The following is a 47,242-nucleotide window of genomic DNA, read 5'->3' on the forward strand; positions in this document are numbered from 1 at the left end:
CTCGCCGCACCGGCCGGAAGCCCGAGTACATCCAGTACGAGGGCGTCCGGCCGGCACGCCGAGAGCACGCACCGGACGCCGCTCCTTGACGGGCAAACGTTGCCTGCCGCGGCACTAGTCGGCCGCGGGAGCGTGCTCCGCGCCGGTGCGTACGTCGATCTCGCGCCAGAACCCGGCCCGGATGGCGTAACGGTCGTGCTCGTCGATCTGGTCGTCCTTGTGGGCGAGCAGCCCGAAGCGGGCCGCGTAGCGCAGCAGCTCCCCGTCGATGCGGTGCGGGATGCGTGGGTACATCGAGGACAGTCTCTGCAGATGCCCGTGGTCGCTCAGCCGCTCCACCCACCGCCGGGCGAAGACCTGCCCCACCTCGAAGGGGTCGCCGCCGACGGTCGTGATGTCCTCCTCCCGGTCCGCCCACCGCTGCTCGGCCGAGGTCAGCTGCGCGAGCGTCGGCATCGAGACGGCCTCGGGGGGCTCGGCCACGACGCCGGGGCGGTCCACCCAGCCCTTGTCGGAGGACCAGCGCAGGGTCGCGGTGGCCGGATGCTGACCGGCCTGCGGGCCGTGGGCGCGCAGGGCGGCGAGGTCCTTGGGGGTCGGCACGCCCTTGGCTGCGGGCACGCGCTCCTCGGTGCCGTCGTGGATGGTCTCCGGCGCGGTGTGCCGCGTCTCCTCGGCGGGCTGCTCGGTGGTGGCGGACAGGGAGGACTCGGGCAGCGGCGCGGAGAGGATCGCGGCGATCTCGGGCCGGGGCTCCGGCGGCGGTGCGCAGACGCCGGTCAGCTCCTTGGCCCGGACGGCCTTGGTGATCCAGGTGCGGTCCAGCACCCGCCGTTCGTCGGCCTCGGCGACGAGGTCTTCGGACTGGTTGTAGTCGCCGTCGGCGGCCTGCACCGCCCACAGGTGGACGGCCACGCCGTGCTCCTTGGCGGCCATCATGCCGGGCAGCAGGTCGCCGTCGCCGGTGACGAGCACGACGTCGGAGCAGGCCCGGTTGCGGGCCAGCTCGGTCAGCTCGGCGTGCATGGCGGCGTCGACGCCCTTCTGCGCCCAGCGCCCGTCGCTGCGCGTCAGCGCGCCGAGCCGGACGGTGACGCGGGGCATCACGCGCAGCCGGCGGTGCTCGGGCTGCGGGACGCGGTCGGGGGCGCCGTCGAACCAGTAGATCCGCAGCAGCGGCCGCTCCGTGTCCGACTCGGCCTGCTCACGCAGCCCCTGGACGAGGGCGGTGTGGTCGACGGTGATGCGGGACCGCGACGGTTCCCCGGCGAGGAGACTGGCGGCGGCCCCCAGCAGATACCCGGCGTCCACCAGGACGATGCAGCGGTCCACGCGATCCACCCTCTTCCCGGGAGGTTTGCTTCGGCTTGCTTCGAGTCTGCCCGACCCGGCGGGGGTTAACGGCCGGAACTGGATCTTCGGCGTGGCGTTTCGGGGATCCGGCGCCCGACACCCCTGTGACAGAAGGTAATTATCCGACATGCGTTCATTGTCAGCGTATGTGAATCTGATCCCGGCCCTGGCCCCTAGACCCCCAACAGGAGGCAGATCACCATGGCCAAGAACCGGAAGCAGGACCGCAGCAAGCAGAAGGCGTCGGTGTCCGCGCAGGGCGCCCAGGAGCCGCAGCAGTCCGCGAGGGAATCGCAGACCGAGCACCACGCCCCGCAGCTGAGTCCCAGTGACATGGGCCGCAAGAGCCGTCAGAAGCGCTTCGGCCACAACTGAGGTCGGCCGCACGGCCGTTGAGCCCGCATGAGCGACGGCGAGGGGCGTACCCGGTCCTGCCGGGCACGCCCCTCGTTGCTTTCGGACCGCCCGACGGGCGGCGGGCGTCAGCCCGCCAGGCAGGACGGCCCGAGCAGCACCTTCAGGTCGCCGAACAGCGCCGGGTCCGGCTTCACCCGGTGCCGGTCCAGGCGCAGCACCGTCGTCTTGCGCGGCCCCTGGAGCTTGATCCGCACCTCGCTGTCGCCCTTGTGGTGGCTGAGGATCTCGCCGAGCCGGCTGACCATGGGCGGGGTGACCTTCAGGGCCGGGATGGTGAGGACGACCGGGGCGTTGGTGCCGGCGCTCGACAGGTCGGGGACCATGAGCTCCATCGCGACCAGGCGCGGCACGTCCTCCCGCTTGTCGAGGCGGCCCTTGACGAACACCACGGCGTCCTCGACGAGTTGCGTCGACACCAGCTGGTAGGTCGCCGGGAAGAACATGCACTCGATGGAGCCGGCGAGGTCCTCGACGGTGGCGATCGCCCAGGCGTTGCCCTGCTTGGTCATCTTGCGCTGCAGACCGGAGATGATGCCGCCGATCGTGACGACCGCGCCGTCCGCGTGCTCACCGCCGGTGAGCTGGGCGATGCCCGCGTCGGCCTTGTCGGACAGGACGTGTTCCAGGCCGAAGAGCGGGTGGTCGGAGACGTACAGGCCGAGCATCTCCCGCTCCTGCGCGAGCAGGTAGGTCTTGTCCCACTCCCCGTCGCCGAAGGTGACGTCGAGCCCGAACCCGGGCTCGCTGCTCTGCTCCTCACCCATGCCGCCGAAGAGGTCGAACTGGCCCTCGGCCTCCTTGCGCTTGACCGCGACCACGTTGTCGATCATCGGCTCGTACTGCGCCGTCAGGCCCTTGCGGGTGTGGCCCATGGTGTCGAAGGCACCGGCCTTGATCAGCGACTCCGTGGTCCGCTTGTTGCAGACCACGGCCTCGACCTTGTCGAGGTAGTCCGGGAAGGAGGTGTACTTCCCCTTGGCCTTGCGGCACTTGATGATCGAGTCGACGACGTTCGTGCCGACGTTGCGGACGGCGGACAGGCCGAAGAGGATCACGTCGTCGCCCTGCGCGGCGAAGTTCGCCTCGGACTCGTTGACGTTCGGGGGGAGCACCCGGATGCCCATGCGGCGGCATTCGTTGAGGTAGACGGCCGACTTGTCCTTGTCGTCCTTGACCGAGGTGAGCAGCGCGGCCATGTACTCGGCGGGGTGGTTGGCCTTCAGGTAGGCGGTCCAGTACGACACCAGGCCGTACGCGGCGGAGTGGGCCTTGTTGAAGGCGTAGCCGGCGAAGGGGACCAGCACGTCCCACAGCGCCTGGATGGCCTCGTCGCTGTAGCCGTTCTTGCGGGCGCCGGCCTGGAAGATGGTGAAGTTCTTGGCCAGTTCGTCGGGCTTCTTCTTGCCCATCACGCGGCGGAGGATGTCGGCCTCGCCGAGCGAGTAGCCCGCGATGATCTGGGCGGCCTTCTGCACCTGCTCCTGGTAGACGATCAGGCCGTGGGTGACGTCCAGGACCTCCCTGAGCGGCTCCTCCAGCTCCGGGTGGATCGGGGTGATCTCCTGCTGCTTGTTCTTGCGCAGCGCGTAGTTGATGTGGGAGTTCATGCCCATCGGGCCGGGCCGGTACAGGGCCGAGACGGCGGAGATGTCCTCGAAGTTGTCGGGCTTCATCATGCGCAGCAGGGAGCGCATGGGGCCGCCGTCGAACTGGAAGACGCCGAGGGTGTCGCCGCGCTGGAGCAGGTCGAAGGTCGTGGGGTCGTCGAGCGGGAGGGCCAGGAGATCGATGTCGATCCCCTTGTTGGCCTTCACCATCTTGACGGCGTCGTCCATGATCGTGAGGTTGCGCAGGCCGAGGAAGTCCATCTTCAGCAGGCCGAGCGACTCGCAGCTCGGGTAGTCCCACTGCGTGATGGTCACGCCGTCGGTGTGCCGCACCCAGACCGGGACGTGCTCGGTGATGGTCTCGCTGGACATGATCACGCCGGCGGCGTGCACGCCCATCTGCCGCACCAGGCCCTCGACGCCCTTGGCGGTGTCGATGACCTTCTTCACGTCCGGCTCGTTCTCGTACATCGCCCGGACCTCGCCCGCCTCCGAGTAGCGGGGGTGGGCGGGGTCGGTGATGCCCGACAGCGGGATGCCCTTGCCGAGGACGTCGGCGGGCATCGCCTTGGTGATGCGGTCACCCATCGCGTACGGGTAGCCCAGGACGCGCGCGGAGTCCTTGATGGCGTTCTTGGCCTTGATGGTGCCGTAGGTGCCGATCATGGCGACCTTGTCGGCGCCGTACTTCTCCGTCACGTACCGGATCACCTCGACGCGCCTGCGCTCGTCGAAGTCGATGTCGACGTCGGGCATCGAGATGCGCTCGGGGTTCAGGAACCGCTCGAAGATCAGGCCGTGCGGGATCGGGTCGAGGTCGGTGATGCCGAGGGCGTAGGCGACGATCGAGCCGGCCGCGGAGCCCCGGCCGGGGCCGACGGCGATGCCCTGGCGCTTGGCCCACATGATGAAGTCGGCGACCACGAGGAAGTAGCCCGGGAACCCCATCTGGATGATGACGTCCATCTCGTACTCGGCCTGCCGCTGGCGGTCCTCAGGGATCCCGCCCGGGTAGCGGCGCTCCATGCCGCGGCGGACCTCCTCCTGGAACCAGGTGACCTCGGTGTAGCCCTCGGGGATGTCGAACTTGGGCATGAGGTCGCGCTTTTCGAACATGCCGGTGGTGTCGACCATCTCGGCGACGAGGAGCGTGTTGGCGCAGCCCTCCTGCCAGGCGTCCGAGGAGTCGATGGCGTACATCTCGTCGGTCGACTTCAGGTAGTAGCCGGTGCCGTCGAACTTGAAGCGGTCCGGGTCGGAGAGGTTCTTGCCGGTCTGGATGCACAGCAGGGCGTCGTGGGCGCTCGCCTCGTGCGCGTACGTGTAGTGCGAGTCGTTCGTGACCAGCGGCGGGATGCCCAGCTTCCGGCCGATCTCCAGCAGGCCGTCGCGGACCCGGCGCTCGATGTCGATGCCGTGGTCCATCAGCTCCAGGAAGTACCGGTCCTTGCCGAAGATGTCCTGGTAGTCGGCGGCCGCCTTGAGGGCCTCGTCGAAGTGGCCGAGCCGCAGCCGGGTCTGCACCTCGCCGGAGGGGCAGCCGGTGGAGGCGACGATGCCCTCGGACCACTGCGCGATGGTCTCCTTGTCCATGCGCGGCCACTTCTGCAGCCAGCCCTCGGCGTAGGCGTCCGAGGAGAGGCGGAAGAGGTTGTGCAGGCCGGTGCTGTTCACCGCCCACATCGTCTTGTGGGTGTAACCACCGGAGCCGGAGACGTCGTCCCTCTTCTGGTGCGGCTGGCCCCACTGGATCTTGCGCTTGTTGCGCCGGGACTCGGGGGCGACATACGCCTCGATGCCGATGATCGGGGTGATCCCGGCCTTCTTCGCGGAGTGGAAGAAGTCGTACGCCCCGTGGAGGTTGCCGTGGTCGGACATGGCGATGTGCGTCATGCCCATCTCGCCGCAGGCGTTGAACATGTCCTTCAGCCGCGCGGCACCGTCCAGCAGCGAGTACTGGGTGTGGACGTGCAGGTGCGTGAACGGCGGCTTCGACACGGTTCGGCCTCCAGGGGGTCGGGTGCCGCGGCGCCGGGCGCTCGGCCGACGGTGGTGGTCGGGCGACGGGCTGCGGACGGTCGGGGGACAGCGTCGAAGTCTATGCCCCGGCACCGACACCCGGACGGCTACTGTGGCGCGAGGCGCCCCGGCGGGGGGCGGCGGCCGGACGACGGGAGAGCGGTCCTCCCACGCGCCTTCGCGCGGGGGAAGGGCGGGCACTCACCCGTCCCGCCGGGCGTTGGCGTGAGGGGGGTCCCGCCGGACCCGCCCAGTACGTCTCGCACACGTCATATGCACGTCCCGTACCAGGAGGCACCCAGCGATGTCGGTCCCCCAGCTCAACGACGAGCAGCGCGGTGAGGAGATCCTCACCGTCCTCGACACCGCCTTCGGCGAGCTCCTGGCCGCCGACCCGGCCGCGTTCCGTGTGAAGTTCCGGAAGATGGCCGCCTCGGCGTTCGCCTTCTACCGGGGGACGGCGTGCCTCTTCTACCACGACCTGGAGGCGGAGCACCGGGCCGGTGGGGGGATACACAGCGGACCGTACCTGGACGACCGCACCTCGCGCGTGTGGATCCACGGCGACCTGCACGCCGAGAACTTCGGCACGTACATGGACTCCAACGGCCGGCTGGTCTTCAACGTCAACGACTTCGACGAGGCGTACGTCGGCCCCTTCACCTGGGACGTCAAGCGCTTCGCCGCCTCCGTTGCCCTGATCGGGTACGCCAAGGCGCTCAGCGACGAGCAGATCACCGAGCTGGTGACGGTCTACGCGGCCGCCTACCGCGAGCGCGTCCGCGCCCTGGCGACCGGCGCGAAGAGCGACGAGGTACCCCCGTTCACCCTGGACACCGCCCAGGGCCCGCTGCTGGACGCCCTGCGCGTGGCCCGCTCGCTGACCCGTTTCGGCCTGCTGGACTCGATGACGGAGATCCGCGACTTTGAACGCCGCTTCGCGGCCGGCGGCGGCTCCGTGGAGCTCGACGCGGCCACCCGGTACAAGGTGCTCGCGGCGTTCGACGGCTACCTGGAGACGCTGCCGGACGCGTCCCTGGCCCGCCCGGACTCCTACCGCGTGAAGGATGTCGTCGGCCGCCGCGGCATCGGCATCGGCTCGGCCGGCCTGCCGTCGTACAACATCCTGCTCGAGGGGCACAGCGACGCCCTGGAGAACGACGTGGTGATCTACATCAAGCAGGCCCAGACACCGGCCGTCTCCCAGCACGTCACGGACCGGGCGATCCGCGACTACTTCCAGCACGAGGGCCACCGCACGGTGATCTCCCAGCGCGCGCTGCAGGCGCACGCCGACCCGTGGCTGGGCTGGACGGAGCTGGACGGCGCGGGCCAGCTGGTGGCGGAGGTCTCGCCGTACGCCGTCGACCTCGACTGGGGCGACATCGACGATCCGGAGGAGATCGCGCAGGTCGTCGCCGACCTGGGCCGGGCCACGGCGACGATGCACGCCGCGGCCGACGACCAGTCCGGCGAGTCGCTCGTGCCGTTCTCCACGGAGCGGGCCATCGACGCGGCGATCGCGGCCGACGAGGAGGGCTTCGCTCCCCTGCTGGTGGACTTCGCGCACGCCTACGGGGCACGCGCGCGGGCCGACCACCAGATCTTCGTGGACCTCTTCCGCAACGGCCGCATTCCGGGTCTGTGACGGAAAGGACGCGCACACGGACCCTTTAGGGCTCTCTTACCGGTGTCCGTGACACACTCTCCTCTCGCTATGGACATATCCGGGACCCAGCTCAGAGCCGTTCGCGCGGCGCTGTTCACGGCCGTGACCGTGACACTCAGCACCGCGTCGCACGTGCTGCTGTCCAGGGTCCCGCTGCCGCTGAACACGGTGGCCGCCGTCGCGGCCGCCGTGTTCGCGCTGGCGTTCCTGCTGGCAGGCCGCGAGCGCGGCTTCGGGCGGATCGCCGCCCTGCTGGTCCCGCTCGAGCTGGCCGCCGACACGGTCTTCACCACCGGCCAGCACGTCTGCTACGGCCGCGCGGGCGGCCCGGTGGCCGGCCCGCTGCGTTCCGTCGGCTTCGACGTGCTGTGCGGCGGCAGGGACGTCGGCATCCCGCTCGCCCGTCTGGGCGACGGTGGTGCCCAGCACCTCCATGGGGGGTGGTGGCCGGGCGGCGGCTGGTCCGGCGCCGACGCCGACCGGCTCGCGGGCCTGCTCGCCCAGGCCGGCCCGGCGACCGCCTGGCTGCTGCTCGGGGCGCACGTCGCGGTCGGTCTCGTCGCGGCCGCCTGGCTGCGCCGCGGTGAGCGGGCCCTGGCCCAGCTGCTGCGCGCGGTGGCCGCCACCACCTTCCGGCCGCTGCTGCTCGCGGTCGCCGCGGGGACCGTACGGCCCGCCGCGGACGCCGGCCGCCCGGCGCGCCCCGCACCGCGGGTCACCGCCCCGCGCACCCGCCTGTTCGTGCACTCCCTGGGACGGCGCGGACCGCCCCGCTCGGCCGCCGTCGCCTGAGCGACCGCCCGGCCGCGCCCCGTGCGCCCGCCCCGCGGCCCGGCCCGAGGCGGCACCCCGGTCACCGCGGCCGGACGGCCCCGTCCGCCGCCCGGCCCAGCGCCACCCCGGCGCGAGCAGCCCCCACACGTCCACCGCGCAGGCACCTGCGCGTCCCACAGGGAGAACACCACCATGAGCAAGCGCAACGCCCAGGCGGCGAAGACGGCGGCCCGCGAGAGGCTGCGCGCCGAACGCGAGCGCGAGGCCAAGCGGTCCAAGGCCAAGCGGCAGATCGTCGTCGGCCTGTCGGTCGTCGCCGTCCTGGCGGCGGCCGGCGGCATAGGTTACGCGGTCGTCCAGTCGAACAAGCCAGGCCACTGGGAGGCCGTGAAGGACGAGAAGCTCGTCAAGCCGGCCCACAGCGGCGGCACCGACGGCACGACCGTCGTCATCGGCAAGGACACCGCCAAGAAGACGCTCGTGATGTACGAGGACCCGCGGTGCCCGGTCTGCGCCCAGTTCGAGCAGACCGTGGGCTCGACCGTCAAGAAGGACGTCGACGCCGGCAAGTACAAGGTCCAGTTCGTCGGCGCGAGCTTCCTCGACGCCAACCTGCCCGGGGAGGGTTCGCGCAACGGGCTGAGCGCGCTGGGCGCCGCCCTGAACGTCAGTCCCGAGGCCTTCCTCGAGTACAAGGCGGCCCTCTACTCGGCCAAGTTCCACCCCGAGGAGACGGACGACAAGTTCAAGGACGACGCGTACCTGATCAAGGTGGCGAACACCGTCGACGCGCTGAAGAACAACAAGACGTTCCAGGGCGACGTGAAGAACGGCACCTTCGACAAGTGGGCGCTGGTGATGAGCGAGAAGTTCGACGCGGACGGCAAGAAGTACGGCTTCCAGGGCACTCCGACCCTCGTCATGGACGGCAAGAAGGTCACCGGAAGCGACGGCCAGAGCGCGCCCATGAGCACCGCCGAGTTCGGCGCCGCCATGCAGAAGGCACTGAACTCCTAGTCGGGCGCGCTCCGCTCGTCCGGCGAGGGGCAGGCGCGGTGCCCCGGACCCGCACCGGGTCCGGGGCACTTCTGCGCCCTCCCGCGCGCGCCGCGGCCGCGGGCCGCGACGTGTGACCGAGCGTCCGGCGCATGGCCAGGGCGCCGAGTCGCGGCGGAGACGGAGCGGTCCGGGCCGCTCCCGGCCGGGGTCGCCGGACGTAACAAACCGTGAATGTTCGGCAGTTGACTCGTCCCTGCCAGCACCGGTCAGTAGCCTGATCGTCCGTGACCAGTCGATACAGACCCTCCGAGCGTGCGACGACGTCGTCGGAGCTCGCCAACTCCCTCTTCCCGCGCCGCCGTACGGTCGTCAAGGCCGCGGCGGCCACCGCTGTGCTGGCCGGCCCGGTCGCCGCCGCGCTGCCCGCCCGCGCGGCCACCGACGCGCCCGCCTTCCTGCATGGCGTCGCCTCCGGCGATCCGCTTCCGGACGGCGTCCTGCTGTGGACCCGGGTGACCCCCACCGCCGAGGCCGTACCCGGCTCCGGGCTCGGCCCGGACACCGAGGTGAGCTGGGTGGTGGCGAAGGACAGGTCGTTCACGACCGTCGTCGCCCGGGGCTCCACCACCGCCACCGCCGCCTCCGACCACACCGTCAAGGCCGACATCCGCGGCCTGGAGCCGGCCACCGACTACTGGTTCCGCTTCTCGGCCGGCGGCACCGACTCCCCCGCCGCCCGCACCCGTACCGCGCCCGCCCGTGACGCCGCCGTCGCGGGCCTGCGCTTCGGCGTGGTGTCCTGCGCCAACTGGGAGGCAGGCTACTTCGCCGCCTACCGCCATCTCGCGGCCCGCGGCGACCTGGACGCCTGGCTGCACCTCGGCGACTACATCTACGAGTACGCCTCCGGCGAGTACGGCACCCGCGGCACCGTCGTCCGGCCGCACGCCCCGGCGAACGAGATCCTCACCCTGGCCGACTACCGCACCCGGCACGCCAGGTACAAGACCGACCCCGACCTGCAGGCCCTGCACCACACGGCACCGGTCGTCGCGATCTGGGACGACCACGAGTTCGCCGACAACGCCTGGTCGGGCGGCGCGGTCAACCACACCGAGGGCGCCGAGGGCACCTGGAGCGCCCGTCAGGCGGCCGCGAAGCAGGCCTACTTCGAGTGGATGCCGGTCCGCCCGGCGCTCGAGGGCACCACGTACCGCCGACTGCGCTTCGGCAAGCTCGCCGACCTGTCCCTGCTCGACCTGCGCTCCTTCCGCTCGCAGCAGGCGGCCACGGGCAGCGGCTCGGTCGACGACCCGGACCGCACCGTCACCGGACGCGCCCAGCTGGACTGGCTGAAGGCCGGACTGGCGGCCTCCGACACCACCTGGCGCCTGGTCGGCAACTCGGTGATGATCTCGCCGTTCGCCGTCGGGTCGCTCTCGGCGGACCTGCTCAAGCCGCTCGCCGAGCTGCTGGGGCTGCCGCAGGAGGGCCTCGCCCTCAACACCGACCAGTGGGACGGCTACACGGACGACCGCCGGGAGCTGCTGGCCCACCTGCGCTCGCACGCCGTCCGCAACACCGTCTTCCTCACCGGCGACATCCACATGGCGTGGGCCAACGACGTACCGGTGGACGCCGGTACGTATCCGCTGTCCGCGTCGGCCGCCACGGAGTTCGTGGTCACCTCGGTGACGTCCGACAACCTCGACGACATCGTCAAGGCCCCGGAGGGAACGGTCTCCGCCGTGGCCGCGCCGGTGATCCGCGCCGCCAACCGGCACGTGCACTGGGTCGACACCGACCGCCACGGCTACGGCGTCCTGGACATCACCACCGACCGCGCGCAGATGGACTACTACGTCCTGTCCGACCGCGCGGACCCCGGCGCCACCTCGCGCTGGACCCGCTCGTACCGCACACGCAGCGGCACGCAGCGGGTCGAGCGGACGTACGACCCGGTGTAGCCGCCGGGCGGGGACCGGCGCCGGACGCCGGGACGCACCCCCCGGGCGGCACCGTGCAGGTCCCGCTACAGGCTGTCGAGGAAGCCGAGCGCCACCCGCCAGGTGGCCTCGGCCGCCTCCTCGTCGTAGTCGGGCAGGTCCGGGTCGGTGTACAGGTGCCCGGCGCCGGCGTACCGGTAGACCTCCACGTCGGCACCGGTCCTGCCCATCTGCAGATACCAGGCGCTCAGCCAGTCGTCCGTCTCGAACGGGTCGGGTTCGGCCACGTGCAGCTGGACCGGCAGGCCGTCCGCGGCGGCGTTGGGCGCGATGTCCGAGGTGCCGTGCAGCAGGAGCAGGCCGCGTGCCCTTTCGTCGCCGAGCGCGAGGGTCTGCGCGATCGAGGCACCGAGCGAGAACCCGGCGTAGACCAGTCCCCGCTCCGAGTACGGGGCGGCGGCCAGCACGGCGCGCTTGAGCAGTTCGTCCTTGCCGATCTCGTCCTTCGCCGCGATGCCCTCCTCCACGGTGCCGAAGGTCCGTCCCTCGAACAGGTCCGGCGTCCACACCTGGTGTCCCACGGCACGCAGCCGGTCCGCGGCCCGGTGCACCGCGGGTCGCAGGCCGTAGGTCGAGTGGAAGAACATGATGTCCATGGGGCCATGGTGCCAGCCGGGCACGCCGGCACCCGACGCCGGCCGTGCGCGCGCTGCCCGCCCGGTCACCGTGGTCCAGCCCGGGTGCCCGGCCCGCCGACCAGGGCAGCCGCCGTCGAGCTCATGGCGAGACCCTCGCCACATCGTGCGGCGCCATACCCGCAATCGCCGGGATCACACATGTTGATGCCCGCCCGGCGTCGGTTAGGTTCGCAGGCATGGAGAACGTACTCCGCCCGCTGATCGTGGTCGGGGGCTCGGTCGTCCTCACCATGGTCATCGGCTGGGCCACCGACCTGCTGCTGTGCAAGGCCGACGGAAGGCACCACGAGACACCGTTGTGGGGCCTGCTGCGCCGTGCCCGCATCCCCTACCAGCTGGCGCTCTGCGCCGCCCTGCTCAGAGGCTCGTACGACCAGGTCGAGCTGCTGGAGTCGCACGGGGTGGGCGTAAGCCGGACCCTGACCCTGACACTCATCGGCTCGACGGCCTGGCTGGTCATCCGCATCGCGGGGGCCGTCGTCGAGACGTCCTACTCGAGTTACGCCAGCGCCCGCGCGCACCGGGACCCGGCCAGAGTGCGCCGGGTGCGCACACAGGTCGAGCTCATCATGCGCGTCGTCTCGGCGATCGTCATCGTGGTGGCGGCCGCCTCGATGCTGCTGACCTTCCCGGCGATGCGCGCGGCCGGCGCCTCGCTGCTGGCCTCGGCCGGCATCCTCGGCATCGTCGCGGGTGTCGCCGCGCAGTCGACGCTGGGCAACCTGTTCGCCGGACTGCAGATCGCCTTCGGCGACATGGTGCGGATCGGCGACACGGTCGTCGTCGACGGCGAGTGGGGCACCGTCGAGGAGATCACGCTTACCTTCCTGACGGTGCGGACGTGGGACGAGCGCCGGATCACCATGCCGGTGTCGTACTTCACGTCCAAGCCGTTCGAGAACTGGTCCCGCGGCACCCCGCAGATGACCGGCATCGTCTACTGGCACCTCGACCACAGTGCCCCGATGGAGGCGATGCGGGAGAAGCTGCGCGACATCCTGCGCGAGTGCCCGGCCTGGGACGGCCGCGCCTACGGACTGCAGGTCACGGACTCCACGCCGACCACCGTCGAGGTGCGCGCCCTGGTGACGGCGAAGGACGCGGACGACATCTGGACCGTGCGGGTGACCGTGCGCGAGGAGATGATCCGCTGGCTGGGCGAGAAGCACCCGTACGCGCTGCCCCGCGTCAGCACCGCCGAGGCCGTGCTGCCGCCGGGCCGCCCGGCCGGCGGGCAACGGCCGGTCCGCGACGGCACCGCCTGGCGCTCCTTGGAGAAGCCGGCGACGGGCCGCCGCTGAAGCCTCCCCGACGGGGCCGGGGCCGGGCCGCACCGGTTCGGTGCACCGGCCCCGCGGGTGGTTCAGTGGCCGCGCTCGGCGCCTCCGTTGACCTGGATGATCTGTGAGGTGATGTGCGCGGCGCCCGGGGAGGCGAGCCAGCGCAGCGTCGCGGCCACGTCCCCGGGTGTTCCGGCCCGGCCGGTGGAGGTCTCCGCGATGCGCTGCGCGCGCCGCTCCTCGGTCATGGCGTCGCCGAAGAAGTCGGTGTCCTCGACGTACCCGGGCGCCACCACGTTCACGGTGATCCCGCGCGGGCCCAGCTGCCGGGCCAGGTCGTGGGCGTACGGGTGCAGGGCGGCCTTGGAGGCCGCGTAGGCGCCGCTTCCGGAGCCCCGGTAGGCGGCGATGGAACCGAGGAACAGCACCCGGCCGCCCGGCTCGGCGAGCCGGGCCTTCAGCGCCTCGGTGAGCAGGACGGCGGTCAGGGTGTTGATCCGGAAGTTCAGCTCCCAGTCGTCGGCGACCAGGTCGAGCGGGTCGTCGCGCTCCACCCGGGGTTCCAGCTGTCCGGAGCCCCCGGCGCTGTGGACCAGCACGTCCACCGCGCCGAGCTCCGCGGCCACGAACTCGGCGACGCCCCGCACACCGGCGACGTCGCCGACGTCCGCGGCGTAGGTGAGCGCGCCGGGCACCGCCGCCTTCTCCAGCACGTCGCCCCGCCGCCCGAGCAGCAGGACCCGGTCCCCGTCGGCCGCGAAGGCACGGGCCGCGGCGAGCCCGATCCCCGTGCCGCCACCACTGATCACGACGTTGCGACTCATGACCCGAGCCTATAGAGGCACCGGGGTCCGGCGAAGCAACTGCGGTCTTCCCGCACCGGGCCGACCGGGTGCGGCCGGCCGGCCCGGTCCGCCGCCGGCCCACGGCAGGGCGAGGGGCCGGCCGCCGCACGGCGAGGTCAGCGCAGGCTGCTCACGTCCAGATGGCGCAGCACCCGGTCCACGATCTCCGGGTTCGCTCCCGGCTCGCTCCGCGCCGCCAGCACCTCGTGTCGTGCCGCACTCAGCATCTCCCCCTGGATGCGCCGCACCCGCCTGAGCCTGCGCACCCGGTGCTCGTGCGCCTCCCGGCGCTCGGCGTCGCCGATGTCCGGGCTGATCCGCACCCCGATCTCGAACGCCCGCCGCAGCATCTGCTCGGACAGCTCGTCCGGCAGGTCCTCGACCTCCTCGATCTCCTTCAGCCTCCGCTTGGCGGCCTTCGCCGCCCGCGTCGCCAGCTGTTTCTCGAACTCCTTCTCCCGGTCCGTGTCGGCCCGCACGTTCAGCCGCCTCACCAGCCACGGCAGCGTGAGCCCCTGCAGCACCAGGGTCGCCAGGATCACGCCGAACGCGATGAAGATGATCTCGTCCCGGTCGGGGAACGGCGCGCCGCCGTCCGTCTTCAGCGGAATGGCCAGGGCGAGCGCCACGGACGCCACCCCCCGCATCCCCGCCCACCACATGACGACGGTCTCCCGCCAGGTCGTGGGGATCTCCTCGTCCGAGTTGCGCCGCGCGTGCAGCCGCCGGGTGAGCCAGGTCGCCGGCAGCAGCCACAGCAGCCGCACCAGCACCACGACCGCCACGATGATCGCCGCCCAGCCGAGCAGCTCGCCCCACCGCCCGGACGCCGTCCGGACGGCGTTGTGCAGTTCCAGACCGATCAGCCCGAACGCGATGCCGGTGACCAGGGTGTCGACGACGTCCCAGAACGTGTGGCCGGCCAGACGCCGCACCACGTCGTCGGCGTCGGTGGCGTACTCGGCGAGGAAGAGCGCGGTGGTGAGCACGGCGAGGACACCCGAACCGTGCAGTTCCTCGGCCAGCACGTAGGACGCGTACGGCACCAGCAGGGTCAGCCCCACCTGGAGGGTGGCCTCCTCCAGCAGGTCCATCAGCTTGTTCGCGCCCCAGCCGAGCGCCAGCCCGACGGCCACCGCCACCACGGCGGACAGCACCAGGTCCAGTCCGGCCTTCCACGGCGAGAACGTCCCGCTGACCACGGCCGCGACCGCGACGTGGTAGAGCACGATGGCCGTGACGTCGTTGAACAGGCCCTCGCCCTCCAGGATGGACACCAGGCGGCGCGGCAGCCCGAGCTGCCCGGCGACCGCGGTCGCGGCGACCGGGTCGGGCGGGGCGATCAGCGCGCCCAGGACGAAGGCCGCGCCGATCGGCATGCCGGGCACGATCGCGTGGGCGACGGTGGCCACGCACGCCGTGGTCACGAACACCAGGGCCACGGCCAGCAGGAAGATGGGGCGTTTGTTCGCCGCGAACTGGCGCCAGGAGGTGCGCCGCGCGGCCGCGTACAGCAGCGGCGGCAGCAGGGCGGGCAGGATGAGATCGGGCGGGATGTCGACGTTCGGCACGAAGTCGAGCAGGGCGAGCACGATTCCGAGCAGCGTCATCAGGACCGGCGACGGCAGCCCGAGCCGGGTGCCGACCGGGACGCTCACCACGGCCCCCAGCAACAGCACGAACAACAGGGCCAACTGATCCACGGTCAGCGCTCCTGTGGTGCGGACGTCCCCGGACGGTCCCAGGCGGTCCTGGGCAGGAGAGACTCCCCTGGCAGGCCCCGAGCCTGCCACTTCACAGTTCCCACCTGCGGCTGCCGCACACCGGCCGATGCGGTGTCGGTGTCATGGCGGGAGGTGCTGTCACGCGTCCCGGTCGCCGGGCAGCGCCGCATCACCCGGCGCCGGCCGGAGCGAGCGCCGCATCGCCCGGTGCGGGATGTCCGCGTCCTGGAACTCGGGCCCGTAGGCCCGGTAGCCCAGGCGCTCGTAGAAGCCCAGCGCGTGCGTCTGCGCGTGCAGGTCCACCGCCGCGAGCCCCCGTGCGCGGGCCGCGTCCTCGATGGCGCGCACCAGCGCCACGCCGACGCCCAGCCCGCGGGCCGCCTTGGCGACGGCGAGCCGGCCCAGCGACCCCACGGACGCGTCACCGCCCGTCTTCGCCGCGGCGGCCTCGCCGTGCAGGAGCCGTCCGGTGCCGAGCGGCGTCCCGTCCTCCCGGACCGCGAGCACGTGCACGGCGACGGCGTCGCAGGCGTCGTACTCGATGTCCTCGGGAACGCCCTGCTCGGCCACGAAGACCCGCCTGCGCACCGCGAAGCAGGCCTCGCGGTCGGCGAGGTCCCCGGCCACCCGCACCACGTACGGCGTGCTCACGCGTAGGTCTCCTCCCGGACCTGGTCCAGTGCCCGCTGCAGGTCCTCGGGATAGTCGGTGGTGAACTCCACCCACTGCCCGTCCCCGGGGTGCTCGAAGCCGAGGCGCACGGCGTGCAGCCACTGGCGGGTCAGTCCGAGCCGCTTGGCGAGCGTCGGGTCGGCGCCGTACGTCAGGTCGCCGACGCAGGGGTGGCGGTGGGCGGCCATGTGGACGCGGATCTGGTGGGTGCGCCCGGTCTCCAGCTTCACATCGAGCAGGGAGGCCGCACGGAACGCTTCTATCAGGTCGTAGTGGGTCACCGAGGGCTTGCCGTCCGCGGTGACGGCCCACTTGTAGTCGTGGGTGGGGTGGCGGCCGATGGGCGCGTCGATGGTGCCGCTGGTCGGGTCAGGGTGGCCCTGGACGAGCGTGTGGTACCGCTTGTCGACCGTGCGCTCCTTGAACTGGCGCTTCAGCGACGTGTAGGCGTACTCGGACTTGGCGACGACCATGAGACCGGAGGTGCCGACGTCGAGGCGGTGCACGATGCCCTGGCGCTCGGCCGCGCCCGAGGTGGAGATCCGGTAGCCGGCGGCGGCGAGCCCGCCGATCACCGTGGGGCCGGTCCAGCCCGGCGAGGGGTGCGCGGCAACGCCCACCGGCTTGACGATCACCACGACGTCGTCGTCGTCGTGCACGATCTCCATGCCCTCGACCGGCTCGGCGACCACCTGCACCGGCGCGGGCGCCTGCGGCATCTCGACCTCCAGCCAGGCCCCGCCGCGCACGCGCTCGGACTTGCCGACGACCGCGCCGTCGACCTGCACCTTGCCCGCGGCGGCCAGCTCGGCCGCCTTGGTACGGGAGAAGCCGAACATGCGGGAGATGGCGGCGTCGACGCGCTCGCCCTCCAGGCCGTCGGGCACGGGCAGGGTACGGATCTCGGGAATCGTGCTCACCCGTCGAGTATGCCGGACGGGGCGGACGGTCCCGTACGAGAGGCCCGGAAGCGGGCCCCGCCCGGCCGGCTCAGTCCTTGTGGACCGTGCCGTCCGGGTCCAGACCGCGGAAGGACAGCAGCACGATCAGGATGCCGCCGCACACGATCGCGGAGTCGGCGAGGTTGAAGACGGCGAAGTGCTTCGGGGCGATGAAGTCGACGACCGCGCCCTCGAAGACGCCCGGCGAACGGAAGATCCTGTCGGTCAGGTTGCCCAGCGCACCGCCCAGCAGCAGGCCGAGGGCGATCGCCCAGGGCAGGCTGTAGAGCTTGCGGGCGAGGCGGGCGATCACCACGATGACGGCCGCGGCGATCACCGTGAAGATCACGGTGAAGGCCTCGCCGAAGCCGAAGGCGGCACCGGCGTTGCGGATCGCCTCGAACTTCAGCCAGTCTCCGACGATCCGGATCGGCGCGTGGTGCTCGAGCCTGGCCACCACGAGCATCTTGCTGGCCAGGTCGAGCACGTAGGCGAAGGCCGCGACCGCGAACAGGACCGCGATCCGGCGCCTGCCCGCGGGCCGCTCGGCCGGGGTCGGCGCCCCGTCGGCCGGGGTCTGTCCGCCTTCGGTGCCGGGGCGTTCCTCCCCGGGCCCGGGGCCTTTCCGCGCGGCCCGGGCCGCGTCCGGGGTGTCCGGCGTACCGATGATGCGCTCCGCCTCTGCCACGTGAGTCCCTCGACCTAGGTACCTGACTGAGGACGAGACTACGGCACGCCTCCCGAGATCAATGTGCCGAGGAGGTGGCCGCAGTACCGGGCGTGGCGGAGACGCACGCGCGGCCGCGCCCCCACCCCCGCACCGCACGCGCCACCCCACCGCGGCACCGCGCTCCGCACGCATCCGCACGCACCGCGCACCCTCAGTAGCGGCGTTCCTGCTTCTGCTTGCACTCCACGCACAGCGTGGCTCGGGGGAAGGCCTGCATACGGGCCTTCCCGATGGGCTTGCCGCAGGTTTCGCACAGGCCGTAGGTGCCCGCGGCCAGCCGGGCCAGCGCGCGCTCGGTCTGGGTGAGCATCTCGCGTGCGTTCGCGGTGAGGGCCATCTCGTGCTCACGGGTGATGTTCTTGGTACCCGTGTCGGCCTGGTCGTCGCCGGCGCCGTCCCCCGAGTCCCGCATCAGGCCGGCGAGCGACTGCTCCGCCGAAGTGATCTCGGCGTTCAGCCGCTCCATCTCGGACTGCAGTTCCGCGCGGGCCTCCTCGACCTCTTCCGAGGTCCAGGGGGCCTCGCCCGGGCGGACCGCGAGGTCGCCCGGCTCCACGTCGCCGCGTGCCTTCGGGACGGCGGACTGCTCGGCCGTGACCGTGCCAGGGGTCTTCTTCGCGCCCACTGTCGTGGCTCCCGTCTGCTTCGCGGCCTGCGCCGCGCCCACCTTCTTGGCCGTGCTCTTCCCGCCCGCGTCCGCGGTGGTCCTCGCGCCCGCCCTCCGGGCGGCGTCCTTCTCCGCCGGGACGGGGTCCTTCTTGACCGGGACGGCGCCCCCGGCCGCGTCCGCGTCGTCCACGGCGCTGGTGCCGACGGCCGCGCGCTTCTTCGGCGCCCTCTTCCTCCCGCTCGCCGGCCCGGCCCGGCCCACGGTGTCCGCGGTGTCCGCCGCGCCGTCGACCCGGCTCTTCCCCCTCGTGTCCTCGGCCGCGCCACCGGAGACCCGCGTGGACCTGCCGGTCGCCGAATGCTGGGCGGTCTTCTTCGCCACCATGGCACGGCCCCTTCACATATTGTGATTTTTTTCGCGTATCGTGCTGGGACGATAAATCGACTTGAAGTCCCGCGGCAACGGGGCACGCCGCCGGATCGACCCGCCTCGCGCGCCCCGCGCGGCCGGCATGCATGCGTTGTGCCCAGCTCTTGGCCGGGTATGCCGACGAGGCATGCGACTCGGGATCCGCCGCCGCCGGCCTCACCATTCGGGTCACCGGCCGGTCCGCCGCCGCCGTGGGAAACCGGTCGGCCGCTGTCGTCGCGGCGCCGTACACTGGGGCGCAGCGAGAAGCGTGGATGGGGACGAGTAGCGGCGTAGGCAGCCCAGAGCGACCCGGGGACGGTGTGAGCCCGGGGGCGAGCGCGACGTGAAGATCACCCCGGAGCCGCCGGAGGAACACCCGCCGAGGGTCAGTAGAACCGGCATCGCGACCCCAATGAGGGGGCTCACCGGTGCGTACGGTGCACCGGGGGGCCAAGGAGGGTGGTACCGCGGGAGCGCGCCGCACACGGCGTAGGCAGCACGAAGGCTCTCGTCCCTCCGACGGAAGGCAGTACGTCCGTTGGAGGAAGCTCGTTGAGTACGCACTCGCAGTACCGCCAGGTGCCCGCCCAGGTCGACCTGCCCGCCCTCGAGCACGGGGTGCTCGACTTCTGGCGCGAGCAGAAGATCTTCGCCAAGAGCCTGGAGCAGTCCGAGGGCCGCCCCGAGTGGGTGTTCTACGAAGGCCCGCCCACCGCCAACGGCATGCCGGGCGCCCACCACATCGAGGCCCGCGTCTTCAAGGACGTCTTCCCCCGCTTCCGCACCATGCGCGGCTACCACGTGGCCCGCAAGGCCGGCTGGGACTGCCACGGCCTCCCGGTGGAGCTGGCGGTGGAGAAGGAACTCGGTTTCAGCGGCAAGCAGGACATCGAGGCGTACGGCATCGCCGAGTTCAACGCCAGGTGCCGTGAGTCCGTGACCCGCCACACCGACGCCTTCTCCGAGCTGACCACCCGCATGGGCTACTGGGTCGACCTCGACGACGCCTACCGGACGATGGACCCCGACTACGTGCAGTCGGTCTGGTGGTCGCTGAAGGAGATCTTCAACAAGGGGCTGCTGGTCCAGGACCACCGCGTCGCCCCCTGGTGCCCGCGCTGCGGCACGGGTCTGTCGGACCACGAGCTGGCGCAGGGCTACGAGACGGTCGTCGATCCGTCGGTGTACGTCCGCTTCCCGCTCACCTCCGGCCCGCTCGCCGGCGAGGCGTCGCTGCTGGTGTGGACGACGACCCCGTGGACGCTCGTGTCGAACACGGCCGTCGCCACGCACCCGGACGTCACCTACGTCGTCGCGACCGACGGCCAGGAGAAACTGGTCGTGGCCGAGCCACTGGTCGGCAAGGCCCTGGGCGAGGGCTGGGAGACGACCGGCCGGACCTTCACCGGCGCCGAGATGGAGCGCTGGACGTACCGGCGCCCGTTCGAGCTGGTGGCCTTCCCCGAGGACACCGAGGCGCACTACGTCGTCAACGCGGAGTACGTCACGACCGAGGACGGTACGGGTCTGGTCCACCAGTCCCCCGCCTTCGGTGAGGAGGACCTGAGGGTCTGCCGCTCCTACGGGCTGCCGGTGGTCAACCCCGTGCGCCCGGACGGCACCTTCGAGGAGGACCTCCCGCTGGTCGGCGGCGTCTTCTTCAAGAAGGCCGACGAGCAGCTCACCGAGGACCTCGCCGACCGCGGTCTGCTGTTCAAGCACCTGCCGTACGAGCACAGCTACCCGCACTGCTGGCGCTGCCACACCGCGCTGCTCTACTACGCGCAGCCCTCCTGGTACATCCGCACCACGGCCGTCAAGGACCGGCTGCTCCAGGAGAACGAGGACACCAACTGGTTCCCGGACACGGTCAAGCACGGCCGGTACGGCGACTGGCTGAACAACAACATCGACTGGGCGCTGTCCCGCAACCGCTACTGGGGCACCCCGCTGCCGATCTGGCGCTGCGCCGAGGACCACCTCACCTGCGTCGGCTCGCTCGCGGAGCTGACCGAGCTGACCGGCACCGACCAGTCCGGCCTGGACCCGCACCGCCCCTACATCGACGAGGTCACCTTCGCCTGCCCGCACGAGGGCTGCGGCGCCACGGCCACGCGCGTGCCCGAGGTCATCGACGCCTGGTACGACTCGGGTTCCATGCCGTTCGCCCAGTGGGGCTACCCGTACAAGAACAAGGAGCTGTTCGAGGCCCGCTACCCGGCGCAGTTCATCTCCGAGGCCATCGACCAGACCCGCGGCTGGTTCTACACGCTGATGGCGGTCGGCACGCTGGTCTTCGACAAGTCGTCCTACGAGAACGTGGTGTGCCTGGGCCACATCCTCGCCGAGGACGGCCGGAAGATGTCCAAGCACCTGGGCAACATCCTCCAGCCGATCCCGCTGATGGACCAGCACGGCGCGGACGCGGTCCGCTGGTTCATGGCGGCAGGCGGCTCCCCCTGGGCGGCCCGCCGCGTCGGCCACGGCACCATCCAGGAAGTCGTCCGCAAGACCCTCCTCACCTACTGGAACACCGTCGCCTTCCAGGCCCTGTACGCCCGGACGGCCGGGTGGGCGCCGTCGGAGGCCGACCCGGCCCCGGCGGAGCGTCCGCTGCTGGACCGCTGGCTGCTGAGCGAGCTGCACTCGCTGACCGACCAGGTGACGCAGGCGCTGGAGGGCTACGACACCCAGCGCGCCGGCAAGCTGCTGTCGGCGTTCGTCGACGACCTGTCGAACTGGTACGTCCGCCGCTCCCGCCGCCGCTTCTGGCAGGGCGACAAGGCGGCGCTGCGCACGCTGCACGAGGTCCTGGAGACCGTCACCCGGCTGATGGCGCCGATCACCCCGTTCATCACCGAGCGGGTCTGGCAGGACCTGGTCGTGCCGGTGACCCCGGGCGCCCCGGAGTCGGTGCACCTGGCCACCTGGCCGGAGGCGGACCTCTCCGCGATCGACCCGGAGCTGTCGCGGCAGATGGTGCTGGTCCGCCGGCTGGTGGAGCTGGGCCGGGCCACCCGCGCGGAGTCGGGCGTCAAGACGCGTCAGCCGCTCTCCCGCGCCCTGGTGGCCGCCGCCGGCTTCGAGTCCCTGGGCGAGGAGCTGCACGCGCAGATCACCGAGGAGCTGAACGTGTCGTCGCTGGCCTCGCTCAGCGAGGTCGGCGGGTCCCTGGTGGACACCACCGCCAAGGCCAACTTCCGGGCCCTGGGCAAGCGGTTCGGCAAGCGCGTCCAGGACGTGGCGAAGGCGATCGCGAACGCGGACGCGGCCGCGCTGTCCCTGGCGCTGCGCGAGGGCACGGCCTCGGTGGAGGTGGACGGTGAGACGGTCTCCCTCGCGCCCGACGAGGTGATCATCACGGAGACCCCCCGCGAGGGCTGGTCGGTGGCCTCCGACGCGGGCGCGACGGTGGCGCTGGACCTGGAGATCACGGAGGAGCTGCGCCGCGCGGGCCTGGCCCGAGACGCGATCCGTCTGATCCAGGAGGCCCGCAAGAACAGCGGCCTCGACGTCGCCGACCGTATCGCGCTGCGCTGGACGTCCACGGACCCGGCGGTCCTCACGGCACTGGCCGAGCACGCGGGTCTCATCGCCGACGAGGTCCTCGCCACGGACTTCGCCCAGGGCGAGGCCGGCGACGGCTACGGCGATCCCTTCACGGACGAGGGTCTGTCGCTGACCTTCCGCCTGCGCAAGGCGTAGCCGCCGACGTCGACCCGGACGTCAACCGGTGTCGGCGACACAGAGGCCCGGCCCCTTCGAACGAGGGAGCCGGGCCTTCGGCGTTGACACGGGGACGGAGCGGGAGGACACGCCGCCCGCGGAGGTGCGTCCCTCCCGCCGCCGCGGAGGGCCTCACGGCGCGCTCCGGCGGCGGAAGCGGAGTGGGGCGCCGGCGGCCCGCCCGCAGCGCGCCGCGCCGGCCGACCGCCTGCCACGGGCCCCGCCGGGTGGCGGGGCCCGTGGCAGGCAACGCGGATAAACAGGGCGGGGCCCCGGACCGATGTCCGGGGCCCCGCCCTGTCAAACGCCGCCGACGGCTACGCCGTACCGCCCACTGTCAGTTGTCGTCCTCGTCGATCAGGAACCCGCGCATCGGCGAGGGGGCCTGACCCATCGGCGAGGGGCCCTGCGGGCGAACCGGCGCCATCGGCTGGGTCATCGCCGGGGACATCTGCTGCTGACCGCCGTAGGACGGACCGGACGGGCCGGGCCCGCCGCCCATCTGCTGGTTGCCGCCGTACGACGGGGCGCTCGCGCCGGCCGGGGCCATGGAGGGCGCCGGGGACGGCGGCAGCGACGCGGTCGCCGGGGTGCGCGGCGGGGCCAGGGAGTCGTCGGCCTGCGTCTCCAGCTGGCGCAGCTGCGACTCCAGGTAGGACTTCAGCCGCGTGCGGTACTCGCGCTCGAAGCCGCGCAGGTCCTCGACCTTGCGCTCCAGTGTGGCGCGAGCGGACTCCAGGGAGCCCATCGCGACACGGTGCTTCTCCTGCGCGTCCCGCTCCAGCGCGTCGGCCTTCGCACGGGCGTCGCGCTCCAGACCCTCGGCACGGCTGCGGGCCTCGCCGACGATCTTGTTGGCCTCGGACCGGGCCTCGGCGATCGCCTGGTCGGCGGTCTGCTGGGCCAGCGACAGGACGCGGGCCGCGCTGTCGCCACCGGGACCCTGACCCATCGGACCGGGACCGCCCATGGGGCCGCCCATCGGACCGGGACCCATCTGGCCCTGCATCTGACCCTGCATCTGACCCTGCATCGGGCCCTGGCCCATCGGACCCTGGCCCATCTGACCCTGCATCGGGCCCTGGCCCATCGGACCGTGACCCATCGGGCCGGGACCCATCGGGCCGGGACCCTGGGGACCCTGCCCGCTGGGACCGGCCGGCAGCTGCGGGGCACCGCTCGGCAGCTGGGGCGGGCCACCCATGGGGCCGCCCATCTGCTGCTGCGGCGGGCCCGATATCCCGGCGGGGACGGGAGCACCGGGACCACGCATGCCCTGCTGCTGATGCTGAGGCGGCTGCTGGTCCTCCGGCGGCTTGCGCATGTTCTGCTGGTTCTGGGCAGCAGCACGCGTCGCCGCGGCCAGCTTGGCGCGCAGGTCCTCGTTCTCCCGGAGCAGACGGGTCAGCTCGGCTTCGACCTCGTCGAGGAAGGCATCGACCTCGTCCTCGTCATAGCCTTCTCGGAGGCGGACGGTCGTGAACTGCTTGTTCCGCACGTCCTCGGGGGTCAACGGCATCTCTTCACCTCAACGTAGTCGTCGGCGTTCGGCAAGACGGTAGTTCACATCGCTCACAGCCGGCTCACGATAGAGATCAGGATGTAGACGATGATCATCAGCACGAAGAAGGACAGGTCGAGCGCCACGCCCCCGAGACGCAGCGGCGGAATGAACCGCCGCAGAAGCTTCAGCGGTGGATCGGTGACAGTGTAGGTGGCCTCCAGAATGACCACCATCGCCTTGCCGGGTTGCCACGAGCGGGCGAACTGGAAGACGTAGTCCATGACCAACCGGAAGATCAGCACGATGAGGAAGCACATCAGCGCGATGTAGATCACGTCCAGGAACACGCTCATGACCCGTGCTTCCCTCTCCCCTGTTTCCTTGCACTGTCCGGTACTGCGTCTCAGCTCTGGTTGAAGAACCCGCCCTCTGCGATACGGGCCTTGTCCTCCGCCGTGACATCGACGTTAGCAGGCGACAACAGGAACACCTTCTGCGTCACCCGTTCGATGCTGCCGTGAAGACCAAACACCAAACCGGCCGCAAAGTCGACAAGTCGCTTGGCATCTGTGTCATCCATCTCAGTGAGATTCATGATCACCGGGGTGCCCTCACGGAAGTGTTCCCCGATGGTACGCGCCTCGTTGTAGGTCCGGGGGTGGAGCGTGGTGATGCGGTACGGCTCCCGCTCCGACACAACCTTGGGCATGATCACCGGTGCGTTCTTCTCCAGGCTCTGACGTTCTTGTGTGATGGACGCCACGGGCGCGATCCGCGCCGGACGCGCCGATTCCGCCGGAAGCGAAGCGGCGTGCGGGACCGGCTCGCGTGGCGCCGGAGGCTGCACCACTCGCACCGGTTCATCCCTTTGTGACTGATGTGTTCCCAGTGACTGAGGGTGCGACGGCTCGTGCCGTCGCCGCTCCCGCTCGGGCTCCGGATCCAGTTCGGGTTCGAAGTCGTCATCGGGGTCGAATCCCCGGCCGTCGTACCCATCGTCCTCCACGAGGCCGAGGTAGACCGCCATCTTGCGCATCGCGCCGGCCATTCTCCGAGTCCTCCGCTCTGTGGTGGATCCGCTGACGACTGCCAAGTCCCGCGATCCACGTGGTCGTTGCGCCCTCTTCGGCGGTATTGACCATATTTTCTGCTGTGGTCCGACTTCCTGGCGACGTTACCCGAGGCTGGGGCGGACTCCGAGTACCGCGGTGCCGACGCGCACATGTGTCGCTCCGGCCGCGACGGCCTCCTCGAGATCCGCGCTCATCCCTGCCGACACCATGGTTGCAGCCGGATGGGCTCTGCGCAGGTCAGTCGACAAATCCATGAGCCGTTCGAACGCCGCTCGTTGACGTCCGGCGTACTCCCCGGTGAGCGGCGCGACGGTCATCAGCCCGTCGAGCCGGAGGCCCGGGGACCCGGCGACGAGATCGGCCAACTCGCCGATGCCGCCAGGCGCCACGCCGCCGCGCTCACCCCGTCCGCTCGCCCCCGCGTCGAGGGCGACCTGGATGAGGCAGCCCACCTCGCGCCCGGCCCGCACGGCCTCCTTCGACAGGGCCGCGACGAGCCGCGAACGGTCGACGGACTGCACGATGTCGGCATAACCGGCCACGGAACGTACTTTGTTGGTCTGCAACTGGCCCACGAAGTGCCAAGTGAGGGGCAGATCCGCACATGCGGCGGCCTTCGGCGCCGCTTCCTGGTCGCGGTTCTCGGCGACCTGCCGCACCCCGAGGTCCGCCAGGATCCGCACATCCGCCGCGGGGTAGGTCTTGGTGACCACGATGAGGGTGACTTCCTCCCGCGCGCGGCCCGCGACCGCGCACGCGGCGGCGATGCGCTCCTCCACCCTCGCCAGGTTGGCGGCGAGTTCGCCCTTACGCTCCGTCATGCCCCCTCAGTCCAGCCAGACATAGCCCGCGAGCCGCCCGGTGGCGCGGTCGCGGCGGTACGAGTAGTGGTCGCGCGACTCACGCGTGCACACCGGCGACTGCTGCCGGTCACGCACCCCGAGCCGTTCGAGTTGCGCGTGCACGCCGGCGCTCACGTCGACCGCCGGGGTGCCCCAGCTCGTCTCGGCGTGCGCGGCCGGCTCGACGGCGGCCACCTCGGCGCGCATCTCCTCCGGCACCTCGTAGCACCGGCCGCAGACGGCCGGTCCGGTGCGGGCGACGATCCGGGCGGGATCGGCACCGAGCGAGACCATCGCGTCGACCGCGGCGGGAACCACACCGGCGACCATGCCGGGCCGTCCCGCGTGGGCCGCCGCCACCACTTCGGCGACCGGGTCCGCGAGCAGTACCGGCACGCAGTCGGCGGTCAGGACGGCCAGGGCGAGGCCGCGGACGGCGGTCACCAGGCCGTCGACCGCCGGGGCGGTACGCGTGGTCCACGGACCGTCGACCCGGGCGACCTCGCTGCCGTGCACCTGGTTCATCCAGACCACCCGGTCCGGATCGAGTCCGAGGGCACCGGCGGCCAGTTCCCGGTTGGTGCGCACGGCCGCGGGGTCGTCGCCGACCGCGCCGCCCAGGTTGAGCTCCTCGTACGGAACGGCGCTCACCCCGCCCCACCGGTCGGTGAAGGCGAAGTGCGCGCCGTTCACGGTGTCGCGCTGTCCTATCACTTGAGGAAGTCCGGCACGTCCAGTTCCTCGGCCGCGCTGTCCGCGTAGGTCCGGGACGGCGGGAGCGGCGGGGTGGGCGCCGGCGGGTCCACCGGCTCCGCGGCCGGCGCGGGAACGGGGGCCTCCGGCTCCTCCTTGGGTGTCACGCTGCCCAGGGAGCCGAACGTGGGCCGGCTCTCGGGCTGCGGCCGCACCGGGGCGGGCTCCTCGCGCTTGACCGAGGACGAGCCGAGGACGTTGTCGCGCCGGGCCGGCGGCTGACCGCCGTCGAAGCCGGCCGCGATCACGGTGACGCGGACCTCGTCGCCGAGGGCGTCGTCGATGACGGCGCCGAAGATGATGTTGGCCTCGGGGTGGGCGGCCTCGCTGACGAGCTGGGCGGCCTCGTTGATCTCGAACAGGCCGAGGTCGGAGCCGCCGGAGATGGACAGCAGCACGCCCCGTGCGCCGTCGATGGACGCCTCCAGGAGCGGTGAGGAGATCGCCATCTCGGCCGCGGCCACGGCGCGGTCGTCGCCGCGGGCGGAGCCGATGCCCATGAGGGCCGAACCGGCCTCGGACATGACCGACTTCACGTCGGCGAAGTCCAGGTTGATCAGGCCGGGGGTGGTGATCAGGTCCGTGATGCCCTGCACACCGGACAGCAGCACCTGGTCCGCCGACTTGAACGCGTCGAGCACGCTGACCTGGCGGTCCGAGATGGACAGCAGCCGGTCGTTGGGGATGACGATGAGGGTGTCGACCTCTTCGCGGAGCTCGGCGATGCCGTCCTCGGCCTGGTTCGCCCGGCGCCGTCCCTCGAAGGTGAACGGGCGGGTGACCACGCCGATGGTGAGGGCGCCGAGGGAGCGTGCGATGTTGGCCACGACGGGCGCGCCGCCGGTGCCGGTGCCGCCGCCTTCACCGGCCGTCACGAAGACCATGTCGGCCCCCTTGAGGACCTCCTCGATCTCCTCGCGGTGGTCCTCGGCGGCCTTGCGGCCGACGGCCGGGTTGGCTCCGGCGCCGAGTCCGCGGGTGAGTTCGCGGCCGACGTCGAGCTTGACGTCGGCGTCGCTCATCAACAGCGCCTGTGCGTCGGTGTTGATGGCGATGAACTCGACGCCCTTGAGACCGACCTCGATCATCCGGTTGATGGCATTGACACCACCGCCGCCGACACCGATGACTTTGATGACTGCGAGGTAGTTCTGCGGTGCTGCCACGTCGAAGGCCTCTCGCCTCGAGTTACGTGTCACCGGTTCGCGGGACGCGCTGCGCGCCGCGGGCCGGCGACTGATGCCGAATGGGACGGTTCCGAATGCCGACCCGAACCCTAACCCTGAAGTTTAGGGTTACCAGTGTGCCTGTTCCCTGAAGTCTTCTGAACAGGACAGTAAGTCGACAAGTGGCGCCCGTTCAACGAACACGCCGAACCTCCCGTTTTTCTTTTCACCCTATGTGATCAGGCATGGCGCTGCCCACCCAGGGGGCTGGCCTGCGCTGATGTGCGTCAACTCCCCGATGACGCGGGAGCGGTGGGGACGCTGACGTCGAAGTGCCGCGCGCCGGACGAGGCTTTCATCAGCGCGGTCAGCGCGCGCGCCTTCGCCTCCCCCTGCTCGCCGCTGCCCCACGCCACGGTGCGCCCGCCGCTCAACTCCAGTGAGATGTCGTCGTAGGTACGGACCTTGACGGCCCTGGTCTGCCGCGCGACGGCGGCGGGGAGGCGCCCGGCCACCGCGACGGCCGCGCGCACCAGCCGGTCCGGGCCGAAGCGGCGCAGACTCGCCGCCGTGGAGGGCGTGCGGGAGGGGGACAGTTCCAGGACGGGCACACCTGTCGGCGCGCGGGAGACCGTGGCGAACCGGACCCCCTCGGCGTCCACTTCGACGAACCTCCCGCCCTTCTCCTCCACCAGCACGGCGGCACGCTCCGTCACCTCCAGGGTGATGCCGTCGGGCCAGGAGCGGCCCACGGCCACCGCGTCGATCCGGGGCAGCCTGCGCCGCAGCCGGGCCTCGATGGCGTCCGTGCCCACGGAGGCCAGCGGCGCCCCGACCGGGACCTCGGCGGCCGTGCGCACCTGCGCGGGGGTCAACACGCGCGTGCCGGAGACGGATACCCGCTCGACGCGCAGCCACTGCGAGCCGTACAGCACCCAGAGCGAGCCGCCGCCGAGGAGGGCGCCGGCGGCCGCCAGGATGACGATCGCACGAAGGCGCCGACGCCTCAGCCGTCCGGCCCGAGGCGGGCCGGACGACTCCTGTCGGCGGTCACCGCGCTCGGCGGTGGTCGGTCCGGCCACGCTCTCTGCCCTCCGTGCGTAGGGTCCTAGCGGTGCGAGGCGATGGCCTCGTACACCATGCCGACGAGCAGGTCGTCGGCGTCCCGGCGGCCGAACTCGGCGGCGGCGCGGGACATCTGGTACAGCCGGTGCGGATCGGCGAGCACGGGCAGGACGTTCTGCTGCACCCACTGCGGGGTCAGCTCCGCGTCGTCGACCAGCAGGCCGCCGCCGGCCTTGACCACCGGCTGGGCGTTCAGCCGCTGTTCGCCGTTGCCGATGGGCAGCGGGACGTAGGCGGCCGGGAGTCCGACGGCGGAGAGCTCGGCGACGGTCATCGCACCCGCGCGGCAGAGCATCATGTCGGCCGCGGCGTACGCGAGATCCATCCGGTCCAGGTAACTTACCGGGATGTACGGGGGCATTCCCGGCATCTGGTGCACCTGTGGCAGTTCGTTCTTCGGGCCGACCGCGTGCAGGATCTGGATCCCGGCCTGCTGGAGGTAGGGGGCGACCTGCTGGACGACCTCGTTGAGGCGGCGGGCGCCCTGCGAGCCGCCGGAGACCAGCAGCGTCGGCAGGTTGGGGTCGAGCCCGAACGCCGCGCGCGCCTCGGGGCGCACGGCGGCCCGGTCGAGGGTCGAGATGGTGCGGCGCAGCGGGATCCCGATGTAGCGGGCGCCCCTCAGCTTGCTGTCCGGCGTGGACACGGCGACCTGGGCGGCGTACCGCGAACCGATCTTGTTGGCCAGGCCGGGGCGGGCGTTCGCCTCGTGGATGACGATCGGCACCCCGAGCCGCTTGGCCGCCAGATAGCCGGGCAGGGCCACGTAGCCGCCGAAGCCGACGACGGCGTCCGCCTTGGTGCGCTCCAGGACCTGCTCGGCCGCCTTGATCGTGCCCCGCAGCCGGCCCGGGACGGTGATCAGCTCGGGGGTCGGCTTGCGCGGCAGCGGCACCGCCGGAATGAGCGCCAGCTCATAGCCCCGCTCCGGAACCAGCCGGGTCTCCAGACCGCGCTCCGTGCCCAGGGCCGTGATCCCCACGGTCGGGTCCTGCCTGCGCAGGGCGTCCGCGAGGGCGAGCGCGGGCTCGATGTGGCCGGCGGTCCCTCCACCGGCGAGTACGACATGCACCGAAATTCACCGCTCTCCGGACGAACGCGCCGCCGAGGCACGCCGTCTCATCGTGTTCCATCTCCGAGGCCCCCGATCGGGCCCACGCCGGGTTCCCCGATCGGACGCGGAGCCTCCTGCCCGCTTTCTACCAAAGCGAGGTTGCCGCATCGCAAGCGCCGCCCGCGCAGCGGGCTCGTCGCGCGCGAAGGCGATCAGCAGCCCGATGGCGAACATGGCCGGCAGCAGGGCCGACCCTCCGTAGGAGAACAGCGGGAGGGGGACGCCGGCGATCGGCAGCAGACCGAGCACCGCACCGATGTTGATCACCGCTTGCGCGGTGATCCAGGTGGTCACGCCTCCCGCGGCATACCTGACGAAGGGGTCCTCCGTGCGTCCGGCCACGCGGATACCCGCATAGCCTAGAGCCGCGAAGAGGGCGAGGACCGACAGTGTTCCCGCCAGACCCAGTTCCTCGCCGGTGACGGCGAAGATGAAGTCGGTGTGGGCTTCGGGCAGTTGGCCCCATTTCTCCACACTCGCGCCGAGGCCGGATCCGAACAGTCCGCCGGACGCGAGGGCGTAGATCCCGTGCACGGCCTGCCAGCAGCTCCCGCCCGGCCCGAGGTCGGTCGCGCCGATGCAGGCGAGCCGGTCCATGCGGTTGGGGTTGGTCTTGATGAGGAACACCCCGATCGCGGTGGCGACCGACAGCACGCCGACGAACAGCCGCGTGGGCGCGCCCGCCAGCCACAGCAGGCCGAAGAGGATCGCGGTGAGGATGATCGCCGTCCCCATGTCGCCGCCGAGCATGATCAGGCCGAGCAGCATGAAGGCGACCGGCACGAGCGGCACCAGCATGTGCTTCCACTGCGTGAGCAGTCTCCTGTCCTGCTTGCGCGCGATCAGGTCGGCGCCCCACAGCACCAGTGCCAGCTTGCCGATCTCGCTGGGCTGGATCTGGAAGGAGCCGCCGAGCGAGATCCAGTTCTGGTTGCCGTTGACCGACATCCCTATCCCCGGCACCTGCACCAGCATCATCAGGAAGACCGCGCCCGCCAGGATGGGGTAGGCGAGCGCCCGGTGCAGCCGCACCGGCATCCGGGACGCCGCGAACAGCAGACCGGCGCCGATGACGGCGGCGAGCAGCTGCTTGCGGAAGAAGTACGAGCCCGGGAGTGACATCTGCAGCGCCGTGATCTGGGAGGCCGAGTACACCATCACCAGGCCGAGGACGGTGATCAGCGCACTGCCGCCGAGGATCAGGTAGTACGCGGTCAGCGGCCGGTCCCAGGCGCGGCGGGCGCGCGTGACCAGCCGGCGCACCGCGTTGTCCTGGAGCGGCCGGGCGCTCACGGGCCGCCGCGCGGCCCGCTGGACGGGCGGCCGGCCTGTGCGGCTACCGGGCATCGGCACCTCCGCCGTACGGCAGCGGTGACCGCTTTCGTGCGGTCCGCCGCGCCCGCGGGCCACGCCTGCCCGTGCCGGCGACGGCGCGCCCCCCGCGCTCACTCGCGCGTCCCATGCGTCCCTCCCAAGGTCGCCCGGCAGGCGGCCGGGTCAGGCGCCGAGTTCGCGCACCGCCTGGGCGAACGCGTCACCGCGCCTGTTGTAGTTGGCGAACATGTCCATGGAGGCGCAGGCCGGGGCCAGCAGCACCGTGTCACCGGGCCCGGCGAGCCGCTGCGCCTCCTGGACGGCCTGGAGCATCGCCCCAGTGTCGGTCCGGTCGAGGTCGACGACGGGTACTTCCGGGGCGTGTCGCGCGAGGGCTTCGCGGATCAGCGCGCGGTCCGCGCCGATGAGGACGGCTCCGCGCAACCGCGGCGCGGACTTGGCGACGAGTTCGTCGAAGGTCGCGCCCTTGGCCAGTCCGCCGGCGATCCACACGATGGACTCGTAGGAGGCCAACGACGCTTCGGCGGCATGGGTGTTGGTGGCCTTGGAGTCGTCGATGTAGGCGACGCCGTCCACGTCGGCCACGTGCGCGATCCGGTGGGCGTCCGGGGTGAACGCCCGCAGGCCGTCCCGTACGGCCGCGGCGGGCACTCCGAAGGCGCGCGCGAGGGCCGCGGCGGCGAGTGCGTTGGCGACGTTGTGCGGGGCCGGCGGGTTGACGTCGGCGACCTCGGCGAGCTCCTGGGCGTTCTTCTGCCGGTTCTCGACGAAGGCCCGGTCGACCAGGATGCCGTCCACGACGCCGAGTTGGGACGGTCCCGGGGTGCCGAGGGTGAAGCCGACCGCCCGGCAGCCCTCCTCGACATCGGCCTCGCGGACCAGGTCCTCGGTGGCCCTGTCGGCGACGTTGTAGACGCAGGCGACCCGATTGCCCTCGTAGATGCGGCCCTTGTCGGCGGCGTAGGCGGCCATGGAGCCGTGCCAGTCGAGGTGGTCGGGCGCCAGGTTGAGCACGGCGGCGGAGTGTGCGCGCAGCGACGGCGCCCAGTGGAGCTGGTAGCTCGACAGCTCCACCGCCAGGACGTCGTACTCCTGCTCGCCGAGCACCGCGTCCAGCAGTGAGACGCCGATGTTGCCGACGGCGGCGGTGCGCAGGCCCGCCGCCGTCAGGATGGAGGCGAGCATCTGCACGGTCGTGGTCTTGCCGTTGGTGCCCGTGACGGCCAGCCAGGGGGGAGCGTCGGGGCCGCGCAGCCGCCAGGCCAGCTCGACGTCGCCCCAGACGGGGACGCCGGCCTCGGCCGCCGCGGCGAACAGCGGCTTGTCCGGCTTCCAGCCGGGCGCGGTGACGACGAGCTCGGTGCCCTCGGGCAGGGTCGCACCGTCGCCGAGGCGCACGGTGACGCCCAGGGACCTCAGTTCGGCGGCCTGCTCCCGTGCCCGTTCGTCGTCGCCGTCGTTGACGACGGTGACGTGGGCGCCGAGGCCGCTGAGCACCCGGGCCGCCGGGACACCGGAGACGCCGAGTCCGGCGACGGTGACGTTCTTCCCCTGCCAGTCGGTCACTTGTCCGCTGCCCATCCCGCGTAGAAGAGGCCCAGACCGACGATGACGCAGATGCCCTGGATGATCCAGAAACGGACCACGACGAGCACTTCGGACCAGCCCTTGAGTTCGAAGTGGTGCTGGAGCGGCGCCATCCGGAACACCCGCTTCCCGGTGAGACGGAAGGAGCCGACCTGGATGACGACCGACATGGTGATCAGGACGAACAGGCCGCCGAGCAGCGCGAGCAGCAGCTCGGTGCGGGAGCAGATCGCGAGGCCGGCGAGCACACCGCCGAGCGCCAGCGAACCGGTGTCGCCCATGAAGATCTTGGCGGGCGAGGTGTTCCACCACAGGAAGCCCAGGCAGGCGCCCATCAGCGCCGAGGCGACAACGGCGAGGTCGAGCGGGTCTCGGACCTCGAAGCAGGCGTTCGGGTTGGTCAGCGTCAGCGAGTTGGCGCACGACTCCTGGAACTGCCAGACGCCGATGAAGGTGTAGGCGCCGAAGACGAGCACGGAGGCGCCGGTCGCCAGACCGTCCAGGCCGTCGGTGAGGTTCACGCCGTTGGACATCGCGAGGATCATGAACAGCGCCCAGACCACGAACAGCACCGGGCCGATCGTCCAGCCGAAGTCCGTGATGAACGACAACTTGGTGGAGGCGGGGGTGTTGCCGCGGTTGTCGGAGAACTGCAGCGCGAGCACGGCGAAGGCGATGCCGACGATGAGCTGGCCGGCCATCTTCGCCTTGGCGCGCAGACCCAGCGAACGACGCTTGACGATCTTGATGTAGTCGTCGAGGAAGCCGACCAGGCCCATGCCGACCATCAGGCCGAGGACCAGCAGGCCGGAGAAGGTCGGCGTCGCGTCGGCCTTCGGGTCCAGGTAGACCGTGATCACCTTGGCCAGGAAGTACGCGGCGACCGTCGCCAGGATGAACGCGATGCCGCCCATGGTCGGCGTACCGCGCTTGCTGGCGTGCTCGCGCGGGCCGTCGTCGCGGATGTACTGGCCGTAGCCCTTGCGGGCCAGGAGCTTGATCAGCAGCGGTGTGCCGACCAGCGTCAGGAAGAGGCCAATGACACCTGCGAACAGGATCTGCTTCATCATCGGGCGGCAACCTCACCCTCGGCACCGGTCTCCAGGAGCGCCTCGGCGACGCTCTCGAGACCGACCGAACGCGACGCCTTCACGAGTACGACGTCCCCCGGGCGCAACTCGCTGCGCAACAGGTCGATCGCCGCCTGTGCGTCGGACACGTGCACCGACTCCTCACCCCACGAACCCTCGTTATATGCGCCCAGTTGCAGCCAGGACGCTTCCCTGCCCCCGACCGCGACGAGCTTGCTGACGTTGAGCCGGACGGCGAGCCGTCCGACCGCGTCGTGCTCGGCGAGCGCCTCGTCCCCGAGCTCGGCCATCTTGCCGAGCACCGCCCACGTGCGACCCCCTCGTGCCCGTGAGGCCTCCCCCATCGCCACCAGCGCGCGCAGGGCGGCCCGCATGGACTCCGGGTTCGCGTTGTAGGCGTCGTTGACGATCGTCACGCCGTCAGGGCGCTCGGTGACCTCCATCCGCCAGCGGGAGAGGGAGCCCGCCTCGGAGAGCGCGGTGGCGATCTCTTCCGCGGACATGCCCAGCTCATGGGCGACGGCGGCCGCGGCGAGCGCGTTCGACACGTGGTGCTCACCGTACAGGCGCATGGTCACATCGCTTGCACCGGAGGGTGTGTGAAGCCTGAACGAGGGCCGTCCGCCGGCCGTGAGCCGCACGTTCTCGGCGGAGACGTCCGCTTCGTCGGACTCCCCGAAGAGGACCACCCTGGCCTTCGTACGGGCGGCCATGGCCCGGACCAACGGGTCGTCGGCGTTGAGGACCGCCACGCCCCCGTCCTCGGCCGCGGGCAGCGACTCGACCAGCTCGCCCTTCGCCTGGGCGATCTGCTCCCGGCCGCCGAACTCCCCGATGTGGGCGCTGCCGACGTTCAGCACCAGGCCGATCCTCGGCGGTGTCAGCTCCGTCAGGTACCGGATGTGGCCGATGCCGCGGGCGCCCATCTCCAGCACGAGGAACCGGGTCTCCTCGGTGGCGGTCAGCGCGGTCAGCGGCAGCCCGATCTCGTTGTTGAGGGAGCCGGGGGTGAAGACCGTGGGGCCCGAGCGCTGCAGCACCTGGGCGATGAGGTCCTTGGTGCTGGTCTTGCCGGCCGAGCCGGTCAGAGCCACGAGGGTCGTGCCGAGCCGGCGCACCACATGGCGGGCGAGGGCGCCGAGGGCGGCCTGCACGTCCTCGACCACGATCGCGGGCACGCCGACGGGGCGTGAGGCCAGCACGGCGGCGGCGCCCGCCGCCACGACCGCCCGGGCGAAGTCGTGGCCGTCGACGCGTTCGCCGACGAAGGCGACGAAGAGGCTGCCCGGCCCTGCCTCCCGGGAGTCCCGGACGACGGGCCCGGTGACCTGGACGGACGGATCCGGTATGTCGTGCGTCTGCCCGCCGACGACTTCTGCGATCTCGGCGAGGGAGAGGGCGATCACAAGTTCATCCCTGAGTCTTCTGGATAGCTTCGCGGAGCACCTGGCGGTCGTCGAAGGGACGGACGACACCGGCGATGTCCTGGCCCTGCTCGTGGCCCTTGCCCGCGACCAGCACCGTGTCCCCGGGCCGTGCCCGGTCGACGGCGGCGGCGATCGCGGCGGCCCGGTCCTCGAACAGGAGCACCTCGCCGCGTTCGTGCGAGGGCACGGACGCCGCGCCCTGCAGCATGGCCGCGAGGATGGCGAGGGGGTCCTCGGAGCGGGGGTTGTCGGAGGTCAGCACGGCCGTGTCGGCGAGCCGGGCCACGGCGGCGCCCATCGGCGCGCGCTTGGTCGTGTCACGGTCGCCGCCGCAGCCGAGGACGACGTGCAACCGGCCCTTGGTGACCTTGCGCAGGGCGCGGAGCACCGATTCGACGGCGTCCGTCTTGTGCGCGTAGTCGACGACCGCGAGGTAGGGCTGTCCGGCGTCGACGCGCTCCAGCCGGCCCGGCACGCCCGGCACCGCGGCGATGCCGTCGGCCGCGGTCTGCGGGTCGAGGCCCGCGGCGGCCAGCGCGACGATGGCGGCGAGGGTGTTGGCCACGTTGAAGGGGCCCGGCAGGGGCGATCTGGCGCTGATACGCCGCCCCTCGGGCCCGACGACGGTGAACGTGGAGTCCATGGGGCCGATGCGCACCTCCTCGGCGCGCCAGTCGGCGTCGGGGTGGCCCTCGGCGGAGTACGTCACGACGGGGACCGTGGCCTCCCCGGCGAGCCGGCGCCCGTACTCGTCGTCGTGGTTGACCACGCCGAGCCGGCTGCGCTCCGGGGTGAACAGCCGTGCCTTGGCCCGGAAGTAGTCCTCCATGTCGGAGTGGAACTCCATGTGCTCCGGGCTGAGGTTGGTGAACACGCCGATGTCGAAGACGCAGCCGTCGACCCGGCCGAGGACCAGGGCATGGCTGGAGACCTCCATGGCGACGGCCTCGACACCGCGTTCGCGCATGACCGCGAACAGCGCCTGGAGGTCGGTCGCTTCGGGGGTGGTGCGCTCGGACTTGATGCGCGTGTCGCCGATGCGCGTCTCCACCGTGCCGATCAGTCCCGTGGCCTTGACCGTCTTCAGGCCGCCCTCGACCAGGTAGGCGGTGGTGGTCTTGCCGGAGGTGCCGGTGATGCCGATCTGGAGCAGGTCGCGGCCCGGACGGCCGTAGACGGTGGCCGCGAGCTCGCCCATGCGTCCGCGCGGATCGTCCACGACCAGCACGGGCAGGCCGCTCGCGGCGGCGCGCTCGGCGCCCGTCGGGTCGGTCAGCACGGCGACGGCACCGAGGGAGGCCGCCTGCGTGACGAAGTCGGCGCCGTGGGCGCGGGCGCCGGGCAGGGCGGCGTACAGGTCGCCGGGGCGCACGGCACGCGAGTCATGGGTGATGCCCGTGACCTCGACGGCGTCCCGCGCGCCCGTCGGCTGCCCGGCACCCAGCTGCCCGGCGAGCTCCGCGAGGGGGGTGGCGGAGACGTGGTCCGGTCGCGGCGCTCCCGGACAGTTCACGGAAGCGCCCTTGTGGGTGATGTGGGACTGATCAGCGTGTGGCACGGCGGTGAGCGTACCGGGCGTGGCCGCCTGGGAGCGAAGTGAGCTGCCGACGGGGTCGTGGTTCCCGGGATCGGGGGTGATCGTTGTCACGGGCTCGTTCCTGATCGGTGGTGCGCGGTGGTGCGGACGGCGGAGCCGGTCATGGCTTGAAGTCGACGGGCAGGTTCGCGGGCCGCGCCCCGGTCGGCGGCACCTGGAGGGTCTTCAGCGCGAACTCCATGACCTGCTTGTAGATCGGGCCGCAGATCTGACCGCCGAAGTAGCTGCCTCTCGTGGCGTTCTGGATCGCGCAGTACACGGTCACGCGCGGGTTGTCGGCGGGGGCGAACCCGGCGAACGAGGAGGTGTAGCCGCGGTACTTGCCGGTGGCCGGATCCACGCGGTTGGCCGTACCCGTCTTGCCCGCGACGCGGTAGCCGGGGATGCGCGCCCTGGTGCCGGTGCCCTGTTCGTCGTCCACCACGGACTCCAGCATCCGGGCGAGCTCCTTGGCCGTCCTCGCGCTCACGACCCGGGTCCGGTCCGGCTTCGGGGCGGGCGTGAAGTGCCCGTCGGCCCCCTTGGTGCCGCGCACCAGGGTGGGCTCCACGCGGACGCCGCCGTTGGCGATCGTCGAGTAGACGGACGCTGCCTGCATCGCGTTGATGGAGAAGCCCTGGCCGAAAGGGATCGTGTACTGCTGCGAGGTGGACCACTTGTCCGGCGGCGCGAGGATGCCCCGGGTCTCCCCGGGGAAGCCGAGTCCGGTCGGTTCGCCGATGCCGAACTTGCGCAGGTAGGAGTAGAGGACCTTGTTGGCCTGCCGCTGCGTCCTGCCGAGCTGGCCGGTGGCCAGGATCGTGCCGATGTTGCTGGATTTGGCGAGGACGCCGTTGAGCGTCAGGTTCCAGGTGTCGTGGTCGACGTCGTCCTGGAAGAGGCGGTCGCCGCGGTGCAGCCGGTTGGGCACGACGACGTGCGTGAGCGGTTCGGCCGCGTTCTCCTGCAGGACGGCGGCCATCGACATGACCTTGGCGGTGGAGCCGGGCTCGTAGGCGTCCTGCAGGGCGGCGTTGCCCAGGGCGGCCGGGTCGGCGTGGGCGAGGTCGTTGGGGTCAAAGCCCGGCGAGTCGGCCATGGCGAGGATCTCGCCGGTCCGGGTGTCCTGCACGATCACGTAGCCGCGGTCGGCGCCGGACTTCTCCACCTGCTCGGTGATGGCGTTCTGCGCGGCCCACTGGATGTCGCGGTCGACGGTGAGCTCGACGTCGGAGCCGGGCACCGCCGGGGTCTCGGTGGACCCCACGGTCGGCACCTCGTGGCCGCCGGACTGGGCGTAGCGGATGCTGCCCTCCTTGCCGGCCAGCTCCGCCTCCATCTGCTGCTCGACGCCGCCGCCGCCCCTGCCCTCGGCGTTGACCCAGCCCAGTATCCCGGCGGCGAGGTCGCCGTTGGGGTACACGCGCTTGCTGCTGGGGTCGGAGAAGACGCCGGCGAGGACGTTGACGGTGGTCCTGTCCGTCTGGGACTTCTTTGCCAGCGCGGTCTTCAGGTCCTTGATCTGCTTCCAGACCTCGGGGGTCTGGCGGCGGGCCAGGAGCACGTACCGGGTGTTCTGCGTCCGCAGCTTCCTGGCGATCCCGGCCTGGTCCTGGCCGAGGATCGGGGCGAGCAGGGCGGCCGCCTGCTCGGGACCGTCGCCGATCTTCAGTTCCTCGGCCGTGAACATCGTGGGGTCGGCCGTGATGTCGTCCGCGTCCACGCTGATGGCCAGGGCGACGCCGTTGCGGTCGGTGATGCCGCCCCGCTCGGCGGCGATGGTGTGGACGACGTACCGGTTCTGGTCGGCCTTGGCGGCGTACGCGCCGGCGTCGACGGCCTGCACCTGCAGCAGCCGTCCGACGAAGACGAGCAGCACCAGGGTCAGCGCGAGGGTGACCAGGCGCAGTCGCGGGCGCGGGCTGCCCAGCCGGATGGCCTTGGGAGGCGCGGGCCTGCGGGCCGGGCCGGGGCGGCGCGCCGGACGGACGCCGGGTGCGGGACCGCGCCGGTTTCCCGGGCGGGACGGCCTGGCGGGTCCGGGCACGCGGCGACGCGGCGGTTCCCTGTCGGACACTTCCGTCACCTGCCGGGGGTCGGGGTCGTGGCGGGCTGGGGTACGGCGGGGGCGGCCGTGACGCCCGGGCCGGCGGGCGGGACGTCCACCGGGCCGGCCGGCGGTGTGCCCAGGGGGTCCGCCGCGGGCGCACTCTGCCCGGGGTAGGGCGAGGTGGCCGGCGCTTCCGGGGGCAGCACGTCCGCCGGGTCCTGCAGCGAGGACCGGTCGGCCTGCGCAGGCGAGGGCACGCCGTTCACGGTGCCGTCGGGGTCGAGGAAGGCCGGGTCGCCGCCGGGCACCATGCCGAGCTCGCGGGCGCGGCGCTGCAGGGCGTCGGGGGCGGAGTAGGAGTCGATGTCCCGCTGCAGGGCCTGTTCCTCGTCGGTGAGGTTCTTGGTGTCCTTCTTGAGGTCGTCGAGCTCGAACGCCCCCTCGCTGAGCGCGGAGTTCAGCACGAGCAGCCCGATGAGACCACCGCCGAGGAGGAGCACGACGAGGAGGACGAAGGGCGTGCGGGCGGCCTGCGCCCGCTTCGCCGGGAAGAGCCGGGCCAGCCGGGCGGCACGCCCCCTCAGTTCGGGTTTCCCGCTCACCGCTCCCCCCGACTCCGCTGGTCCCGCGCGCCCGTCGCGCGGCGGGTGGGGACGTCGCACCCGTACGGCCGTCCCGTCGCCTGGCTCACTCGGCGTCCTCCCTGATGCGCTCGGCCCCGCGCAGCCGCGCGGGTGCCGCTCGCCGGTTCTCCGCGATCTCTTCCTCGGTGGGAAGTTCGGCACCCCGGGTGAGCAGCTTGAGCCGGGGCTGGTAGCGCTCGGGCACGACCGGCAGCCCCGGCGGCGCGGTGATGGCGGCGCCGGCCGCGAACACCTGCTTCACCAGACGGTCTTCCAGCGAGTGGTAGGACAGCACGGCGATCCGCCCGCCGACGGCGAGCGCCCCGACCGCGGCAGGGACCGCCCGTTGCAGGACCGTGAGTTCGCCGTTGACCTCGATGCGCAGCGCCTGGAAGGTGCGCTTGGCCGGGTTGCCGCCGGTGCGCTTGGCGGCCTGCGGAAGCGCGTCGCGGATCAGCTCCACCAGGCGGGCGCTGTTGGTGAACGGCTCCTTGTCGCGCTCGCGCACGATCGCGGCCACGATCCGCTTGGCCTGCTTCTCCTCGCCGTAGGCCCGCAGGATGCGGACCAGTTCGCCGGCCGGGTAGGTGTTGAGGACCTCGGCGGCGCTGAGGCCGGTCGTCTGGTCCATGCGCATGTCCAGGGGGGCGTCCTGGGCGTAGGCGAAGCCGCGGTCGGCCTCGTCGAGCTGCATGGAGGAGACGCCGAGGTCGAACAGGACGCCCTGCACGCGCGGGACGTCGAGGCGGTCGAGCACCTCGGGCAGCTCGTCGTAGACGGCGTGCACCAGGGTGGCCCGCTCGCCGAAGGGGGCGAGGCGCTCCCCGGACAGGCGCAGGGCCTCCTTGTCGCGGTCCAGGCCGATGAGCCGGGCGTCGGGGAAGCGGGTGAGCAGGGCCTCGCTGTGGCCGCCGAGGCCGAGGGTGCAGTCGACGACCACCGCTCCCGGCCGCTCCAGGGCGGGCGCCAGCAGGTCCAGGCACCGGCGGAGCATCACGGGGACGTGCCGGGTGTTGCCCTCCCGTCGCCCGCCACCACCCTCGTACGGAAGCGCTTCGCGCCCGTTCATTTCCTGGGCCCTCTCAGATCCGGCGCCGCGGTACGCACCGCCGGGTCCCCGCCCTGTCCCGGCGGCGCCGGGATGGTCCCCGGTGAAGGGGAGGCCGCCGGCGCCGGAGGCGTCAGCCGACCGGGAGCGGGAGGAGGTCGAGCCGTGCGTACGCGCCGCGCACGCGAGGAGACCGTCCGTGCGGGTGCCGGGGTCTCCGGGGGAATGCAGTCCAGCAGGGAGGGCCGCGCCTCCCGCTTCGCGTCACTTTAGTCCACCGTGTCTCCCGGTCAATCAACCGGCCTGCGCGTCGCCCGCCCCGGCGGCGGCGACACGCCGCCCCGCCCGGATTCACCCGGATGGCGGCGCTGGCGCTGGGTGTGGAGTCGCTCACAACGAGCCACGATGGCGTTCTTTGTCCCCCCTCACGGCAGGACCGGAGCACCTGCGACCAGTACCGTCATGAGTATGACGACTTCTGCAGCAGCTCCCTCCGGATCCGAAGGCGCCATGGCGCGCGGCGCGGTCACCGACCGGCTCGTGGAGGCCAACGGGCGCTACGCCGCCGCGTTCACCGACCCCGGCATGGACGCCCGGCCCGTCCTGCACGTCGCCGTGGTGGCGTGCATGGACGCGCGCCTCGACCTGCACGCCGCGCTGGGCCTGGAGCTCGGCGACTGCCACACCATCCGCAACGCGGGCGGCGTCGTCACCGACGACGTGATCCGCTCCCTGACCATCAGCCAGCGGGCGCTCGGCACCCGCAGCGTCGTCCTCATCCACCACACGGGCTGCGGTCTGGAGTCCCTCACGGAGGAGTTCCGGCACGAGCTGGAGATGGAGGTCGGTCAGCGTCCCGCCTGGGCCGTGGAGGCGTTCCGCGATGTCGACCAGGACGTCCGGCAGTCGATGCAGCGCGTGCGCACCTCGCCGTTCCTGCTGCACACCGACGACGTGCGCGGCTTCGTCTTCGACGTCAGGACGGGGCTGCTGCGCGAGGTCGACCCCGCCTGATCCCGCGCGCCCGCCCCGGAACTCCACGGCACCCGCCTCGCCGTCCACAAAAGGTCCTAAGACCTGACAGATCGCGGCCACTTGTCCACAGGCGAGTGACACGAACCGGTAACGGCAACAAGAATGCGGGGTGCGGCGTCGCGCGGGGGTTGCCCCGCGCGGTGCCGGGTTTCGGGGTGGGCCGGGCGGCACAGCGGCGCGTCGGTCCGGGAAAGTTGGGGAATCCCCTGCTCCTTCGGAGTTCGGGGAAGGGCCGAGGAGGGCCGGGTGACGACCTATGACGAGCGAGCGGGCCACGGGGGTGCCTCCGCCGGAGCGTATGCGAGGGTGGGGGACGATCTGACCGCCACCGTGGAGCGTGTGCGCGGTTCGGTGGAAGCAGTGATCGAGGGCAAGCCCGAGGTCGTACGGCTTTCGCTGACCGTGCTGCTCGCCGGGGGGCACCTCCTGATCGAGGACGTCCCGGGCGTGGGCAAGACGATGCTCGCCAAGGCGCTGGCACGGTCCATCGACTGCTCGGTACGGCGCATCCAGTTCACCCCCGACCTGCTGCCGTCGGACATCACCGGCGTGTCCATCTGGGACCAGCAGCGCAGGGACTTCGAGTTCAAGCCGGGTGCCATCTTCGCGCAGATCGTGATCGGCGACGAGATCAACCGCGCCTCGCCCAAGACGCAGTCGGCGCTGCTGGAGTCGATGGAGGAGCGCCAGGTCACCATCGACGGGCAGACCTACGAGCTGCCCAGCCCGTTCATGGTGGTGGCCACGCAGAACCCGGTCGAGATGGAGGGCACCTACCCGCTGCCCGAGGCCCAGCGCGACCGCTTCATGGCCCGCGTCTCCATCGGCTACCCGAGCGCGGACGCCGAGCTGCAGATGCTGGACGTGCACGGCGGGGTGAGCCCCCTGGACGATCTCCAGCCGGTCGCCCACGCGGACGAGATCGTCAAGCTGGTCGAGGCCGTGCGCGGGGTCCACGTGGCCGAGACGGTCCGGCGCTACGCCGTGGACCTGGTCGCCGCCACCCGCACCCACCCCGACCTCAGACTCGGCGCCTCCCCGCGCGCCACCCTGCACCTGCTGCGCGCCACCAAGGCGTCCGCCGCCCTCAGCGGCCGGGACTACGCCCTGCCGGACGACGTGCAGGACCTCGCCGTCGCCGTCCTGGCCCACCGGCTGCTGCCGACGGCCCAGGCCCAGCTCCACCGCCGCACCGCGGAACAGGTCGTCCACGACATCCTGCGGCACACACCGGTGCCGGGCTCGCCGCAGGCCGGCGGCTTCGGCCCGGGCCGCGGGGCCACCGCGCTGGGCGAGCAGCCGCCGCGGACACTGTGATGGCCGACGCGGGGATGCCGCCCGCGGAGGACGACCGGGACGGCCGGGGCGGGGTCCGCACCGCGCTCGCCGGTCTGACCACCCGCGGACGCTCCTTCCTGGCCGCCGGGATCGCGGCCGCGATATGCGCCTACGTCCTCGGGCAGAGCGACCTGCTGCGGGTGGGCCTGCTGCTCGCCCTGCTCCCCCTGATCTGCGCGACCGTGCTGTACCGCACCCGCTACCGGGTGGCCGGCACCCGTCGCCTCTCCCCCGCGCGGGTGCCCGCCGGCAGCGAGGCCCGGGTGCACCTGCGCATGGACAACGTCTCCCGCCTGCCCACCGGTCTGCTGATGCTCCAGGACCGGGTGCCGTACGTGCTCGGGCCCCGGCCGCGCTTCGTGCTCGACCGGGTGGAGCCGGGCGGGCGCCGCGAGGTGTCCTACCGCGTCCGCTCGGACCTGCGGGGCCGCTATCCGCTGGGCCCGCTGCAGCTGCGCCTGACCGACCCGTTCGGCATGTGCGAGCTGTCCCGTTCGTTCTCCACCCACGACACGCTGACCGTCGTCCCGCGGGTGGAGCCGCTGCCGCCGGTGCGGCTGGGCGGCGAGACCCAGGGCTACGGCGACGGGCGGCAGGGCTCGCCGGCCCTGGCGGGCGAGGACGACGTCATCCCGCGCGGGTACCGCCACGGCGACGACCTGCGCCGGGTGCACTGGCGCTCCACCGCGCGCTACGGCGAGCTGATGGTGCGCCGGGAGGAGCAGCCGCAGCGCGCCCGCTGCACGGTGCTCCTGGACACCCGGGCCGTCGCCTTCCAGGGCTCGGGTCCCGACTCGGCCTTCGAGTGGGCGGTGTCGGGCGCCGCGTCGGTCCTGGTGCACATGATCGAGCGGGGCTTCTCGGTGCGGCTGCTGACGGACACGGGCAGCTCGGTGCCCGGCGAGGGTGCCGACGGCTTCGCGGGCGCCGGCCAGGAGCCGGCGGACGCCGCCGGGCTGGTGATGGACATGCTCGCGGTGATCGACCACTCGGACGGCGCCGGTCTCTCGCGTGCCGACGACGTGCTGCGCGCGCATTCCGGCGGGCTGCTGGTGGCCTTCCTCGGCGATCTCGACGAGGAGCAGGCGGCGATGGCGGCCAGGATGCGCCGGCGCGGCGCGGGCGCGATCGCGTTCGTGCTGGACAGCGATGCGTGGGTACGGGAGCCGGGTGACGGGCCCGGTCCCGGAGACGGCGCCGGGGAGCGGCTGCGGACGCTGCGTGAGGCGGGCTGGACCGTGGTGGACGTGCCCCGGGGCGCCTCGCTCACAGAGGTGTGGCGTCAGGCGGACCGGGAGCGGACGGGTGCCGGTGCGACGAGCGGGGCGGGCAGCGGGGAGGAGCGGTCGTGAGTGGCCGGACACGTATGGCGCTGTGCGCCGCGGCGGCCACGCTGATGACGGCGTGCGCCCTGCTGCCGCTGGTCGACCGGACGACGTGGATCCTGCAGGCCGGCCTGCTGCTGACGGTGCAGGCCGGGGTGGGTGCGGCGACCCGCCGGGGGCCGCTGCCACGGCCCCTGACCGTGGCGGCGCAGGTGCTCGTCACGGTGGTGCTGCTGACCGCCGTCTTCGCCCGCGATCGTGCCTACGCCGGGCTGGTCCCGGGGCCGGACGCCCTGGGGCAGCTCGCCGATCTGCTGCGGGAGGGCGCCGACGACGTCGGGCAGTACGCGATACCGGCGCCGCTGAGCGCGGGCATCCGGCTGATGCTGGTCGGGGGCGTGCTGCTGATCGGGCTGCTCGTGGACATGCTCGCGGTCACCTTCCGCCGCGCCGCTCCCGCGGGCCTGCCGCTGCTCGCGCTGTACTCGGTGGCCGCGGGCCTGTCCGACAGCGACGCCGACTGGCTGTGGTTCCTGGTCGCCGCCACCGGCTATCTGATGCTGCTGCTCGCCGAGGGCCGGGACCGGCTCGCGCAGTGGGGCCGGGTGTTCGGCGCGGGGCCGCGCTCCCCGGGCGGTCCCGAACGCGGCGGTCCGGCGGCGCCGCTGCGTACCGGGCGGCGTATCGGCGTGCTGGCGCTGGGTCTCGCCGCGCTGCTGCCGCAGGTGGCCCTGCCGTCGATGGGCGGCGGGCTGCTGAACGCCGCCGGGGAGGGCGTGGGGCCGGGCTCCGGGGGCGGCGGCACCATCTCCGCGGTGAACCCGCTGGTGTCGCTGCGCGACAGCCTCAACATCGACGAGGACCGCACGGTCCTGACCCTGCGCACCGACAGCCAGAACGCGTCGGACCTGTACCTGCGGATCGTGTCCCTGGACGAGTTCGACGGCACCACCTGGAAGCCGTCCCAGCGCCACATCGTCGGGCTGCCCGACCCCTTCCCCACGCCGGCCGGCCTGGGCCCCGACGTGGACCGGACGGAGATCTCGACGACGGTGGCGACCGCGGACTGGTACGCCCAGGACTGGCTGCCGATGCCGTATCCGCCGAGCGGGGTGCGGATCAAGGGAAGCTGGCGCTACGAACCCGTCGGGATGACACTGGTCGGCGACCACGGCCAGAACACCCGCGGGCTGACGTACCGGGTCAAGAGCCTCGACGTACGGCCGACGGCTGAGCAGCTCGCCACGGCCCCGCAGGCGCCCGAGCCCCTGCTGAGGGAGTACACCAAGGTGCCCGCCTCCCTGCCCGGAGGGGTCGCCGCGACCGCCCGGGAGGTCACCGACGGCGCGGCGAACCCCTACGAGCGGGCCGTCAGGCTCCAGGACTGGTTCGCCGTGACGGGCGGCTTCCAGTACGACACGGACGTCGAGGTGGGCAGCGGCCCGCAGGCGATCGAGCGGTTCCTGAAGGACCGCCGCGGCTTCTGCGTGCACTACTCCTTCGCGATGGCCGCGATGGCCCGCACGCTCGGCATCCCGGCCCGGGTCGCGGTGGGCTTCGCGCCGGGCTCCATGCAGGCCGACGGCACGATGACGGTGGGGCTGAAGGACGCGCACGCCTGGCCCGAGCTGTACTTCGAGGGGGTCGGCTGGACCCGCTTCGAGCCCACCCCGACGCGCGGCACGATGCCGTCGTACACCCGGCCCGACGCCCCCGGCACCACCCTGCCGGATCCGGCGGCACCGTCCGACGAGGCGAGCGCGGCGCCCTCCGCGGCCCCCCCGGCGGACCAGAGCTGCCCCCCTCAGATGAAGCGGCTGCAGGAGTGCGCGAGCGGGTCCCCGCAGGTCGGGCTGGGCGGGGACGGCGGCGGCCCCAGGTGGTACGAGGTCCTGGCCTGGACACTGGGCGCCCTGGCCGCCCTCGCGCTGCCGCTGGCGCCGCTGCTGTGGCGCGCCCGGACGCGTGCCGTCCGGCTCGGCGCGCACGGGCACGGCGCCGACGACGCGGCGGTCCACACCCTGGCCGTCTGGCAGGAGGTCACCGACACGGCCTGGGACCACGGGATCCCGCCGGACGAGTCGCAGACCCCGCGCACGGCGGCCGCCCGGATCGTCCGTCTCGGGCACCTCGATCCGCCGGCGGCGGCCTCGGTGCACCGTCTGGCGGACGCGGTGGAACAGGTGCTGTACGCGCCGCACCCGCGCCCCACGGCGGGGCTGGCCGAGGAGGCCCGCCGCGTGGCCGAGGGCCTGCGCGGCGGGGCCGGCCGCGGTGCCGCGCTGCGCGCCAGGTTCGCCCCCCGCTCCAGCGCCCGGTTGGTCTGGGCGATCTCCGCCCGGTGGGCCGCACTCACGGCCCGGGCGGCGGCGGCCCGCCCGACGCTGCGGGGACGCCCGATGGGCAGACCGTCACCGGGCGTCCCACCGGGGAGGCGAAGCTGAGGCGCTGAGCGGCTGTGGGGCGGAAGGGGCGGCGGGCCTGCCCGCGGGACGCCCGGCGCGGGCCGGGCGAAGCCGTTCCGGGGCGCGCGACACGTCCGGGTGAGCCGCTCCGGGGCACGCAGTGCGGGCCCCGTGAGCCGCCCCGGGGTACGCCGGCGCCGGCCGGAGGGAGCCGCGCCCGGGGGAGCCGTGCCGGGGCGCGCCGCACCGGCCGGGCAGAGCCGGCGCCTTGGCAGGCAGCGTTGGCCCGTCAGGGGGCGGCGTCCGGTGCCATGCTCTCGGCGTGCCGGCCGGACGCCCTCGTACGGGATGTACTCGGGCTTCCGGCCGGTGCGGCGAATGGGGGGTACCCCCTGCTCGAGCGG

36 protein-coding genes are annotated in these 47,242 nt (G+C 72.2%); 11 read left to right on the forward strand and 25 right to left on the reverse strand.

What is annotated here, in order from left to right; genetic code table 11:
• Positions 1–114 precede the first annotated feature (114 nt).
• Positions 115–1,332: an NYN domain-containing protein gene (locus tag ACWDNY_RS20725; RefSeq protein ID WP_451647246.1), complete on the reverse strand. Its 1,218-nt coding sequence runs from the start codon at positions 1,330–1,332 to the stop codon at positions 115–117.
• A 222-nt stretch (positions 1,333–1,554) separates the two neighbouring features.
• Between ACWDNY_RS20725 and ACWDNY_RS20730 the strand changes: the two genes are divergently transcribed.
• Entirely contained in the window at positions 1,555–1,728 is a 174-nt protein-coding gene (locus ACWDNY_RS20730) for a hypothetical protein (protein ID WP_451647248.1), read from the forward strand.
• Positions 1,729–1,835: 107 nt separating this feature from the next.
• Here the strand turns inward: ACWDNY_RS20730 and dnaE are convergent, their stop codons facing one another.
• Positions 1,836–5,375, reverse strand: coding sequence for a DNA polymerase III subunit alpha (gene dnaE, locus ACWDNY_RS20735; protein WP_451647249.1), 3,540 nt, complete (start codon positions 5,373–5,375; stop codon positions 1,836–1,838).
• Between the two features lie 325 nt (positions 5,376–5,700).
• Between dnaE and ACWDNY_RS20740 the strand changes: the two genes are divergently transcribed.
• The 4 genes from ACWDNY_RS20740 to ACWDNY_RS20755 all read left to right on the forward strand — a co-directional run bounded on the left by ACWDNY_RS20740 (position 5,701) and on the right by ACWDNY_RS20755 (position 10,805).
• On the forward strand, positions 5,701–7,044 hold the full coding sequence (locus ACWDNY_RS20740) for a DUF2252 domain-containing protein (RefSeq protein ID WP_451647250.1): 1,344 nt from the start codon (positions 5,701–5,703) through the stop codon (positions 7,042–7,044).
• Between the two features lie 69 nt (positions 7,045–7,113).
• Positions 7,114–7,857, forward strand: coding sequence for a hypothetical protein (locus ACWDNY_RS20745; protein WP_451647251.1), 744 nt, complete (start codon positions 7,114–7,116; stop codon positions 7,855–7,857).
• A 174-nt stretch (positions 7,858–8,031) separates the two neighbouring features.
• Complete coding sequence (locus ACWDNY_RS20750; RefSeq protein WP_451647252.1) at positions 8,032–8,856, forward strand: thioredoxin domain-containing protein; 825 nt, start codon at positions 8,032–8,034, stop codon at positions 8,854–8,856.
• Between the two features lie 266 nt (positions 8,857–9,122).
• Positions 9,123–10,805, forward strand: coding sequence for an alkaline phosphatase D family protein (locus ACWDNY_RS20755; protein WP_451647253.1), 1,683 nt, complete (start codon positions 9,123–9,125; stop codon positions 10,803–10,805).
• Between the two features lie 65 nt (positions 10,806–10,870).
• On the opposite strand, the gene ACWDNY_RS20760 is transcribed toward ACWDNY_RS20755, so the two are convergent.
• Positions 10,871–11,440, reverse strand: a complete 570-nt coding sequence (locus tag ACWDNY_RS20760; protein ID WP_451647254.1) for a dienelactone hydrolase family protein — start codon at positions 11,438–11,440, stop codon at positions 10,871–10,873.
• 218 nt (positions 11,441–11,658) lie between these two features.
• On the opposite strand from ACWDNY_RS20760, the gene ACWDNY_RS20765 reads away from it, so the two are divergent.
• Complete coding sequence (locus ACWDNY_RS20765; protein WP_451647255.1) at positions 11,659–12,783, forward strand: mechanosensitive ion channel family protein; 1,125 nt, start codon at positions 11,659–11,661, stop codon at positions 12,781–12,783.
• Positions 12,784–12,845: 62 nt separating this feature from the next.
• On the opposite strand, the gene ACWDNY_RS20770 is transcribed toward ACWDNY_RS20765, so the two are convergent.
• The 6 genes from ACWDNY_RS20770 to ACWDNY_RS20795 form a co-directional block, all read right to left on the reverse strand.
• Positions 12,846–13,586 (reverse strand): SDR family NAD(P)-dependent oxidoreductase, encoded by a 741-nt coding sequence (locus ACWDNY_RS20770; RefSeq protein ID WP_451647256.1) that lies wholly within the window; start codon positions 13,584–13,586, stop codon positions 12,846–12,848.
• A 137-nt stretch (positions 13,587–13,723) separates the two neighbouring features.
• Positions 13,724–15,310 carry a Na+/H+ antiporter gene (locus ACWDNY_RS20775; protein WP_451647257.1) on the reverse strand — a complete coding sequence of 529 codons (1,587 nt, stop codon included), beginning with the start codon at positions 15,308–15,310 and terminating at the stop codon, positions 13,724–13,726.
• A gap of 159 nt (positions 15,311–15,469) precedes the next feature.
• Positions 15,470–15,982 (reverse strand): GNAT family N-acetyltransferase, encoded by a 513-nt coding sequence (locus ACWDNY_RS20780; protein WP_451647258.1) that lies wholly within the window; start codon positions 15,980–15,982, stop codon positions 15,470–15,472.
• Complete coding sequence (locus ACWDNY_RS20785) at positions 15,979–16,923, reverse strand: RluA family pseudouridine synthase (RefSeq protein ID WP_451647259.1); 945 nt, start codon at positions 16,921–16,923, stop codon at positions 15,979–15,981. The genes ACWDNY_RS20780 and ACWDNY_RS20785 overlap by 4 nt, the downstream gene beginning before the upstream one ends.
• Positions 16,924–16,993: 70 nt before the next feature.
• A complete protein-coding gene (gene lspA, locus ACWDNY_RS20790; RefSeq protein WP_451647260.1) occupies positions 16,994–17,632 on the reverse strand; it encodes a signal peptidase II in 639 nt (212 codons plus the stop codon).
• 193 nt (positions 17,633–17,825) lie between these two features.
• Positions 17,826–18,668, reverse strand: a complete 843-nt coding sequence (locus tag ACWDNY_RS20795; protein ID WP_451647261.1) for a TraR/DksA C4-type zinc finger protein — start codon at positions 18,666–18,668, stop codon at positions 17,826–17,828.
• A gap of 579 nt (positions 18,669–19,247) precedes the next feature.
• Here ACWDNY_RS20795 and ileS point away from each other — a divergent pair.
• A complete protein-coding gene (gene ileS, locus ACWDNY_RS20800; RefSeq protein ID WP_451647262.1) occupies positions 19,248–22,400 on the forward strand; it encodes an isoleucine--tRNA ligase in 3,153 nt (1,050 codons plus the stop codon).
• Positions 22,401–22,758: 358 nt separating this feature from the next.
• Here ileS and ACWDNY_RS20805 read toward each other — a convergent pair whose 3' ends face one another.
• From ACWDNY_RS20805 to rsmH, 16 genes are all read right to left on the reverse strand, one after another.
• Positions 22,759–23,940, reverse strand: coding sequence for a DivIVA domain-containing protein (locus tag ACWDNY_RS20805; RefSeq protein WP_451647263.1), 1,182 nt, complete (start codon positions 23,938–23,940; stop codon positions 22,759–22,761).
• A gap of 53 nt (positions 23,941–23,993) precedes the next feature.
• Complete coding sequence (locus ACWDNY_RS20810) at positions 23,994–24,278, reverse strand: YggT family protein (RefSeq protein WP_276106645.1); 285 nt, start codon at positions 24,276–24,278, stop codon at positions 23,994–23,996.
• Positions 24,279–24,328: 50 nt separating this feature from the next.
• Complete coding sequence (locus ACWDNY_RS20815) at positions 24,329–24,973, reverse strand: cell division protein SepF (protein WP_451647264.1); 645 nt, start codon at positions 24,971–24,973, stop codon at positions 24,329–24,331.
• Between the two features lie 126 nt (positions 24,974–25,099).
• Positions 25,100–25,819: a YggS family pyridoxal phosphate-dependent enzyme gene (locus ACWDNY_RS20820; RefSeq protein WP_451647265.1), complete on the reverse strand. Its 720-nt coding sequence runs from the start codon at positions 25,817–25,819 to the stop codon at positions 25,100–25,102.
• Between the two features lie 6 nt (positions 25,820–25,825).
• Positions 25,826–26,554: a peptidoglycan editing factor PgeF gene (gene pgeF / locus ACWDNY_RS20825; protein WP_451647266.1), complete on the reverse strand. Its 729-nt coding sequence runs from the start codon at positions 26,552–26,554 to the stop codon at positions 25,826–25,828.
• The gene (ftsZ, locus tag ACWDNY_RS20830; RefSeq protein ID WP_451647267.1) at positions 26,551–27,759 is read right to left on the reverse strand and encodes a cell division protein FtsZ; all 1,209 of its coding nucleotides are present in this window, start codon (positions 27,757–27,759) and stop codon (positions 26,551–26,553) included. Before ftsZ ends, pgeF begins: the two co-directional genes overlap by 4 nt.
• 287 nt (positions 27,760–28,046) lie before the next feature.
• Positions 28,047–28,841: a cell division protein FtsQ/DivIB gene (locus tag ACWDNY_RS20835; RefSeq protein ID WP_451647268.1), complete on the reverse strand. Its 795-nt coding sequence runs from the start codon at positions 28,839–28,841 to the stop codon at positions 28,047–28,049.
• Between the two features lie 26 nt (positions 28,842–28,867).
• Complete coding sequence (gene murG / locus ACWDNY_RS20840) at positions 28,868–29,956, reverse strand: undecaprenyldiphospho-muramoylpentapeptide beta-N-acetylglucosaminyltransferase (protein ID WP_451647269.1); 1,089 nt, start codon at positions 29,954–29,956, stop codon at positions 28,868–28,870.
• Between the two features lie 6 nt (positions 29,957–29,962).
• Positions 29,963–31,345: a putative lipid II flippase FtsW gene (ftsW, locus tag ACWDNY_RS20845; RefSeq protein ID WP_451647270.1), complete on the reverse strand. Its 1,383-nt coding sequence runs from the start codon at positions 31,343–31,345 to the stop codon at positions 29,963–29,965.
• A 150-nt stretch (positions 31,346–31,495) separates the two neighbouring features.
• A complete protein-coding gene (murD, locus tag ACWDNY_RS20850; protein ID WP_451647271.1) occupies positions 31,496–32,914 on the reverse strand; it encodes a UDP-N-acetylmuramoyl-L-alanine--D-glutamate ligase in 1,419 nt (472 codons plus the stop codon).
• Positions 32,896–33,987, reverse strand: coding sequence for a phospho-N-acetylmuramoyl-pentapeptide-transferase (gene mraY / locus ACWDNY_RS20855; RefSeq protein WP_451647281.1), 1,092 nt, complete (start codon positions 33,985–33,987; stop codon positions 32,896–32,898). Before mraY ends, murD begins: the two co-directional genes overlap by 19 nt.
• A complete protein-coding gene (locus tag ACWDNY_RS20860; protein ID WP_451647272.1) occupies positions 33,987–35,417 on the reverse strand; it encodes a UDP-N-acetylmuramoyl-tripeptide--D-alanyl-D-alanine ligase in 1,431 nt (476 codons plus the stop codon). Before ACWDNY_RS20860 ends, mraY begins: the two co-directional genes overlap by 1 nt.
• 4 nt (positions 35,418–35,421) lie before the next feature.
• Positions 35,422–37,086, reverse strand: coding sequence for a UDP-N-acetylmuramoyl-L-alanyl-D-glutamate--2,6-diaminopimelate ligase (locus ACWDNY_RS20865; protein WP_451647273.1), 1,665 nt, complete (start codon positions 37,084–37,086; stop codon positions 35,422–35,424).
• 49 nt (positions 37,087–37,135) lie between these two features.
• A complete protein-coding gene (locus ACWDNY_RS20870; RefSeq protein ID WP_451647274.1) occupies positions 37,136–39,091 on the reverse strand; it encodes a peptidoglycan D,D-transpeptidase FtsI family protein in 1,956 nt (651 codons plus the stop codon).
• Positions 39,092–39,096: 5 nt separating this feature from the next.
• The gene (locus ACWDNY_RS20875; protein WP_451647275.1) at positions 39,097–39,666 is read right to left on the reverse strand and encodes a septum formation initiator family protein; all 570 of its coding nucleotides are present in this window, start codon (positions 39,664–39,666) and stop codon (positions 39,097–39,099) included.
• Between the two features lie 85 nt (positions 39,667–39,751).
• Entirely contained in the window at positions 39,752–40,756 is a 1,005-nt protein-coding gene (gene rsmH, locus ACWDNY_RS20880; RefSeq protein WP_451647276.1) for a 16S rRNA (cytosine(1402)-N(4))-methyltransferase RsmH, read from the reverse strand.
• 447 nt (positions 40,757–41,203) lie between these two features.
• Between rsmH and ACWDNY_RS20885 the strand changes: the two genes are divergently transcribed.
• From ACWDNY_RS20885 to ACWDNY_RS20900, 4 genes are all read left to right on the forward strand, one after another.
• Positions 41,204–41,749, forward strand: coding sequence for a beta-class carbonic anhydrase (locus ACWDNY_RS20885; protein WP_451647277.1), 546 nt, complete (start codon positions 41,204–41,206; stop codon positions 41,747–41,749).
• A gap of 267 nt (positions 41,750–42,016) precedes the next feature.
• The gene (locus ACWDNY_RS20890) at positions 42,017–43,087 is read left to right on the forward strand and encodes an AAA family ATPase (protein WP_451647278.1); all 1,071 of its coding nucleotides are present in this window, start codon (positions 42,017–42,019) and stop codon (positions 43,085–43,087) included.
• Positions 43,087–44,460, forward strand: a complete 1,374-nt coding sequence (locus ACWDNY_RS20895) for a DUF58 domain-containing protein (protein WP_451647279.1) — start codon at positions 43,087–43,089, stop codon at positions 44,458–44,460. The genes ACWDNY_RS20890 and ACWDNY_RS20895 overlap by 1 nt, the downstream gene beginning before the upstream one ends.
• Positions 44,457–46,877, forward strand: a complete 2,421-nt coding sequence (locus ACWDNY_RS20900; RefSeq protein WP_451647280.1) for a transglutaminase TgpA family protein — start codon at positions 44,457–44,459, stop codon at positions 46,875–46,877. Before ACWDNY_RS20895 ends, ACWDNY_RS20900 begins: the two co-directional genes overlap by 4 nt.
• Positions 46,878–47,242: the final 365 nt, after the last annotated feature.

It is taken from the genome of Streptomyces sp. NPDC003697 (assembly GCF_053587115.1).

What these genes read in the sequence shown, in the direction of transcription:
- ACWDNY_RS20885 (WP_451647277.1), top strand. Translation starts at nt 41,204, where the DNA reads ATGACGACTTCTGCAGCAGCTCCCTCCGGATCCGAAGGCGCCATGGCG.
- ACWDNY_RS20820 (WP_451647265.1), bottom strand. Translation starts at nt 25,819, where the DNA reads ATGACGGAGCGTAAGGGCGAACTCGCCGCCAACCTGGCGAGGGTGGAG.
- mraY (WP_451647281.1), bottom strand. Translation starts at nt 33,987, where the DNA reads ATGAAGCAGATCCTGTTCGCAGGTGTCATTGGCCTCTTCCTGACGCTG.
- ACWDNY_RS20770 (WP_451647256.1), bottom strand. Translation starts at nt 13,586, where the DNA reads ATGAGTCGCAACGTCGTGATCAGTGGTGGCGGCACGGGGATCGGGCTC.
- ftsW (WP_451647270.1), bottom strand. Translation starts at nt 31,345, where the DNA reads ATGCCCGGTAGCCGCACAGGCCGGCCGCCCGTCCAGCGGGCCGCGCGG.
- ACWDNY_RS20750 (WP_451647252.1), top strand. Translation starts at nt 8,032, where the DNA reads ATGAGCAAGCGCAACGCCCAGGCGGCGAAGACGGCGGCCCGCGAGAGG.
- ACWDNY_RS20795 (WP_451647261.1), bottom strand. Translation starts at nt 18,668, where the DNA reads ATGGTGGCGAAGAAGACCGCCCAGCATTCGGCGACCGGCAGGTCCACG.
- ACWDNY_RS20765 (WP_451647255.1), top strand. Translation starts at nt 11,659, where the DNA reads ATGGAGAACGTACTCCGCCCGCTGATCGTGGTCGGGGGCTCGGTCGTC.
- ACWDNY_RS20805 (WP_451647263.1), bottom strand. Translation starts at nt 23,940, where the DNA reads ATGCCGTTGACCCCCGAGGACGTGCGGAACAAGCAGTTCACGACCGTC.
- ACWDNY_RS20895 (WP_451647279.1), top strand. Translation starts at nt 43,087, where the DNA reads ATGGCCGACGCGGGGATGCCGCCCGCGGAGGACGACCGGGACGGCCGG.
- ACWDNY_RS20815 (WP_451647264.1), bottom strand. Translation starts at nt 24,973, where the DNA reads ATGGCCGGCGCGATGCGCAAGATGGCGGTCTACCTCGGCCTCGTGGAG.
- ACWDNY_RS20745 (WP_451647251.1), top strand. Translation starts at nt 7,114, where the DNA reads ATGGACATATCCGGGACCCAGCTCAGAGCCGTTCGCGCGGCGCTGTTC.
- murD (WP_451647271.1), bottom strand. Translation starts at nt 32,914, where the DNA reads ATGGGCAGCGGACAAGTGACCGACTGGCAGGGGAAGAACGTCACCGTC.
- ACWDNY_RS20810 (WP_276106645.1), bottom strand. Translation starts at nt 24,278, where the DNA reads ATGAGCGTGTTCCTGGACGTGATCTACATCGCGCTGATGTGCTTCCTC.
- ACWDNY_RS20730 (WP_451647248.1), top strand. Translation starts at nt 1,555, where the DNA reads ATGGCCAAGAACCGGAAGCAGGACCGCAGCAAGCAGAAGGCGTCGGTG.
- ACWDNY_RS20760 (WP_451647254.1), bottom strand. Translation starts at nt 11,440, where the DNA reads ATGGACATCATGTTCTTCCACTCGACCTACGGCCTGCGACCCGCGGTG.
- rsmH (WP_451647276.1), bottom strand. Translation starts at nt 40,756, where the DNA reads ATGAACGGGCGCGAAGCGCTTCCGTACGAGGGTGGTGGCGGGCGACGG.
- ACWDNY_RS20740 (WP_451647250.1), top strand. Translation starts at nt 5,701, where the DNA reads ATGTCGGTCCCCCAGCTCAACGACGAGCAGCGCGGTGAGGAGATCCTC.